50 protein-coding genes, 1 pseudogene and 1 riboswitch (1 of these 52 only partly in view) are annotated in these 57671 nt (G+C 68.2%); of the genes and pseudogenes, 20 read left to right on the top strand and 31 right to left on the bottom strand.

The annotated features are described in order from the left end of the window. The 3 genes from FFS49_RS13010 to FFS49_RS13000 form a co-directional block, all read left to right on the top strand. Positions 1 to 825, top strand: the 3' portion of a protein-coding gene (locus FFS49_RS13010; protein ID WP_039352318.1) for an ABC transporter ATP-binding protein. It extends 207 nt beyond the left edge of the window; the window shows 825 of its 1032 coding nt (coding positions 208-1032); its start codon lies off the left edge, out of view; its stop codon occupies positions 823 to 825. Between the two features lie 84 nt (positions 826 to 909). Next, the gene (locus tag FFS49_RS13005) at positions 910 to 1734 is read left to right on the top strand and encodes a phosphodiesterase (protein ID WP_171026757.1); all 825 of its coding nucleotides are present in this window, start codon (positions 910 to 912) and stop codon (positions 1732 to 1734) included. Between the two features lie 192 nt (positions 1735 to 1926). After that, positions 1927 to 3126: an MFS transporter gene (locus FFS49_RS13000; protein ID WP_105815709.1), complete on the top strand. Its 1200-nt coding sequence runs from the start codon at positions 1927 to 1929 to the stop codon at positions 3124 to 3126. Positions 3127 to 3147: 21 nt separating this feature from the next. Here the strand turns inward: FFS49_RS13000 and FFS49_RS12995 are convergent, their stop codons facing one another. Beyond that, positions 3148 to 4356: an EamA family transporter gene (locus FFS49_RS12995; protein ID WP_105815708.1), complete on the bottom strand. Its 1209-nt coding sequence runs from the start codon at positions 4354 to 4356 to the stop codon at positions 3148 to 3150. 504 nt (positions 4357 to 4860) lie between these two features. Between FFS49_RS12995 and FFS49_RS12985 the strand changes: the two genes are divergently transcribed. After that, complete coding sequence (locus FFS49_RS12985) at positions 4861 to 5214, top strand: type II toxin-antitoxin system RelE/ParE family toxin (RefSeq protein WP_105815707.1); 354 nt, start codon at positions 4861 to 4863, stop codon at positions 5212 to 5214. Further along, positions 5211 to 5492, top strand: a complete 282-nt coding sequence (locus FFS49_RS12980) for an XRE family transcriptional regulator (protein WP_039352305.1) — start codon at positions 5211 to 5213, stop codon at positions 5490 to 5492. The genes FFS49_RS12985 and FFS49_RS12980 overlap by 4 nt, the downstream gene beginning before the upstream one ends. 80 nt (positions 5493 to 5572) lie before the next feature. On the opposite strand, the gene FFS49_RS12975 is transcribed toward FFS49_RS12980, so the two are convergent. The 3 genes from FFS49_RS12975 to FFS49_RS12965 form a co-directional block, all read right to left on the bottom strand. Continuing rightward, the gene (locus FFS49_RS12975) at positions 5573 to 6361 is read right to left on the bottom strand and encodes a molybdopterin-dependent oxidoreductase (RefSeq protein ID WP_105815706.1); all 789 of its coding nucleotides are present in this window, start codon (positions 6359 to 6361) and stop codon (positions 5573 to 5575) included. Between the two features lie 29 nt (positions 6362 to 6390). Beyond that, positions 6391 to 7023, bottom strand: a complete 633-nt coding sequence (locus FFS49_RS12970; protein WP_105815705.1) for a cytochrome b/b6 domain-containing protein — start codon at positions 7021 to 7023, stop codon at positions 6391 to 6393. 88 nt (positions 7024 to 7111) lie between these two features. Further along, positions 7112 to 7387 carry a pentapeptide MXKDX repeat protein gene (locus tag FFS49_RS12965; protein ID WP_039352296.1) on the bottom strand — a complete coding sequence of 92 codons (276 nt, stop codon included), beginning with the start codon at positions 7385 to 7387 and terminating at the stop codon, positions 7112 to 7114. Between the two features lie 272 nt (positions 7388 to 7659). Beyond that, a riboswitch (TPP riboswitch) is annotated at positions 7660 to 7776 on the top strand. A gap of 124 nt (positions 7777 to 7900) precedes the next feature. Here FFS49_RS12965 and thiC point away from each other — a divergent pair. The 5 genes from thiC (at position 7901) to FFS49_RS12940 (ending at position 13538) form a co-directional block, all read left to right on the top strand. Beyond that, positions 7901 to 9832, top strand: coding sequence for a phosphomethylpyrimidine synthase ThiC (gene thiC / locus FFS49_RS12960; RefSeq protein ID WP_071334206.1), 1932 nt, complete (start codon positions 7901 to 7903; stop codon positions 9830 to 9832). Positions 9833 to 10082: 250 nt separating this feature from the next. Continuing rightward, the gene (locus FFS49_RS12955) at positions 10083 to 10295 is read left to right on the top strand and encodes a glycine zipper 2TM domain-containing protein (protein WP_039352291.1); all 213 of its coding nucleotides are present in this window, start codon (positions 10083 to 10085) and stop codon (positions 10293 to 10295) included. A 192-nt stretch (positions 10296 to 10487) separates the two neighbouring features. Continuing rightward, positions 10488 to 10736, top strand: a complete 249-nt coding sequence (locus FFS49_RS12950) for a hypothetical protein (RefSeq protein WP_039352288.1) — start codon at positions 10488 to 10490, stop codon at positions 10734 to 10736. 143 nt (positions 10737 to 10879) lie between these two features. After that, the gene (locus FFS49_RS12945) at positions 10880 to 11806 is read left to right on the top strand and encodes a DMT family transporter (RefSeq protein WP_039352285.1); all 927 of its coding nucleotides are present in this window, start codon (positions 10880 to 10882) and stop codon (positions 11804 to 11806) included. Positions 11807 to 12257: 451 nt separating this feature from the next. After that, positions 12258 to 13538 carry an EAL domain-containing protein gene (locus FFS49_RS12940; protein WP_071334204.1) on the top strand — a complete coding sequence of 427 codons (1281 nt, stop codon included), beginning with the start codon at positions 12258 to 12260 and terminating at the stop codon, positions 13536 to 13538. Between the two features lie 58 nt (positions 13539 to 13596). On the opposite strand, the gene arfB is transcribed toward FFS49_RS12940, so the two are convergent. From arfB to recC, 4 genes are read right to left on the bottom strand one after another with little or no spacing between them, the layout of a single operon-like run. After that, the gene (arfB, locus tag FFS49_RS12935) at positions 13597 to 14001 is read right to left on the bottom strand and encodes an alternative ribosome rescue aminoacyl-tRNA hydrolase ArfB (protein ID WP_039352282.1); all 405 of its coding nucleotides are present in this window, start codon (positions 13999 to 14001) and stop codon (positions 13597 to 13599) included. Continuing rightward, the gene (locus tag FFS49_RS12930) at positions 13998 to 16304 is read right to left on the bottom strand and encodes an AAA family ATPase (RefSeq protein WP_105815760.1); all 2307 of its coding nucleotides are present in this window, start codon (positions 16302 to 16304) and stop codon (positions 13998 to 14000) included. Before FFS49_RS12930 ends, arfB begins: the two co-directional genes overlap by 4 nt. Positions 16305 to 16306: 2 nt before the next feature. After that, positions 16307 to 20017 carry an exodeoxyribonuclease V subunit beta gene (gene recB, locus FFS49_RS12925; protein WP_105815704.1) on the bottom strand — a complete coding sequence of 1237 codons (3711 nt, stop codon included), beginning with the start codon at positions 20015 to 20017 and terminating at the stop codon, positions 16307 to 16309. Beyond that, entirely contained in the window at positions 20014 to 23352 is a 3339-nt protein-coding gene (recC, locus tag FFS49_RS12920; protein ID WP_137951006.1) for an exodeoxyribonuclease V subunit gamma, read from the bottom strand. Before recC ends, recB begins: the two co-directional genes overlap by 4 nt. A 182-nt stretch (positions 23353 to 23534) precedes the next feature. Between recC and FFS49_RS12915 the strand changes: the two genes are divergently transcribed. Together FFS49_RS12915 and FFS49_RS12910 are read left to right on the top strand one after the other, a co-directional pair. Further along, positions 23535 to 25826 (top strand): FUSC family membrane protein, encoded by a 2292-nt coding sequence (locus FFS49_RS12915; RefSeq protein WP_105815702.1) that lies wholly within the window; start codon positions 23535 to 23537, stop codon positions 25824 to 25826. 290 nt (positions 25827 to 26116) lie between these two features. Beyond that, positions 26117 to 27484 (top strand): amino acid permease, encoded by a 1368-nt coding sequence (locus FFS49_RS12910; RefSeq protein WP_039352275.1) that lies wholly within the window; start codon positions 26117 to 26119, stop codon positions 27482 to 27484. A gap of 147 nt (positions 27485 to 27631) precedes the next feature. On the opposite strand, the gene FFS49_RS12905 is transcribed toward FFS49_RS12910, so the two are convergent. After that, complete coding sequence (locus FFS49_RS12905) at positions 27632 to 27793, bottom strand: hypothetical protein (protein WP_006476417.1); 162 nt, start codon at positions 27791 to 27793, stop codon at positions 27632 to 27634. Positions 27794 to 28036: 243 nt separating this feature from the next. Here FFS49_RS12905 and FFS49_RS12895 point away from each other — a divergent pair, with 243 nt between their 5' ends. The 3 genes from FFS49_RS12895 to FFS49_RS12885 are packed head-to-tail and all read left to right on the top strand — an operon-like array spanning position 28037 to position 31524. Next, positions 28037 to 29080, top strand: coding sequence for a Fe(3+) ABC transporter substrate-binding protein (locus tag FFS49_RS12895; RefSeq protein ID WP_105815700.1), 1044 nt, complete (start codon positions 28037 to 28039; stop codon positions 29078 to 29080). A 31-nt stretch (positions 29081 to 29111) separates the two neighbouring features. Then, positions 29112 to 30746, top strand: coding sequence for an iron ABC transporter permease (locus tag FFS49_RS12890; protein WP_226285435.1), 1635 nt, complete (start codon positions 29112 to 29114; stop codon positions 30744 to 30746). Positions 30747 to 30750: 4 nt separating this feature from the next. Further along, on the top strand, positions 30751 to 31524 hold the full coding sequence (locus FFS49_RS12885) for an ABC transporter ATP-binding protein (RefSeq protein ID WP_039357677.1): 774 nt from the start codon (positions 30751 to 30753) through the stop codon (positions 31522 to 31524). 69 nt (positions 31525 to 31593) lie between these two features. Here FFS49_RS12885 and FFS49_RS12880 read toward each other — a convergent pair whose 3' ends face one another. From FFS49_RS12880 to FFS49_RS12865, 4 genes are all read right to left on the bottom strand, one after another. After that, on the bottom strand, positions 31594 to 32064 hold the full coding sequence (locus tag FFS49_RS12880; protein WP_011351482.1) for an Lrp/AsnC family transcriptional regulator: 471 nt from the start codon (positions 32062 to 32064) through the stop codon (positions 31594 to 31596). A gap of 253 nt (positions 32065 to 32317) precedes the next feature. Beyond that, positions 32318 to 32959 (bottom strand): NAD(P)H-binding protein, encoded by a 642-nt coding sequence (locus tag FFS49_RS12875; RefSeq protein ID WP_071334197.1) that lies wholly within the window; start codon positions 32957 to 32959, stop codon positions 32318 to 32320. Between the two features lie 129 nt (positions 32960 to 33088). After that, complete coding sequence (locus FFS49_RS12870; RefSeq protein ID WP_039357672.1) at positions 33089 to 33544, bottom strand: Rrf2 family transcriptional regulator; 456 nt, start codon at positions 33542 to 33544, stop codon at positions 33089 to 33091. A 90-nt stretch (positions 33545 to 33634) separates the two neighbouring features. Then, on the bottom strand, positions 33635 to 34063 hold the full coding sequence (locus FFS49_RS12865) for a hypothetical protein (RefSeq protein ID WP_039357669.1): 429 nt from the start codon (positions 34061 to 34063) through the stop codon (positions 33635 to 33637). Positions 34064 to 34255: 192 nt separating this feature from the next. Here FFS49_RS12865 and FFS49_RS12860 point away from each other — a divergent pair, with 192 nt between their 5' ends. The 3 genes from FFS49_RS12860 (at position 34256) to FFS49_RS12850 (ending at position 38142) form a co-directional block, all read left to right on the top strand. Further along, positions 34256 to 34591, top strand: a complete 336-nt coding sequence (locus tag FFS49_RS12860; RefSeq protein ID WP_039357666.1) for a hypothetical protein — start codon at positions 34256 to 34258, stop codon at positions 34589 to 34591. A 233-nt stretch (positions 34592 to 34824) separates the two neighbouring features. Beyond that, complete coding sequence (locus FFS49_RS12855) at positions 34825 to 36018, top strand: ammonium transporter (RefSeq protein ID WP_105815698.1); 1194 nt, start codon at positions 34825 to 34827, stop codon at positions 36016 to 36018. A gap of 159 nt (positions 36019 to 36177) precedes the next feature. Continuing rightward, entirely contained in the window at positions 36178 to 38142 is a 1965-nt protein-coding gene (locus FFS49_RS12850; RefSeq protein WP_071334194.1) for an alkaline phosphatase PhoX, read from the top strand. Positions 38143 to 38274: 132 nt separating this feature from the next. Here FFS49_RS12850 and FFS49_RS12845 read toward each other — a convergent pair whose 3' ends face one another. From FFS49_RS12845 to FFS49_RS43065, 13 genes and pseudogenes are all read right to left on the bottom strand, one after another. Continuing rightward, positions 38275 to 38883, bottom strand: a complete 609-nt coding sequence (locus FFS49_RS12845; RefSeq protein ID WP_105815697.1) for a type II secretion system protein — start codon at positions 38881 to 38883, stop codon at positions 38275 to 38277. Further along, a complete protein-coding gene (locus tag FFS49_RS12840) occupies positions 38880 to 39296 on the bottom strand; it encodes a prepilin-type N-terminal cleavage/methylation domain-containing protein (RefSeq protein WP_039357655.1) in 417 nt (138 codons plus the stop codon). The genes FFS49_RS12845 and FFS49_RS12840 overlap by 4 nt, the downstream gene beginning before the upstream one ends. A 9-nt stretch (positions 39297 to 39305) precedes the next feature. Continuing rightward, on the bottom strand, positions 39306 to 39848 hold the full coding sequence (locus FFS49_RS12835) for a type II secretion system protein (protein ID WP_105815696.1): 543 nt from the start codon (positions 39846 to 39848) through the stop codon (positions 39306 to 39308). 3 nt (positions 39849 to 39851) lie between these two features. After that, entirely contained in the window at positions 39852 to 42143 is a 2292-nt protein-coding gene (locus FFS49_RS12830) for a type IV pilus secretin PilQ (protein ID WP_105815695.1), read from the bottom strand. Then, positions 42144 to 42749: a hypothetical protein gene (locus FFS49_RS12825; protein ID WP_071334190.1), complete on the bottom strand. Its 606-nt coding sequence runs from the start codon at positions 42747 to 42749 to the stop codon at positions 42144 to 42146. Continuing rightward, positions 42746 to 43312, bottom strand: a complete 567-nt coding sequence (locus FFS49_RS12820) for a hypothetical protein (protein ID WP_071334189.1) — start codon at positions 43310 to 43312, stop codon at positions 42746 to 42748. Before FFS49_RS12820 ends, FFS49_RS12825 begins: the two co-directional genes overlap by 4 nt. Beyond that, a complete protein-coding gene (locus FFS49_RS12815; RefSeq protein ID WP_105815694.1) occupies positions 43309 to 43839 on the bottom strand; it encodes a hypothetical protein in 531 nt (176 codons plus the stop codon). Before FFS49_RS12815 ends, FFS49_RS12820 begins: the two co-directional genes overlap by 4 nt. After that, positions 43836 to 44705 (bottom strand): hypothetical protein, encoded by an 870-nt coding sequence (locus FFS49_RS12810; protein ID WP_105815693.1) that lies wholly within the window; start codon positions 44703 to 44705, stop codon positions 43836 to 43838. Before FFS49_RS12810 ends, FFS49_RS12815 begins: the two co-directional genes overlap by 4 nt. Further along, the gene (locus tag FFS49_RS12805; protein WP_071334186.1) at positions 44686 to 46413 is read right to left on the bottom strand and encodes a GspE/PulE family protein; all 1728 of its coding nucleotides are present in this window, start codon (positions 46411 to 46413) and stop codon (positions 44686 to 44688) included. The genes FFS49_RS12810 and FFS49_RS12805 overlap by 20 nt, the downstream gene beginning before the upstream one ends. An 18-nt stretch (positions 46414 to 46431) precedes the next feature. After that, complete coding sequence (locus tag FFS49_RS12800; protein ID WP_039357633.1) at positions 46432 to 47634, bottom strand: type II secretion system F family protein; 1203 nt, start codon at positions 47632 to 47634, stop codon at positions 46432 to 46434. Positions 47635 to 47681: 47 nt separating this feature from the next. Then, a complete protein-coding gene (gspG, locus tag FFS49_RS12795; protein ID WP_249362232.1) occupies positions 47682 to 48164 on the bottom strand; it encodes a type II secretion system major pseudopilin GspG in 483 nt (160 codons plus the stop codon). A gap of 150 nt (positions 48165 to 48314) precedes the next feature. Next, positions 48315 to 49049: a response regulator transcription factor gene (locus FFS49_RS12790; RefSeq protein WP_223274458.1), complete on the bottom strand. Its 735-nt coding sequence runs from the start codon at positions 49047 to 49049 to the stop codon at positions 48315 to 48317. Next, positions 49049 to 49567: pseudogene (locus tag FFS49_RS43065) on the bottom strand (SCO family protein); the annotation flags it as partial. The pseudogene FFS49_RS43065 and the gene FFS49_RS12790, both read right to left, overlap by 1 nt. 734 nt (positions 49568 to 50301) lie before the next feature. Between FFS49_RS43065 and FFS49_RS12780 the strand changes: the two are divergent. After that, positions 50302 to 51420: a PAS domain-containing sensor histidine kinase gene (locus FFS49_RS12780; RefSeq protein ID WP_105815692.1), complete on the top strand. Its 1119-nt coding sequence runs from the start codon at positions 50302 to 50304 to the stop codon at positions 51418 to 51420. 12 nt (positions 51421 to 51432) lie between these two features. Here FFS49_RS12780 and FFS49_RS12775 read toward each other — a convergent pair whose 3' ends face one another. Then, positions 51433 to 52212 (bottom strand): response regulator transcription factor, encoded by a 780-nt coding sequence (locus FFS49_RS12775; protein WP_105815691.1) that lies wholly within the window; start codon positions 52210 to 52212, stop codon positions 51433 to 51435. A 524-nt stretch (positions 52213 to 52736) separates the two neighbouring features. Between FFS49_RS12775 and FFS49_RS12770 the strand changes: the two genes are divergently transcribed. Further along, positions 52737 to 53360, top strand: a complete 624-nt coding sequence (locus tag FFS49_RS12770) for a lytic transglycosylase domain-containing protein (protein WP_105815690.1) — start codon at positions 52737 to 52739, stop codon at positions 53358 to 53360. A 48-nt stretch (positions 53361 to 53408) separates the two neighbouring features. Here FFS49_RS12770 and FFS49_RS12765 read toward each other — a convergent pair whose 3' ends face one another. From FFS49_RS12765 to FFS49_RS12750, 4 genes are all read right to left on the bottom strand, one after another. Continuing rightward, positions 53409 to 53918 (bottom strand): DUF1269 domain-containing protein, encoded by a 510-nt coding sequence (locus tag FFS49_RS12765; RefSeq protein WP_105815689.1) that lies wholly within the window; start codon positions 53916 to 53918, stop codon positions 53409 to 53411. Positions 53919 to 54050: 132 nt separating this feature from the next. Continuing rightward, positions 54051 to 55274 (bottom strand): c-type cytochrome biogenesis protein CcsB, encoded by a 1224-nt coding sequence (ccsB, locus tag FFS49_RS12760; RefSeq protein WP_137951005.1) that lies wholly within the window; start codon positions 55272 to 55274, stop codon positions 54051 to 54053. Positions 55275 to 55420: 146 nt separating this feature from the next. Continuing rightward, positions 55421 to 56092: a c-type cytochrome gene (locus FFS49_RS12755; RefSeq protein ID WP_105816236.1), complete on the bottom strand. Its 672-nt coding sequence runs from the start codon at positions 56090 to 56092 to the stop codon at positions 55421 to 55423. Between the two features lie 43 nt (positions 56093 to 56135). Further along, a complete protein-coding gene (locus FFS49_RS12750) occupies positions 56136 to 57524 on the bottom strand; it encodes a cytochrome C (RefSeq protein ID WP_105816238.1) in 1389 nt (462 codons plus the stop codon). Positions 57525 to 57671 lie beyond the last annotated feature (147 nt).

Raw genomic sequence — 57671 nt, 5'->3', positions numbered from 1 at the left:
GACGACGTCACCGCGCTGCCGATCGAGCGCCGGCAGGTCGGCATGGTGTTCCAGAACTACGCGCTGTTTCCGAACCTGACGGTGCGCGGCAATGTCGGCTACGGGCTGAAGATCCGCAAGACCGAGCCGCGCGCGCTGCGCGAGCGTGTCGACGAGCTGCTCGCGATGATGCGGCTCGACGCGCACGCGGACAAACCCATCGACCAGCTGTCGGGCGGCCAGCGCCAGCGCGTCGCACTGGCCCGCGCACTGGCGGTGCGACCGCGCGTGCTGCTGCTCGACGAGCCGCTGACCGCGCTCGACGCGAAGCTGCGCGACACGCTGCGTCGCGAGATGAATACGCTGCTGCGCGAACTCGGGGTGACGACGGTCTACGTGACGCACGACCAGGCCGAGGCGATGGAGCTCGGCGACCGGATCGTCGTGATGGGCGCAGGCCGCATCGAGCAGATCGGCACGCCGCGCGACATCTACTACCATCCGGCGAATCGCACGGTCGCGCAGTTCATCGGCACGCTGAACCGGCTCGCCGGGCAATGGCGCGACGGTACGCTGGTGACCACGGGCGGCGCGATTGCGACGCCGCACGCCGCCGACGAGTGGTTCTTTCGCCCCGAGGATGCGCAACTCGCCGACCCCGCGCATGCGCCGCTGCGCGGTGCCGTGAGTGCGTGCGCGTTCCTCGGCGAGCGCACGCGGCTCACGATCGAGCATGCGGCGCCCGATGCGCTCGTGATCGACGTGCCGGGCCGCATCGCGCTTGCACGCGGCACGGCGGTCGGCCTCACGGTCGCACCGGAAGGCCTGATCGCGCTCGGCGCCTGATCCGCCATTCCGGCATCATTCATGCAGCACCCCACCGCGGCGCACGACGCCGCGACAACAACCATACGATTCCGAGGAACGACGATGCTGCTTGCTCAAATCAGCGATCTCCACATCAAGCGCCCGGGACAGCTCGCGTACCGGCGCGTCGACACCGCGGCCGCGCTCACGCGTTGCATCGAGAGACTGAACGCGCTCGTGCCGCGCCCCGACGCCGTGCTCGTCACCGGCGACCTGACCGATTTCGGCCACGACGAGGAGTACGGCAACCTGCACGGGCTGCTCGCCGCGCTCGAGATTCCGTACTACCTGATGATCGGCAATCACGACGACCGCGCCGGGCTGCGCCGCGCGTTCGCCGATCGCGCCGAGCTGCAGGCGGGCGAATTCGTGCAGTACGCGCTCGACGTCGGCGCGGTGCGCGTGCTCGCGCTCGATTCGCAGGTGCCGGGCGCCAGCTACGGCGACCTGTGTGACGCACGGCTCGCCTGGCTCGCCGCGCAGCTCGACGCCGCGCGCGACCGGCCCGTGATCGTCGCGCTGCATCACCCGCCGTTCGCGTCGGGAATCGGCCACATGGACAAGCTGCGCCTCGCGCCCGCCGCTTCCGCGAAACTCGACGCGCTGCTGCGCGGCCACCCGAACGTCGAGCGCGTGCTGTGCGGCCACGTGCATCGCACGATGTTCACGCGCTTCGGCGGCACGCTCGCAGTTGCGGTGCCGTCGCCCGCGCATCAGGTCGCATTCGACCTGCGAACCGATGCGCCCTCCGCGTTCCGGCTCGAACCGCCGGCCTTCGCGGTCCATCACCATGTGCCCGATGCGGGGATGACGTCGCATCACGTGTATGTCGACGAAGGCGCCGGGCCTTATCCGTTCTATGAACCGACGGGTGAGCTGGTCGACTGACGGGTCGACGCACGCACGATGACGGGCAGCGGCCGGCCGGATACACCGGTTCGGCCGGTTTGGCCGATTTGCCGCCGTCCGGCAGGATTCACGTCGCTCCGGTATGATCGGCAGCCTCGACGGCGCCCCGCCCGCCTGCGCACCCGACGCGTGCGCCGCGCGCTGCGCCGCCCCACTTCCGTTCGCGCAGCCATGTCCACCGCCTTCACCGACCGCCCGACCGACACCGCCTCGCCCCACTATTCGCGCAGCCTGCTGTTGCTGCTCGCGACGATCGCGGGGGTGTCCGTCGCGAACATCTACTACAACCAGCCGCTGCTCGACAGCTTCCGCTCGGCATTTCCCGACGGCGCGTCGTGGATCGGCGCAGTGCCGACCGCGACGCAGCTCGGCTATGCGGCCGGCATGTTCCTGCTCGCACCGCTCGGCGACCGCTTCGACCGCCGCGGGCTGATCCTGATGCAGATCGCCGGCCTGTCGATCGCGCTGATCGTCGCAGCTACCGCGCCGTCGCTGGCCGTGCTCGCCGTCGCGAGCCTCGCGATCGGCGTGCTCGCGACCATCGCGCAACAGGCCGTGCCGTTCGCCGCCGAGATCGCGCCGCCCGCCGAACGCGGGCATGCGGTCGGCACCGTAATGAGCGGCCTGCTGCTCGGCATCCTGCTCGCGCGAACGGCTGCCGGCTTCGTCGCCGAGTATTTCGGCTGGCGCGCGGTGTTCGCCGCGTCGGTCGCGGCGCTCGTCGCGCTCGCCGCCGTGATCGTGCTGCGGCTGCCGCGCAGCTCGCCGACGTCGACGCTGTCGTACGGCAAGCTGCTCGGCTCGATGTGGCATCTGGCGGTGGAATTGCGCGGGCTGCGCGAGGCGTCGCTGACGGGCGCCGCGCTGTTCGCGGCGTTCAGCGCGTTCTGGCCCGTGCTGACGCTGCTGCTCGCCGGCGCGCCGTTCCATCTCGGCCCGCAGACCGCGGGCCTGTTCGGGATCGTCGGCGCGGCGGGAGCGCTCGCGGCACCGTACGCGGGCCGCTTCGCGGACAAGCGCGGCCCGCGCGCGATCATCTCGCTCGCGATCGCGCTGCTCGCGCTGTCGTTCGTGATCTTCGCGCTGTCGGGTTCGAGCCTCGTCGGGCTCGTGATCGGCGTGATCGTGCTGGACGTCGGCGTGCAGGCCGCGCAGATCTCGAACCAGTCGCGCATCTATGCGCTGAAGCCCGAGGCGCGCAGCCGCGTCAACACGGTGTACATGGTGTGCTATTTCATCGGCGGCGCACTCGGCTCGTCGGCCGGCGTCGCCGCATGGCACGCGTTCGGCTGGATCGGCATGTGCACGACCGGGCTGGTGTTCACCGCGCTTGGGGGCTGGTCCCACCATCGCGGAGGCCGGCGCGGCTGAACGCGACCGGCCACGGCCGCGTCACGCGTCGGCGCGGGGTGCGGCCGGTTCGGCGGCAGGTGACGGCGTGAACGCCGATGCCGGTTCAGCAATCGGCGGCGTGGCGAACGCCGGTGCCGGATCAACGACCGAGACAGGATCCATCACGGCAGCCGGAGTCGGCACGGCCAGCGGGACGGCGGAAGGCGCCAGGATCGGTGCCGCATCCGGCACCGCGATCGGTTCGGGCGCCGATGCAGCCTCCACCGTAGACGCGGCTGCCGCGGCCGCCGAACTGGCAGCCGCCGCGCGCGCCGCGGGCCGGCGCGCCGGATCGAACACGAACGACAGCCCGACGCTGCCGAGGATCGCGACGGTCGCGACCACGGTGGCCATCGTCACCGGCTCGCCAAGCAGCAGCGCGCCGAGCGCGACCGCGACGATCGGGTTCACGTACATGCAGCTGCTCGCGATGATCGGGCTCGTGTGGCGGATCAGGTAGCCGTACGCGACGTACGCGGCCATCGTGCAGAACACCATCAGATACAGGAACGCGAACACCGGCCCCACCATCAGGTGTTCGACACGTTCGCCGACCAGCCACGCGACGAGCGTCGAGATCATGCCGCCGAGGCCGATCTGCAGCGACGTCGACAGAAACAGGTCGGACGGCAGCTTGAGCCGCGTCGCGAGATGCGCGCCGCCGGCCCAGAACAGGGCGCCGGCCAGCACGCAGATCGTGCCGAGCGCCGAACTCTGCGCGGCCGCGCCGCCGGAGTTCAGCACGACGATACCGACCATCCCGAGCGCGACGGCCGACCACTCGCCTTTCGTGACCGGCCGCCCGGCAACCGCCGCGATCACGGTCGCGAACAGCGGCACCGTCGCCACCATCACCGCGGCCGAGCCGCTGCTGACCAGACTGATCCCGAGCGCGATCGTGCCGGACGACAGCGCGACGAGCATCGTGCCGACGATCCCCGCATTGCGGATTTCGAGCAGCGTCGGCCATTCGGGCTTGCGCCGCAGCGCGAAGATGAACAGGCCGATCCCGCCGAGCAGGTTGCGCAGCCCCGACAGCAGCAGCGGCGGGAACGACTGCAGCGCGAAATGCAGGCCGCTGTAGGTCGAACCCCAGACGAAATAGATGAAGACGAGCGCCAGCGCGACGCGACCGCCGCGGCTTTGCGGCAGGCGGATCCGGAACGAGAAGCGGGCGAAGAAATCGAGGAGACGGTCGAGCGGCGTCATTGCGCAGCCTGCCCGCACATCACGCCGCGTGCTCCGCTGAAAGACGCCGGCGATGCCGGCAAACGGCCCTGGCGGGACCGGGAAGGCAGAGCGAACGTGCGGAACGACATGGCAGTGCGAACGGCGACGAAAGAGAACCGGCAAGCGGCGGCAGAGGGACAAAAAAACGCGCGCAACCGTTTCGGCTGCGCACGCTCGGCATTATGGCATCAAGGATTCGAAAGCATCGTCGGACCTGTCTGAAAGGATCGCGAATGATGTTTCCGCGCGACATTTCCCGGCCGGCGGGCGGGTGAAATCGGGGGCCGGATACGCGACACGCATGCGTTGCCGGGATGTCGATCCGACCCGCCATCCACGCCCTCCGTCGCAACCGGGTCAGCCATCGGCCGAACGGCCAGTCCTGCACGCCGGCCAGCGCTTCCCCCTTATCGTGACGGTCGGCTCACGCACCTCATGCGCCGGACGACCTTTCTTCGACACCCGCACTGCTCATACAAAATTTTGTATAATCCAACCATTCTCCCGCCGAAACCTGTTGTTTTCGTCGGCAGCGCGCTCGCGGATCTTCGCGGCTTTCCGCTGCCTGCGCGACGCGAAGCCGGCCACCAGATCGACCAGGTACAACGCGGGTTCGCGCCCGACGGCTGGAAGCCGATGCGTACCGTCGGTGTCGGCGTGCGGGAAATTCGCCTGCGCGATGCGAGCGGCGCGTTCCGGATCATTTACGTCGCGACATTCGCCGACGCCGTCTACGTGCTGCACTGCTTCCGGAAGCAAGCGGCGCGCACGACCCGGGCCGATATCGAACTGGCCGCCCGGCGCTATCGCGCGCTGACGATGGAGAGGAAACGATGACCAACGACCGTTATTCAAGCGTCTGGGACGCACTCGAGGGCCAGCCGGCCGAAGCCGAGAACATGAAGCTGCGATCCGGGCTGATGATCGCGCTCAAGCAGCGCATTGCGCAGCTCGAGCTCAGTCAGGCCCAGGCCGCGAAACAGCTGGGCGTCACGCAACCGCGCGTCTCCGACCTGATGCGCGGCAAGATCAACCTGTTCGGGCTCGACGCCCTCGTGAACATGGCGGCGGCCGTCGGCCTGCGCGTCGACCTCCAGGTGCGCGAATCCGCGTGACGCATCTCGTGCGGTGCCGCGATGCCCGATGCATCGCGGCACGCGCATGCGCCGCCACCGCACACCACGCACCGCACCGCTCACGATCCGCCGAACCAGTTGTACCCCTGGTCGACCCAGTAGCCGCCCGGAAACGTATCGGTCACGAAGATCTCCATGATGTGCTTCGGATTCTTGTAGCCGAGCTTGGTCGGCATCCGTAGCTTCATCGGGAAACCGAACTCCGGCGGCAGACGATGGCCGTCGTAGTCGAATGCGAGCAGCGTCTGCGGATGCAGCGCGGTCGGCATGTCGATGCTCTCGTAGTAATCGTCGGCGCATTTGAAGCCGACGTACTTCGCCCGCGTATCGGCGCCGGCGCGGGCGAGAAACGCGCCGAACGGCGTACCGCCCCAGCGGCCGATCGCGCTCCACCCTTCCACGCAGATATGCCGCGTGATCTGTTCCGCGTGCGGCAGCGCATACAGTTCGTCGAGCGTCCACACGCGCTTGCCCGTCACGCGGCCGGACAGCACGAGCCGGTACGTCGACGCGTCGACGTGCGGCACGTCGTCGATCCCGTAGAACGCGTTGAACGGGAACGGTCGCGTGATGTCGGCTTCGGTGTAGGTCGGCGCGAGCCGCTCGCCGCTGAACAGCCAGGCCTGCACGCGGTCGTTCATGCGCGACACCGTTTCGAGGAACGTGTTGACCGACGCGTCGTCCTTCAGCGTGCAGCCGGTCAGCATCGTCAGGCCGCCGAGCGTCAGCACGCGCCGGTTGAACAGCCGCCGCGACGGCATCTCGAGCTCGCGGCGCACGTCGAGTTCGAGCGACTTCCGGTCGAGCGTCCAGCGCGAACCGTCGCGCTTGTTTTCGGATTCCGACATGATGATTTCCTTCACCCGAGGTTGACGGGTCAGCGCCCGCGCAGCATCGCGAGCAGCGAGCGCGGCACCAGCAGCGCCATCGCGACGTGAACGACGAAGAATGCGACGAGCAGCGACATCGCCCAGAAGTGCACGACACGCGCGTTGTCGTAGCCGCCGAACAATTCGCGCAGCAGCGGGAATTGCACGGATTTCCAGATCGTGAGCCCGGAGAGCACCAGCACGACGATATCGACGATCGCGGTGAGGTAGGCGGCACGCTGCACCGCGTTGTAGACGCTCAGGTCGGCGTGCGACAGCCGCCCGCCCAGCGCGGCACGGACGTCGCGCCAGATCGACGCCGGCGTGACGGGCAGCATCTTGCGCGCGAGGCGCCCCGTCGCAATCGACATCGTCAGATAGAACAGCCCGTTGAAGACGAGCAGCCACATCGCCGCGAAATGCCATTGCAGCGCGCCGCCGAGCCAGCCGCCGATCGTGATCCCGTGCGGGAACGTGAACGGCGGATAGATCGGCGACGCGTCGTAGATGCGCCAGCCGGACAGCACCATCAGGATCGCCGCGAGCGCGTTGAGCCAGTGGCTCGCGCGCACCCACAGCGGATGGATCGGGCGCGCGGGCGGCGTGGCGGCCGCGCGGCCGGTGGCGGGAACGGTTTGCATGATGAAGACTCCCGGTATGAGTCGACGGGACGCGATGCGGGCGGCCGTCGTGCGACGCACGCGCCGGCCGCGCCGCGTCCGCCTTTCGTCAGTTCGACGGCGCCATCTTGTCGCCCGACGGCTTGCCCATCTCGTCGTGCGACATCGCGTCCTTCTTCATCGCGTCTTTCTTCATCGCATGCTTCTTCATGCCGTCCTTCTTCATCGCGTCATGGCCCATTGCATCCTTGGCCATCGCGTCGTGGCCCATCGCGTCCTTCGACATCGACGAACCCGGCTGCGACATCGCATCGTTCTGTGCATGGGCGCCCGTGGCGATCGTGGCGAAAGCGGCGACGCAAGCGGCAATCAGTACTTTTTTCATGACATCTCTCCAAAACAACATGGGTTTAAGGAGCCGAATAGACGGACGACGTCGCGGGAAATGACAGCCGCTGCGAAAATTTTTTTTGAAGTTGCGCGAAAGCGCGTCATGCTGCACCGCTTCGCCGTGGCCGGCCATGCCGGGGGGCCATGCGGCGGCGACGCGCGCTGCCATTTCGACGGGCCACCGTACCGCCCGTCATGCTGCGGCCGCACCGGGACAGCCGATCCTCTGCCGGTTGAAACCGCCGCCAAGCCAGTGTATCGTGTGCCCTGCTAACGCGGGGGTCCTGCAATGCGCCCGGTCAAACAACCGGCATTGCGGGTGAGAAATACCCTTTGAACCTGATCTGGATAATGCCAGCGCAGGGAAGCGTACGGAATTCGCCGCCATCCTTCTGACGAAATCCGCCGCCTCACCAAGCCTCGTCTCCTGCTTAGCTCGAGCCCCACATACGTCAAGGGCTCCGGGCAAGCGCCGAAGCGCCTGTCCGGCGCTCACACAGGAGATTGCATGAACGCCAATCCGAAGTTTCTGTCCGCCGACGCTCATGTCGATGCCGCGGCCGTCGCCCCGCTGCCCAATTCGCGAAAGGTCTATGTAACCGGCTCGCAGCCCGACATCCGCGTGCCGATGCGTGAAATCACGCAGGCCGACACGCCGACCGGCTTCGGCGGCGAGAAGAATCCGCCGATCTACGTGTACGACACGTCGGGCCCCTACACCGATCCGGACGCGAAGATCGACATCCGCGCGGGCCTGGCCCCGCTGCGCCAAGGCTGGATCGAGGCACGCGGCGACACCGAAGTGCTCGGCGGCCTGTCGAGCCAGTACGGCCTCGAGCGCGCGGCCGACCCGGCCACCGCCGACCTGCGGTTCCCGGGCCTGCACCGCAATCCGCGCCGTGCCCGGGCCGGCAAGAACGTCACGCAGATGCACTATGCGCGCCAGGGGATCATCACGCCGGAAATGGAATACATCGCGATCCGCGAGAACCAGCGCCGCGCCGAGTACCTCGAGAGCCTGAAGGCGAGCGGCCCGAACGGCGCGAAGCTCGCCGCGATGATGGGCCGCCAGCACCCGGGCCAGGCGTTCGGCGCAGCGGCATTCGGCGCGAACGCGCCGGCCGAGATCACGCCGGAATTCGTGCGCTCGGAAGTGGCGTGCGGCCGCGCGATCATCCCCGCGAACATCAATCACCCGGAATCGGAGCCGATGATCATCGGCCGCAACTTCCTCGTGAAGATCAACGCGAACATCGGCAACTCGGCCGTCACGTCGTCGATCGGCGAGGAAGTCGACAAGATGACGTGGGCGATCCGCTGGGGCGGCGACACGGTGATGGACCTGTCGACCGGCAAGCACATCCATGAAACGCGCGAGTGGATCATCCGCAACAGCCCGGTGCCGATCGGCACGGTGCCGATCTACCAGGCGCTGGAAAAGGTCAACGGCAAGGCCGAGGACCTCACCTGGGAAATCTTCCGCGACACGCTGATCGAACAGGCCGAGCAAGGCGTCGACTACTTCACGATCCACGCGGGCGTGCGCCTGCAGTACGTGCCGCTCACCGCGAACCGGATGACGGGCATCGTGTCGCGCGGCGGCTCGATCATGGCGAAGTGGTGCCTCGCGCACCACAAGGAAAGCTTCCTGTACGAACACTTCGAAGAGATCTGCGAGATCATGAAGGCGTACGACGTGAGCTTCTCGCTCGGCGACGGCCTGCGCCCCGGCTCGATCTACGACGCGAACGACGAAGCGCAGCTCGGCGAGCTGAAGACGCTCGGCGAGCTCACGCAGATCGCATGGAAGCACGACGTGCAGGTGATGATTGAAGGCCCCGGCCACGTGCCGATGCAGCTGATCAAGGAGAACATGGATCTCCAGCTCGACTGGTGCAAGGAAGCGCCGTTCTACACGCTCGGGCCGCTGACCACCGACATCGCACCGGGCTACGACCACATCACGTCGGGCATCGGCGCCGCGATGATCGGCTGGTTCGGCACCGCGATGCTCTGCTACGTGACGCCGAAGGAGCACCTGGGCCTGCCGAACAAGGACGACGTGAAGGAAGGCATCATCACGTACAAGCTCGCCGCGCATGCCGCCGATCTCGCAAAGGGCCACCCGGGCGCGCAGGTGCGCGACAACGCGCTGTCGAAGGCGCGCTTCGAGTTCCGTTGGGAAGACCAGTTCAACATCGGCCTCGATCCGGACAAGGCGCGCGAATTCCACGACGAAACGCTGCCGAAGGATTCCGCGAAAGTCGCGCACTTCTGCTCGATGTGCGGCCCGCACTTCTGCTCGATGAAGATCACGCAGGACGTGCGCGAGTTCGCGGCGCAGCAAGGCGTGTCGGAAACCGAAGCGTTGAAGAAAGGGATGGAAGTGAAGGCGGTCGAGTTCGTCAAGACCGGCGCCGAAATCTATCATCGTCAGTAAGCGAACGCGCGGTCCGGCGAGGACTGCCGCACCGCCTCGCCAGGCACGAAGCCCGCTTTCGAGCGGGCTTTTTTGCGCATGTCGCGTGCCTGCCGCCGCATCGGAAAACCACCCGAAACAATTCATTACGAAACCGCGCGAGCCTTAACAAGTGCTTACAGCAGCGTCGGAGGACGGCGCGTAGATTGGGTTCATGCGCGGCCGCCGGCCGGTCGCGCGTCCTCTGTTCACAACCGCAAGGACAACGATCATGAATTCGATACGGCGTATTGGGATATGCACGCTGCTCGTCGCGACCGTGGCCAGCCTGTCGGCCTGTGACTCGATGTCGAGACGCCAGCGCGACACGGCAATCGGTGCGGGCGTCGGCGGCGTCGCCGGCGCGGCAATCGGCGGCAGTGCGCTGTCGACGCTGGGCGGCGCAGCGGCGGGCGGCATCATCGGTAACCAGGTCGGCAAGTAAGCGGCGCAACGCGCCGCGACGGTCGGCCAGACGGCGTTTCCGCGATGCGGAAGCGCCGTTTTCGCACGCGGCGCCGCAACGTGACGGGCAGCCTGCCGCGGAAATGATCCGTTACCGTTTTGCACACCGTGTCATCGGCGCGCGGCCTAAGCTTAAGCATCTGCCGATTGCCGGCTCCGCCGGAGAGACATCATGAACAGGACCCTCGTCGCTGCGGCGCTCGCCTGCGTGACGCTCGCCGGCTGCTACTACCCGTACGGCTATTATCCCGGCGGTTATTACACGGCGGCTCCCGTGCAGCCGGCTCCCGTCTACGTCGATCCGGGCCCGGCCTATTACTATCCGGCACCGGCCTATGCACCTGCGTGGGGCGGCTATTGGGGACCGGCGGTTTCGCTCAACTTCGGCTTCGGCGGACGCGGCGGCTGGCGCCATCACTGATCGGGCAAGACCGCCGGTGGGCGGCCGCCCCACGCCGCCCACCGGCGACATTCCCGTTTCTTGTCATTTCATCGAAACGTGAAACGACGGCACGGTAACGCGGTGTAAGATTCTCTGCATCCCGTCCCTGCCCTTCACGATCGATGTCACCCAAGAACGCCCTGCTGCTGACCGTGCTCGCTGCCCTGTGGGGTGCGTCGTTCCTGTTCATCCGGATCGGCGTCGTCGATCTCGGCGTCGCGCCGCTGATGGCGTTGCGGGTGGGCATCGGCGCGCTGTTTCTCGGCGGCTTCGCGCTCACGCGCTTCAAACCCGCCGATCTCGGCGCACGGCTGCGCCGTCATGCGTGGCCGCTGTTCGTCGTCGGCGCGCTAAACTCGGGCATCCCGTTCTGCCTGTTCGCGTTCGCCGAACTGACGCTGTCGGCCGGCGTGACGTCGGTGATCAACGCGACGACACCGCTCTGGGGCGCGCTCGTGGCGTACCTGTGGCTGAAGGACAAGCTGTCGCTGCCGCGCGCGCTCGGCCTCGTGATCGGCTTCGCCGGCGTACTCACGCTCGTGTGGAACCAGATCGCGAATGCGCACGGCGAGGCGGGCGCCGCCGCGACCGCGCTCGCCGCCGCGGCAGCCCTCGGCGCGACGCTGCTGTACGGCATCGCGGCCAACTACACGAAGCGCAAGTTGACCGGCGTCGATCCGCTCGTCAACGCGACCGGCAGCATGATCGGCTCGACCGTCCTGCTGCTGCCGTTCGCGATCGCCACCTGGCCGGCCGCGCCGGTCAGCGCGCACGCGTGGGCCTCGGTGCTCGCCCTGGGCGTCGCCTGTACGGGCATCGCATATTTCATCTTCTTCCACCTGATCGCCCACATCGGCCCCGCGCGAGCGATTACCGTGACGTTCGTGATCCCCGTGTTCGGTCTGCTGTGGGGCGCGCTGTTCCTCGGTGAACACGTGTCGGCCGTGATGATCGAAGGCTGCGCGATCGTGCTCGTCGGCACCGCGCTCGCGACCGGCGTGATCAAGCGGATTCCCGGGATCCGGCCGCGCAGCGGCGAAGCGACCTGACGATACTTCGGGTGCGCGCGCCGCCGTTCGTTCCGGCCGTCATGACTGCCGACCGGGCGCCGATCGTTCATCGCCGCGCCGCGGATGGTGCCGCAGCGCGGCCGGCATTCCGCTGACGGCGACCGTCGCTCGCCATGTGCCGGCTGTCGGGATTTCCCGCCTCGCCGCACGCCTGCCATGCTGACGGATTGTCATGTGCGGGCGGCGACGCCCGACGCTACGCGGCGATCATGCACGGCGCGCATGCGGGCAGCGCCCGCCGCAGTCGCATTCCCGCGTGCGTCTGGAGTTTCCCTGATACGCGAGCGGCCGCATTCCCGTTACACTCCAGACACTTACCCGCAGAAGGCGGTCTCGATGCCCCACGTCCTTTCGCGTCCGCCGGCGCGTGCGACTGCTTCGGCGTGGCGGCGCGCTGCCGTTGCGCCGCTCATTCCCGGGCATCGTTGACATGAAGCCCGCCCGCGACCTCTCGCTCGACTCCCTGCTCGAACGCCTCACGCCGACACCCGGCGGCTGGGTCGCCACCTATCGCACCACGACATTGCGCAGCGTGTTCCAGCCCGTACTGTCGATCACGCACAAGCGGGTCGTCGGTTACGAGGCGCTGCTGCGCGTCGTCGATTCGAACGGCGCAATGATCTCGCCCGCCGCGCTGTTCGACAGGACGCGTGCCGACGCCGACGCGCTGCTGCTCGACCGGCTCGCGCGCTGCCTGCATACGGCCAACTTCGTCGCGCAGGGTATCGGCGACGGCTGGCTGTTCCTGAACGTCACGCCGCGCGTGCTCGACTCGGGCCTCGTGCAGCGCGAATTCGTCGAGGCGCTGTGCCGGCATTTCTCGCTGCCGCCGAACCGCATCGTGCTGGAAGTCGTCGAACAGCCTGCACGCGACGAAGCCGCGCTCGCGCGCACGATCGACATGATCCAGCATCGCGACTTCCTGATCGCGATCGACGACTTCGGCACGGGATTCTCGAACTTCGACCGCGTGTGGCGCACGCGACCCGACATCGTCAAGCTCGATCGCTCGCTCGTCGTACGCTCGACCGGTTCGGCCGAGGACCGCCGCATCATGCATCACCTCGTGTCGATGCTGCATCAGGCCGGTGCGATGGTGCTCGCCGAGGGTGTCGAGAGCGACGACTCGCTGCAGGCGCTGATGGAAGCCGACATCGATTTCGTGCAGGGTTTCCAGTTCGGCCAGCCCGATGCATCGATCGCGCATGCCAGCGCGGCAGCGCCCGCGATGCTCGACGCCGCGTGGCGGCGCTTCATCGCACGCCGGCACACGCCGGTCGCCGCCGAGCAGCCCGGCTTCGACGCGATCGAGCGGCTCGTGCTGTCCGGCGCGGCGGCGTTTTCCGCAAGCGGCAACCTGCAGGACGCCGCGCAACGCGTGTTCGCAGTACCGGCCGCGCGCCGCGTGTTCGTCACCGACGAAACCGGCGAGCAGTTCCTGCCGTCGATCGGCGCGCGCACCGACGACGGCCAGGCGGGTGCCACCCGCCTTTCACCGCTCTTCCCCGAAACCCACAGCAACTGGTCGCGGCGCCCGTATTTCCAGCGCGCGATCGCCGCGCCCGGACGCGTCGCGCTGATGGGCCCGCACTTCTCGCTGACGGAAGGCCGCGACTGCTATACGGCCGCCGTCGCGATCCACGCGCTGAGCCGGCTGGTCGTGTTCTGCGTCGACTTCGTGCTCGACAGCGCCGGGACCGTGATGCGCTAGCCGGCACGACGGCGGACGACCAGCTACCGCACCCGTCGTTCGTCCGCTCATCCGTTCGTCAGTCGATCACCTTCCCTCTCCCCGACTTCACCACGCTGCGGCGCGACTTGTGCTCGAGCCGCCGCTCCTTCGACGCACGCGTCGGCCGCGTGGCGACCCGCGCGCGCGGCGTGAACGCAACACCGCTGATCAACGCATCGAGTCGCGCCAGCGCGGCTTCGCGGTTCTTCTCCTGGGTGCGATATTCCTGCGACTTGATCACGACGATGCCGTCGCGCGTGATGCGCTGGTCGGACAGCGCGAGGAGCCGCTCCTTGATGACGGGCGGCAACGACGACGCGCGGATATCGAAGCGCAGGTGGATCGCGCTCGACACCTTGTTCACGTTCTGCCCGCCCGCGCCCTGCGCGCGCACGGCCGTCCATTCGACTTCGGCCGGATCGAGCGTATAGCGGATCATCATCGCGAAGCCTCCGTGCGGCGCCGTGCAAGCGCCTCGTCGACGCGTGCCGCGAGCCCCGAATCGCGCTGCGTACGCGTCGCGACCGCCTGCGCCAGCACGCGCCGCGGCCCGATCACCTGCACGCGCGTGCGGGCACGCGTGACCGCCGTATAGACGAGTTCGCGTGTGAGCACGCGGCCGAACGACGCCGGCAGCACGAGCGCGGCTTCGTCGAATTCCGAGCCCTGCGATTTGTGGACGGTCAGCGCGAACGCGGTTTCGTGCGGCGGCAGCGCGGCCGGCGACACCGCGCGCGCGGTGCCGTCCGCACGCCTGAACCACACGCGCAGCACGCCGTGCGCGTCGGGCAGCGCGATGCCGATATCGCCGTTGAACAGCCCGAGCGCATAGTCGTTGCGCGTCACCATGATCGGCCGCCCCGTGAACCAGTGCGCGCCGACCGCCAGCGGCACCCGCGCCGCGTGGCGCACGTGCGCGGCCACGAGCGCATTCACGTGCTCCGCGCCGCGCAAGCCGCTGCGGGTTGCGCACAGGATCCGGAACCGGTTGAGCGCGTCGAACAGCGGCAGCGGATCGGGCACCGGCGCGGCCAGCGTGTCGCGCAACGCGTCGAGGTAAGCACCGAAGCGGCGCGCGAGCCGCTCGACCGTCGACGACGCGAGCGACTCGCCCGCATCGTCGTGGAATGACGCGGCGGCCGAATCGTCGGCGGGCAGCGCGTCGAGCGCGGCCTGCACGTCGCCGCTGCGGATCGCGAGCGACAGCCGCCCGATCGGTGAATCGAGGCCGAAGCGGTAATTGCGTTCGAGCCAGACCACGCAGTCGGCGAGCGGTGCGGGTGCGGGCGTGGCGGGCGCGGCGGCCGGTTCGCCGGGCAGTAGCGACGTGACCGATGCAAGCGCCGCGTCGCCCGCGTCGAACGGCGGCAGCTCGACGGCGTCGAGCCACGCAAGTTCGTCGACCTCGATCCACGCGGGGGCCTCGCCTGCCGCGCCGGCCTCGCCCGGCTCACCGGCTTCGGTCGGCACCGGACCTGCGACCGGCGGCGGCGCGACGCTGGTCGGCGAAACTTCGTCCTCCTGCGGTTCGTCGTCGAAGAGCGATGCCTGTCGCTCATCGACTTTCCGGCGCGACGCAGGTTTGGGCGTAGCGGCCGCGGCAGGCGCCGGCGCCCGGGCCCGCGCCGCCGCGCTCGCCGGATGCGCGACGTGAATCGCAGCGGTCGCGGCTTCGTCCTGCACCGGCAGCGCCGCGACGAATGCCGCCTCGTCGATGCCGAGCGCCTGCGCGATGCGCGTGCGCGCCGCGGCGGTAAACGCCGGCCGCGCGCTCAACTCCGCAAACACGGCGCCCGCCTCGACCGCGGCCAGTTGGTCCTTGTCGCCGAGCAGCACGAGCCGCGCACCCGGCGCGAGCGCATCGAGCAGATGCGCGGCGAGCGCAACGTCGATCATCGACGCCTCGTCGACGACGATCAGGTCGTACGGCAGCGGATTGTCTCGATGATGCCGGAAGCCGGCCGCCCCGCCACCGCCCAGCAGCCGATGCAGCGTGAACGACGTCTCCGGCAGGCGCGCCGCGAGTTCGGGCGGCAGGTCGCCGGCCCGTGCGTGCAGTGCTTCCTGCATCCGCTGCGCGGCCTTGCCGGTCGGCGCGGCCAGCGCGACGCGCAGCCCCGGATGCGCGTCGAGCAGACAGGCCAGCACGCCGACGACGGTCGTCGTCTTGCCCGTGCCCGGGCCGCCGCTGACGATCGTCACGCGGCCCGTCAGCGCGACGATCGCCGCGACGCGCTGCCAGTCGACTTCGCCGGTTGCCGGCCCGAAGTAACGCGCGAGGCTGTCGCGCAACCGGTCGGGCGCGAGACCTTCGTCCGGCGCGGCCACACCGGCCTGCGCGACGAGCGCATCGGCAAGCCGCCGTTCGTAGTCGAAATAGCGCGACAGGTACAGGTGGTCGTGGCGGTCGACGATCAGCGGCCGCTCGTCGCCGCGTGCGAGCGTGCCGAATGCGACCACGCCGCTCGCGGCGAGCGCCGAGCGGACTTCGTCGAGCGGTGCTTCGTACCGCTGCGCGAGCGCGCCGAGCGCGACGCATACGTGGCCGCCCGCGGTCGCGCGACTCGTCGCGAACGCGGCGCGCGCCGCCCACCGTGCAGCCGTGGCCGGCGCACCGGCGCGACGAGCCAGATCGCCGATGCGGCGCGCGAAACCTTCCGCGAGTGCAATGCCGAAATCGGCGGGTTCGGGCAGCCGCGCGACGAGGCCGCCGGTAAATTCGAGCGTGTCGTCCTGCACGTTCATGTTCATGCGCGGCCCCCTTCCATCATCCGGTCGAGTGCGTCGACGAGCGCGCGCTCGGGCCGCCGCGCATGCACGCCGGCCGGTTCGCCGCCGCTGCGCCAGCCGGGCCGCACGCCACGGACGAACAGGTACAGGTAGCCCGCGACATGCGTGTCGTAGTCGTAGTCCGGCAGCCGCCCGCGCAGGTAGCGATGCAGTGCGACCGTATAGAGCAGCGCCTGCAGGTGATACGCGTGATCGGCCATCGCGACGTCGAGCGCGCGCGGGCCATAGGCGTCCGGCGTCGTGCCGAGATGGTTCGACTTCCAGTCGACGATCCAGAAGCGGCCGTCGTGTTCGACGATCATGTCGATGAAACCCTTGATGAAACCGGCGAGCATGCCCGCCTCCAGTGCAACGTCCGGATAGCCGTGCGCGACCAGCAGCCGGCGCAGCGCCATCAGGTCGAGCGCGGGCGCCGGGAACAGGAAACCCATTTCGTCGAGCCGCTTCGCGGGATCGAGATCGGCGAGCCGCATGCCCGGCACGAGCTCGGTATGCACGACATCGTCGACCAGCTTCACCATCATTGCCGGCAGGCGCGCGGCCAGCTCGGGCACGGCCTCGACCGGCCGGTCGTGCAGCGCGCCGAGCGCGGCCCTGGGCCACGACTCGGGCTCGGTGAAGCGGCTGAGCTCGAACAGGCGGTGCAGGCACTCGCCGGCCGCCGCGCCGCGCGGGAACACGAGGATATCGTCGTCCGGCGGCTCGGGCGCGACCGTATCGGCCAATAGCCATTCGCCCTCCGGCACCACCGCGGCAAGCGCATCGTGATCGGGCCGCAGCTCGTCATCGGGCACGGCCGCGACGCCCGCCTCCTCGCGCGCCATCGACGCGGTCAGCGAACTGAAGCTGGCCATCCGCCACGCATCGCGCAGCACGCGCGTCGCATGGCGCGCCGCGAGGGTCTGCGACGCGTCGTGCCCGGCCGCGAGACGCTCGGGGCGCGCGGGCGGCGGCAGCGGCGCGACACTCACGGGGCCACCCGCGAGCGCCTGCCACGCCGCATCGAGCGCCGCTTCGTCGGGCGGCTCGTCGAGCCATGCATCGAACGACTGGCCCGCGCCTACGACGAGCCAGTTGAGCACGCTACGTCGTGATTCACGCGTCGAGCGCGACGACAGGTACGGCCCGGCGACGACGTAGCAGCGATAGACCGCGCGCGTGAGCGCCACGTAGACGAGCCGCGCGCGTTCCGCCGCCTGCTCGCGCAGCGCCTGCCGCGCCGCATGCTCGGCTGCCTCGTCGTCGCACCCGTAATGCAGCACCGCGTCGCCCGCGTCGTCGTGATACTCGCGCGCATCGGGCAACGCGGACGCGGGCGGCTCGCGCAACCCGCCGTCGTTCAGGAACGGACAGAACACGATCGCATATTCGAGGCCTTTCGACTTGTGCACGGTGACGATCTGCACGAGGTTGCGATCGGATTCGAGCCGCAGCTGCGCTTCCTCGCCGCCGCCGTCGAGCCGTTGCGCGGCGAGCCAGCGCAGCGTCGGCGCGATGCCCGGCTGCGCGGACGCGCGAGCCTGCGTCAGCTCGGCCAGATGGTTGATGTCGGTCACGCGGCGTTCGCCGTCCGCGCCGGCCATCAGGCGCTCGGCAATCCTCAGTTCACGGGTGAACGTGCGCCACATCACCGCGAAGCCGCGTTCACGCCACAACAGCCGATAGCGCGAGAAGCGCTCGACCCAGCTCATCGCGTCGGCGCTGTCCGCCGCCGATGCTTGCCGTTGCGGGTCGCCGTCGCCCTGCTCCATCCGCCACAGCGCGCCGGCGTCGAGCCCGAACCAGTCGGATGCGAGCGCCGCGCGCAAGCGCCGCAGGTCGCCCGGTGCATCGATCGCCGCCAGCACGCGTTCGAGCTGCTCGGCGTCGCCGGTCGAGAACACCGAGGCCTGCGCCAGTTCGACGCTGCCGATGCCCCACGTGGCCAGCACGCGCTTCACGAGACTGCCCTGCCGGTGCGTCTGCACGAGCACCGCGATGTCACCCGGCGACAGCGGCGACTCGCCGAGCCGCACGCGCCCTTCGCGCGCGCCGCGCATCAGCCGTGCGATCTCGGCGGCACAGGCCTGCGCGGCCTGGGCCTGCGCATCACGCTTGAGCAACGTGCCTTCGCCTCCCGGCAACGCCCATACCCGGAAGTCGCCTGCCGGGCCCGGATCGGTTGCGTCGACGAACGGCGCGCGCACGCGCGTGCCCGCGCGCACCGCGTAATAGTCGAGCCCGTCGAGCACGAACGCGCGCGGATTCGACATGAAGAAGCGGTTGCACGCATCGACGATCGCGGGCGTCGAACGCTGGTTGACCGCGAGCGTGTAGCACGCGCTCGCCCGTGCGCGCGCGGCAAGATAGGTATGCAGATCGGCCGCGCGGAAGCTGTAGATCGCCTGCTTCGGATCGCCGACCAGAAACAGCGGGCCGCCCGGTGCGAAGATCCGGTCGAAGATCGCGAACTGCAGCGGGTCGGTATCCTGGAACTCGTCGATCAACGCGGCCGGATAGCGCGCGCGCAGCGTCTCGGCAAGCCACGGATGCGCATGCAACGCGTGGTACAGGTTCGCGAGCAGATCGTCGAACGAGACGACGCGCCGCGTGCGCTTGCGCTCGGCCAGCTCGCCCGGCGCCATGTCGAGCCATTCGGCGATCAGCGCGAGCCAGCGTGCGCGCTGCGCGGCCTCGGCCGCCGCCACGGCCGCTTCGAGCGCGTCGGCCACGTCGAAGAATGCATGCTCGGGCGTCGCGCCGCCTTTTTTCGTCGCCTTCACGAGCGCGGTGCGCGTGAGCTTCAGCGCGGCCTTCGGCAGCGCAGCCGTCGCGTCGCCCTGCGCGAAATGCGCGGCCCACGCGGCCAGTGCATCGGCCACGGCTTCGGGCTTGTGCGAACGCTGATTGAGCGCGGGCTGCGCGGCGCGCAGCAACGCATCGATCGCTTCGCGCTCGTCCGCCCACATCCGCCCGGCCTCGGCAAAGCACTCGGCCGCCGCCGCCTCGGCCGATTCGTCCGGCTCGGTCACGCCGTCCCAGCGCAGCGCGGCGAGCGGCTTCTTCAGCCGCCGCGCGAGCTGCGCATCGAGCGCGGCCGGGCCGGCGCCCGATTCGACGAGCCAGGTCGCGAAGCCCGGCCAGCGCGCGGCCGCCGGTTCGACCCGTGTGCGCCAGAAATCCGCTGCGAGCTCGAAGCGCAGCGACGCGTCGTCGGCCTCCATGTCGAACGCGAACGGCATCGCCGCCGCGAACGGCGCTTCCTGCAGCGCGCGCTGGCAGAACGCGTGGATCGTATGGATCGCGGCCTGGTCGAATGCGCGCAGCGCGCGCCGGATCCGCTTCGCGGCCGTTTCGGGATCGAGCGCACCGTCTTCGCCGAGCGTGGTTTCGAGCAGACGCTCGATGAACGGATCACCACCGTCGTCACCCGTGTCGAGCGCATGCGCGAGCTGCGCGAGCCGGCCGCGAATCCGCTCGTGCAGCTCGGCGGTCGCCGCTTTCGTGAAGGTCACGACGAGGATTTCGTCCGCGCCGAGATCCTTTTCCAGCAGCAGGCGCACATACAGCGCGCAGATGTTCCAGGTCTTGCCGGTGCCGGCCGACGCCTCGATCTGGTTGACGCCGTCGAGCGGGCACGCGAACACGTCGAGTTCGAGCGCCTGCTGCGGCTGCGACACGGCGCTCATGCGACCTCCTTCAGATGCTCGACGAGCGGATCGAACACGAGGTGCGCGAGCGTGCCGAACGGCTCGTCGAGCGATGCATGCGCACCGCGCCATGCGATCGCGATGGCCGGATCGTCGGCTTCGCTCACGACCCGTTCGTTGATCCAGACGCTGGCGGCCTTCGCCTCGCCGTCGGATACCCTCGCCCACGCGCTGCGCGGGAAAAACCGCAGCGGCATGCGCCGCCCCGCGCGAAACAGCGCGGCCAGCGGCGCGAGCTGCTCGAGCGGCGCCGCGACGGGCGTCAGCTCGAATGCGCCGCCGCTGCCGAACCACAGCGTGCGGCGCGGGCCGCCGGGCTCCACCGCGCAGTAGACGAGATGGGCGAGCCACGCGGACAAGTAGTCGCGCGCACTCGGCCGCGCATAGCGATAGATGATCTGCCCGGCCGGCGTGAGCCGGTTCAGCGTGCCGTGCAGGTCGAGCGGCGCGCTCACCGCGTCGGCCGACAGCCGCGCGTCGTCGGCGCCGAACAGCGCTTGTTCGGTGTCCGGCCAGGCCGGCACGACGGTGAGCGTGAACGGCCGCCGCTCCATGCCGTCGGCCAGCGCGCGGCGCACGTTCGACGCAAGCTGCGTCATCGAACCGAGCGCCTGGTCGCGCCATACGGCGCCTGTCGCACCGCCCGGCAGTTCGGGGCTCGCGTCCGCAATGCGTAGCGCGTGATCGTGCACGCCGCCCTCGTCCGACTCGATCAGCAACGGCAGCACGCGCTCGGCGAGCGCATCGCTGCCGGCGAAGTCGAGCGCGAACGGCTCGGTGTCGAGCAGCTCGGCCTGCGCGTCGGCGAGCACGATGCCGAGCCGCGCGCGCAGCAGCGCACGTGCGGGATGGCGCCAGAAGCGCTCGAATTCGCTGAAAGCGACCAGCTCGACCGGTTCGGCCGGCAGCGGCTGCGCGAAGAACGGCAGCTCGCGCGGCCCGTCGCGCGACGCCTCGGCGGCCAGCAGCGACGCGAGCGTCGCACGCTCTGCGTCGAAGGAAACGAGTTCGCTGCCGGGCTGGAAATACGCGGCCGCGAACGGTTGCAGCGGATGCTCGACGACGAATGCGCGCCGCGCGGCATCGACCGCGTCCGGCGCGGCGTCGGGCCCGGCCGTGACGAGCGCGAGATGGTCGAGCAGCTCGTCGACGAGTGCCGCGGGCGGCAACGGCGCGTTGTCGCGAATGCTGCGGCCCGTGAAGGCGATCATCAACCGGTCGCGCGCGGCGAGCAGCAGGTCGAGAAACAGGTTGCGCTCGTCGTCGCGACGCTGGCGGTCGCCGAGCTTCGGCAATACGGCCATCAGATCGAATTCGTCCGCGCGCGCGAGGCTCGGCAGCACGCCATCGTCCATCCCGAGCAGGCAGACGACGCGATACGGCAGGCCGCGCAGGCTCGTCAGCGACGAGAACGTGACACCGCCCCACGGCACGCCGCCGCGCGCCGGGTCGTCGAGCGCGGCGGCCAACCCCGCCCGGACGACGGCCGCCGGCAACGCTTCATCGGGCGCGCCCTCCGTCATCGCGGCCAGCATCGCGTCGAGCGCGTCGCGCACACCCGCGAGCGCGTCCGCATACGCGGCGCCCGAATCGAAGAAACGTGCGAGCGTATCGGCGAACAGTTCGCTCCAGCCTTGCGGCGTATGCGATTCGGCCAGCCGCCGCGCGAAGCCGTCGAGATCGTCGGTGAAGCGCGCGAGCCGGCCGAGCAGTTCGGCCTCGCTGCCGGTGGCCGCCTCGATCGGCAGCCACGCGCCGACCGGCGCCGCGCCCTCCGGCATCGCGTAACCGAGAAAGAGCCGCGCGAGCGCATCGGAGAACGTATGGCGCGGCGACGGCACCGCCGCGTCGTCGCTCGCGCGCGGCGACAGCCCGCGCCGCGCGCCGGCGGCCGCGAGCCAGGTCTGCACCGTCTCCAGCGCCGCCGCATCGATGCCATAGCGCGCCGCCACCGCGTCGACGCGCAACCATTCGACCAGTTCCGGCGCGCCGACCTGCCGCTCCGGCAACGCGAGCCAGTCGAGCAGCACGCGCGCGACCGGGTTCGCCTGCGACGGCGGCAGGCCGGTGATCCGGTAAGGCACACGCGAGCCGCCGGCGCCGGCCGTGCCGAACACCGCGTCGATCAGCGGCCCGGCCGCGGCGAGATCGGCCACCGCGACGAGCACGTCGGACGGCTGCAGGCTCGCGTCGGCGTCGAACCATGCGAGCAGCCGGTCGTGCAGCACCTCGAGCTGGCGCGCGAGGCTGTGGCACACGTGCACTTCGATCCCGCGCTCGGCCGGCGTGTCGCCGGTTTCCGCCTCCGGCCGCAGTTCGAGGATCGCGTTCTGCACGCGCGCGAGCCACGTCGGCGCGGGATTCTCGACGAAACGCGACGCGTCGCCCGACGCGGCGCTTTCGGTCAGTTCGTGCAGCATGTGCAGCTGCGCCTGGGTCTGCCTGCCCCATTCGGCGAGCAGCGGATGGCCGACTTCCTGGTAGTCGAGCCGCCCGGCCGCATCGAGCGCCTCGGCATGCGCGGCGGTCACGATGTCGAACCAGAATTCGCGGCACGGGTTCAGCGCATAGACGCGCACGTCGATCCAGCGCGACAGCTCGCGCAGCAACGCGACGTGCAGCGGCGGCATCGTCGGCAGCGCGAACACGCTGACCGATTCCGGCCAATCCGCACGCGCGATGGTTTCGGGATCGAGATGGCGCGCCTCGACGAGGAAACGGTGCGCCGGCGGCGTGCCGCTGTCGCTCAGCTCCGCGAGCAGCGCGCGCCACAGCGCGGCCTGCCAGCGCTCGTCGTCGCGCGCGGCGTCGCTGACCCCGCGCGGCGCGCCGTCGCCCGCGAGCACGGACTCGCCGGCCTGCCATGCGGCCAGCCATTCGGGGCGATAGGTCAGGTAATGGTCGAGCACGGCCGCCACGCGGTGTGCCAGCTCGTAGCGCATCGCATCGTCGGACGCGGACAGGTAGGCGGCCAGCCGCGGCGATGCGAGCCACGGCGCCCCGTCGTTCGCCTGTGCAAACAGCCGGTAGCAGCGCCACACGAGGCGGTCGGGTGCGAACGGCGAACGCTTGGGGACCTCCATCACGTGACCGATCTGCGCCCACAGCCATTGCGCGAGATAGGTGAACTCGACGTTCGCGCACACGCCGTTGCGCGCGGCGATGTCGAGCTCGAGACGGCGGCGCAGCGCCGCACTCGGCACGATGACCTGTTGCGGCGCCCACGGGCCATTGCGGGCCGGGAACGCGGCCAGATCCTCGAGCAGCGCATCGGCCAGCGTTTCGTGACGGTTCGAATAGAAGAGATGGAGCATGAAGCGGGCGTCGGAACCTCGCGCCGGCCGGGCCGGGCGAACAGGATCACCAAGGATAGCAAATGGGCCGCCGTCGCGGACCTCGTCCGGATAGCCAGGTTTTACGGATCGCGAAATACGATAGACTCGTCGCCAGTCAAGACGCCGCCCCCGGGCGTCTTCGTCTGCCATTCAGCCCATCGATGCGCTATTCGGTCGAAATCAGAAAGTTTTTCTACAGCCAGTACTTTTTCGGCGGCCTGCGGATCGCGGTCGGCGTTTCGCTGCCGGCCGTGCTGTGCCTGATCGTGTTTCACAACCGGGAGCTCGGCTTCACGATCTCGACGGGCGCGCTCGGCGCCTGCGTTGTCGACATGCCGGGCCCGCTCAAGTACAAGCACAACGAAATGCTCGCGTGCAGCGTGATCGGTTTTCTGGCCGCGCTCGCCACCGGCCTCGCGACGCCGAACATCTTCGTGCTGTGGCTCACCATCGTGCCGCTCACCTTCGTGCTGTCGCTGATCGTCGTCTACGGCAACCGCTGGCCGCAAATCAGCTTCGCGACGCTGTTCATGATGGTGATGACGCTCGAGGAGAAGTTTACGCCGCTGCAGGCGTTCATCAACGCCGGCTGGATCCTCGCGGGCGGCCTCTGGTACACGTACTGGGCCACGCTCGTGTCGCAATGGCAGGCGCGCCGGATCGAGCAGCAGGCGCTCGCCGAGAGCCTGTTCGCGTGCGCCGACTACCTGCTCGCGCGCGCGCAGTTCTACGATCTCGATGCCGATCTCGACGAGTGCTACCGCAATCTCGTCGCCAAGCAGATCACGGCGGTCGAAACGCAGGAAACCGCGCGCGACATCGTGCTGCGCAACCTGCCGAAGCTGCGGCGCGGCAAGCTCGACCCCGGCCGCACGACGATGTACAACCTGTTCATCAACAGCGTCGACCTGCACGAGCTGTTCGTCGGCGCCCACACCGACTACCCGCTGGTGCGCAATACGTTCGGCGGCTCCGATCTGATCATTTTCTACCGCGACCTGATCCGCAAGGCGGCCGCCGATCTCGAGGAGATCGGCCTCGCGGTGCTCGAGAACCGCGCACCGCATTCACGGATCAGCGTGAAGGCCGAGCTGCGCGCGATCGAGTACGAGATCGAGCTGATGCGCAAGAAGAACTTCCCGGCCACCAACGCGGAAGCATACGCGGCCGTGCTGGCCACGTTCCGGCGCATCTGGAGCGCGACGCGCCTGATCGAGCGGATGCGCCGCAACCTGTCGGGCCACGCCGATCCGCAGCAAACCGAACTGAAGATCGACAAGGCGCTCACGCGCTTCCTGCAGCGCCGCCGGATGTCGCCGCTCCTGATCTTCTCGAACCTGAACATGCGCTCGCCGAGCTTCCGCCACGCGCTGCGCGTGACGATCGCGGTGGCGGTCGGGTTCTGGCTCGGCCGGCTGCTGCCGCTCACGAACGCGTACTGGATCGTGATGACCACCATCATCATCCTGAAGCCCGGCTACTCGCTCACCAAGCAGCGCAACGCGGCGCGTATCGTCGGTACGCTGATCGGCTGCGCGGCGAGCGTCGCGCTGATCTACACGGTCAAGGATACGCACCTGCTGATCGCGATCATGTTCGGGTCGATGGTGATGAGCTACAGCCTGCTGCTGTTCAACTACGCGGCGAGCGTCGTGTTCACGTCGTCGTACGTGCTGCTGATGTTCCACCTGCTCGCGCCGGGCAGCATGCGGATCATCGGCGAGCGCGCGATCGACACGGTGGTCGGCTGCATGATCGCGATCGCCGCGAGCCGGCTGTTCCCGTACTGGGAATACCGGCTGATGGGCAAGCAGGTCGCCGACATGCTCACCGCCACCCGCAAGTATTTCGAGGCGGTGTGGCGCGCCGGGCGCGGCCTGTCGCCGCCGCCGGTGCCGGCCGCCGACGGCGCGGCCGTCGTGCCGGTCGTCGCCGCGGCCATCGAAACCCCGGCCACGACCCTCGACGACGACTACCGCTACCGCCTCGCGCGCAAGGACGTACACATCGCGTTCGCGAATCTCGGGCAGGCGTTCCAGCGGATGATGATCGAGCCGAAGGCGCACCAGCGCTTCGTGCCCGAACTGAACGACCTGCTCGTGCAGACGCACGTGCTCGGCGCGCAGATCACGGCCGCTGCGCCGCTGATCCGCGCGGCCTGCGCGGCCGACGGCAGCATCCTCCACGACGACGCGCTGCATCGCGGCCTCGCCGCCGTGCTCGACAATCTCGAGAAGGCCGAAGCAGGCGAGCCGCCGCCCGCCGACCAGCTCGACGCGTCGAGGCAGATCACGCGCGACCTTGACGCGATGGTCGTGTCCGCGGAGAAATCCGATGCGGTGGGTGCCGAGCTCACGCACGACCTGAAGGTGCTCGCGCACCAGTGCAAGCAGATGCTGGCTTCGTCGCTGTTGATCCGCAAGGATGCGAGCGTGATCCGCCTGCCCGCCTGAGCGCGGCTCTACCCCGCCGGTGGCCGGCCCGCGCGTGCCGCGGATCGGCCCCGGCGCTCCCCGATTCAACGATCCCCGAAGCATGACCTGCCCGTTCCATGCGGCCTGCGCCCTCGAAGCGCGACCGCCCAGCCCCCTGTTGCGCCCGTCGCGCCAGTCAGGGAATACCCGATTCCGGTCACCCGGCCCGGCTTGTTATCATTCGTTCACATTTAAGTTGTATAGACAACTTGAGTCAACCGGATCGGCCCCGCTCGCCCGGTCCGTCGCATAACGATATCGGAGACACGATGAAAAACTTGCAGCGCCACCTGAGCGCGCGGCACATACGCTTCCTCGCGCTGGGGTCGGCGATCGGCACGGGCCTGTTCTACGGTTCGGCGTCCGCGATCCAGCTCGCGGGCCCGGCCGTGATCCTGGCGTACATCCTGGGCGGCGCGGCCGTCTACATGGTGATGCGCGCGCTCGGCGAGATGGCCGTGCGCGACCCCGTCGCAGGCTCGTTCGGCCACTACGCGACCGAGAACCTCGGCCCGTTCGCCGGATTCGTCACCGGCTGGACCTACACGCTCGAAATGGTGATCGTCGCGATCGCCGACATCACCGCGTTCGGCATCTACATGGGTTTCTGGTTTCCGGATGTCCCGCAATGGATCTGGGTGCTCGGCGTGGTCGCGATCATCTGCGGGCTGAACCTGTGCCACGTGAAGGTGTTCGGCGAGCTCGAGTTCTGGCTGTCGATCATCAAGGTCGGCGCGATCATTGCGATGATCGGCGGCGGCGTCGCGATCCTGCTGACCGGCATGCACTTCGGCCACTCGGCCGACGTGCCGACGTTCGCGAACCTGTGGAACCATGGCGGCTTCCTGCCGAACGGCGTCGGCGGGCTGATCGCATCGCTGTCGGTCGTGATCTTCGCGTACGGCGGGATCGAGGTGATCGGCATGAGCGCCGGCGAGGCGAAGGATCCGGAGCGCGTGATTCCGCGCGCGATCAATGCGGTGCCCGCGCGCATCCTGCTGTTCTACGTGCTGACGATGGTCGTGCTGATGTCGATCAGCCCGTGGACGGGTGTCGGCAACGACGGCAGCCCGTTCGTGCAGATCTTCTCGGCGCTCGGCGTGAAGTCGGCGGCGACGATCCTCAACCTGGTCGTGATCAGCGCGGCGATCTCCGCGATCAACAGCGACATCTTCGGCGCGGGCCGGATGATGTTCGGGATGGCGCGCCAGGGCCAGGCGCCGGCCGTGCTGATGACGACGTCGCGGCACGGTGTGCCGTGGGTCACGGTGCTCGTGATGGCGGTCGCGCTGCTCGTCGGCGTGCTGCTCAACTACCTGATGCCGAAGGACGTGTTCCTGATGGTCGCGGCGATCGCGACGTTCGCCACCGTATGGGTGTGGCTGATGATCCTGCTGTCGCAGGTCGCGATGCGCCGCCGGCTGTCGAGCGCCGAAGTCGCGGCGCTGAAGTTCAAGGTGCCGTTGTGGCCGGTCGCGCCGGCACTGACGATCGCGTTCATGGGCTTCGTGATCGTGATGCTCGGCTGGTTCGAGGACACGCGCGTCGCGCTGTATGTCGGCGCGGCCTGGCTCGCGCTGCTCGCGGCCGTGTTCTACGCACGGATCCGCCCGAAGTTCGCGCCTGCGTCACGTTGACGCACGACTGACTGCATACGCGGCGCGCCGGTTCCGGCGCCCGCTTCTCTCCCGGCTCAGCGCGGCATCCAGCGCGCCAACCGCCGGGAATTCATCCCCTTCGCATGCCCCCTGCGTGCGCGGCCCGCCGGGCCGCGCATCGGCACGTCAGTGCGACGCCGCGCTCGCGGCCTCGGCCGGATGGGCCTCGTCGTACGCGTGCTTCTGCGAAATCGCGTTGTACAGGATCGTCCCGATCACGAGCAGCACGGCCACGACGATCAGGATGCTCACGTTGCGGACAGGGTTCTTCTTGCGCTGATCGTTCATGGTCGGGGCGACTCCGTCAAATTCATCGAAGCGGGCATTCTACGCGCTTGCGCGCCCGCTGCGACGCGCCGTTGCCGGTCCCCATCCTTCGTCGCCTCCCGCCTGTTGCAAGCTTTCATTTGATAATCATTCCCATTTCGATCTAGAATCTCGATTCTTTCATTTTGTAATGTTCCGGGTCGCTCGGGCGGCAGGCGCGCCCCGGAACGCTCCCATCGTCCACCTGCCCCTTCCGGAGTCTTCATGTCGAATCCGCGCACCCGCCTGCTGCCGCTTGCCGGCGCCCTCGCCCTTGCCGCCGCCGCATTCGCGCCGCTGGCCCACGCGGCCGAGGAAGTGAGCCTGTACACCACCCGCGAACCGAAGCTGATCCAGCCACTCATCGACGCATTCACGAAGCAGAGCGGCGTCAAGGTCAACACGGTGTTCGTGAAGGACGGCCTGCTCGAGCGCGTGAAGGCGGAAGGCGCGCAGTCGCCGGCCGACGTGCTGATGACGGTCGACGTCGGCAACCTGCTCGATCTCGTCGACGGCGGGCTCACGCAGCCGGTGCGCTCGAAGGCGCTCGACGACGCGATTCCCGCGAACCTGCGGGGCGCGAACGGCGACTGGTACGCGCTGTCGCTGCGCGACCGCGTGCTGTACGTCGAGAAGGACCTGAAGGTCGATGCGTTCCGCTACGAGGATCTCGCCGATCCGAAATGGAAGGGCAAGGTCTGCATCCGCTCGGGCCAGCACCCGTACAACACGGCGCTCGTCGCGGCGATGATCGCGCACGATGGCGAAGCGGCGACCGAGAAGTGGCTGCGCGGCGTGAAGGCGAACCTCGCGCGCAAGGCGACGGGCGGCGACCGCGACGTCGCGCGCGACATCCTCGGCGGCATCTGCGACGTCGGCCTCGCGAACGCGTACTACGTCGGTCACATGAAGAACGCGGAGGCCGGCAGCGACGCGCGCAAATGGGGCGACGCGATCAAGGTCGTGCGGCCGACGTTCGCGAACGCGAAGAGCGGCGGCACGCACGTGAACATCAGCGGCGCGACGGTCGCGAAGCACGCGCCGCACAAGGCCAACGCGGTGAAACTGCTCGAATACCTCGTGTCGCCGGAAGCGCAGGCGCTGTATGCACAGGCGAACTACGAATATCCGGTGCGCGCGAACGTGAAGCTCGACCCGGTGATCGCCAGCTTCGGCATGCTGAAGATCGACCCGCTGCCGCTGGCGGACATCGCGAAGCATCGCAAGCAGGCGAGCCAGCTGGTCGACAAGGTCGGTTTTGACAACTGACGCGACCCTCGCCGGCGCGCGCCGGCCGCGCGTGCTGCCGCGCGCGGGCAGTCTGTGGCTGCTCGCGGCGCTGGCGATCGCCGCGGCGGTCGCGGCGCCGCTCGCGGTGCTCGTGGCCGCCGCGTTCGACGCCGATCTCGCGCACTGGCGCCATCTCGCCGAATTCGTGCTGCCGCAGGCGCTCGTCAATACGCTGATGCTGCTCGCGGGCGTCGGCGCGATCGTGTCGATCGTCGGCACGGGCTGCGCGTGGCTCGTCACCGCGTACGACTTTCCCGGCCGCCGGATGCTGACGTGGGCGCTGCTGCTGCCGCTCGCGGTCCCCACCTATATCGTCGCGTTCGCCTATCTCGACCTGCTGCACCCGATCGGCCCCGTGCAGGGCGCGGTCCGCTGGCTGCTCGGCTTCGACAGCCCGCGCCAGTTCCGCCTGCCCGACCTGCGCTCGCTGCCCGGCGCGATCTTCGTGCTCGGCTTCGTGCTGTATCCGTATGTTTACCTGAGCACGCGCGCGATGTTCGTCACGCAGTCCGCGAGCCTGCTCGAAGCCGCGCGCACGCTCGGCGCGGGACGCGTCGCCACGTTCTGGCGCGTCGTCGTGCCGCTCGCGAGGCCCGCGATCGCGGTGGGCATGAGCCTCGCGCTGCTCGAAACGCTGAACGATATCGGCGCGTCGGAATTCCTCGGCGTGCAAACGCTGACCGTATCCGTCTACACGACGTGGATCACGCGCTCCGATCTCGCCGGCGCCGCGCAGATCGCACTCGCGATGCTCGCGATCGTCGTCGGCATGATCGTGCTCGAACGCTACGGGCGGCGGCGCCAGCGCTACGCGCATGGCCGGCGCATGCGGCCGATCGCGCCGCGCCGACTGACGGGCACGGCCGCATTCGGCGCCGCCGTGCTCGGCTGGCTGCCCGTGCTGCTCGGCTTCGGCGCACCGGCCGCGTACCTCGCGGTCGAGACGGCCAAGCGGCTGCATCTGGTCGGCGGCGTATCCGCACAACTGATGACGGGGCTCGCGAACACGCTGACGATCGCCACCGCCGCCACCCTCGCGACGCTCGCGTGCGGACTCGTCGTCGCATGGGCCGCGCGCGCGCAACGCGACAGCGCTCGCGCGGGGCCGGCCCGCGTGTGCGCGAGAATCGCGAGCCTCGGCTATGCGGTGCCCGGCACCGTGCTCGCGATCGGCCTGCTGATCCCGTTCGCGGCGGCCGACCGGCTGTTCGGCGCGGCGCTCGGCCGCGACGGGCTGCTGCTGATGGGTTCGACCGCCGCGCTCGTGATCGCCTATACGGTGCGCTTTCTCGCGATCCCGGCCGGCAGCATCGAGGCCGGCCTCGCGCGCATTCCGCCGTCGCTGGAACAGGCGGCCCGCTCGCTCGGCGAAACGGCCGGCGGCACGCTGCGCCGCGTGCACCTGCCGCTGCTGCGGCCCGCGCTCACGACGAGCGCGCTGCTGGTGTTCGTCGACGCGATGAAGGAATTGCCGGCGACGCTGTTGCTGCGCCCGCTGAACTTCGACACGCTCGCGACCTGGCTTTATGCGGAAGCCGCGCGCGGCACCTACGAGGAAGGCGCGGTCGCCGCGCTCGCGATCGTGCTGGCCGGGCTCGTGCCCGTGATCCTGCTCGCCCGCACCCGCCACAAGATCGGAGCCTGACACCGTGAACCTGCTCGAACTCGATGACCTCTGCCTCGCCTACGACACGCCGCACGGCCGCCGCACCGTGGTCGACGGGCTGAGCCTCGCGCTGCCGCGCGGCGACATCGGCTGCCTGCTCGGCGCATCCGGCTGCGGCAAGACCACCGTGCTGCGCGCGATCGCCGGCTTCGAGCCGGTGCGGATGGGGCGCATCGTGCTGGACGGCGTGCCCGTCGCGGCGCCGTCGCTCGACGTGCCGCCCGAGCGGCGGCGCATCGGCATGATGTTCCAGGACTACGCGCTGTTCCCGCACCTGAGCGCGGCGGACAACGTCGCGTTCGGCCTGCGGCGCATGCCGAAGGCGGAACGGCGCCTGCGTGTCGCGGAAATGCTCGAACTCGTCGGCCTCGCCGATTCCGGCGGCGCGTATCCGCACGAGTTGTCGGGCGGCCAGCAGCAGCGCGTCGCACTCGCGCGTGCGCTCGCGCCGTCGCCGGAGCTACTGCTGCTCGACGAGCCGTTCTCGAATCTCGACGTCGATACCCGCGAGCGGCTAGCGTTCGAGCTGCGCGACATCCTGAAACGCACGGGCCACACCGCGATCCTCGTCACGCACAACCAAGCCGAAGCGTTCGCGATCGCCGACCGGATCGGCGTGATGAAGGACGGCCAGCTCGCGCAATGGGATACGCCGTACGCGCTGCATCACCATCCGGCCAGCCCGTTCGTCGCGGATTTCGTGCGCCGCGACGCGCTGGCCGACGAACGCGCACGCGCACTGGCGCGCGGCCGCTGAACTCGCGGGCGCGATGCGCGCGCCCGCGTCGTTTCATCGCCGCGTCTCGTTGCTGCGTTTCATCGCGCGTCAGGCCGGCTCGGCAAGATCGCGCACGGGCAGCGCGGTCGAATACTTGATCTGCTCCATCGCGAACGACGAACTGACGTCGAACAGCGGCACCGCACGAATCAACTGTTTGTAGACGCGGTCGTAATCGTCGATGCCGGCCACCACGACGCGCAGCAGGTAGTCGGTCTCGCCGCTCATCCGGTAGACCTCGACCACTTCCGGCATGTCGCGCACGGCCTGCGTGAAACGCTGCGCCCATTCCTCCGTGTGCTGGTTGGTGCGGATCGCGACGAACACGGTCGTGCCGACCCCGAGCTTGCGCGGATCGCACAGCGCAACCTGCGCGCGAATCGCGCCGGTTTCCTTGAGCCGCTGCACACGCTTCCAGCACGGCGTCTGCGACAGGTTCACGCGCTGCGCCAGTTCCGCGATCGGCAGCGTGGCATCCGCCTGCAACAGCTCCAGCAGCTTGCGATCGATGGCGTCCATTTCTCCAGTCCCTCGTAGATAGAAATTTATTCTATTCATCCTGCACAACGGGGAACAATATGGAAACGGCTTTGCCGCGTCGACCGGTATAAATACCGATCCGGTACGCGCGCGGAGCGAGCGAATCCTCCGCCTCGCCGCGTGCGCCAAATGAAACAGGCGATCCCGCCCTTGAAGGTGGAATCGCCTGGCGTTACTGCACGGTGCGGCCAGCCGGGCGCTCACGCGCCACTGGCCAGCGTCAGCGCACCGCTCAATACGCGACCGTCGCGATCTCGCGCACGAAGCTGTCTTGCTCGAGCGCGTCGACGAACGCGATCGCGTAGTCTTCCGCCGAGATCTTGCTGTTGCCTTGTGCGTCCACGATCAGCTTGCCGACGCCCGTGCGGAACGTACCCGTGCGCTCGCCCGGGGCGATCAGCGCGGCCGGCGCGAAAAACGTCCAGTCGAGATCGCCAACCGTCTTCAGGTAGTCGAACGCGTCGCGATGCGCGAGCGCGACCGCCTTGTATGCTTCCGGGAAACCTTCGCTGTCGACGAGCTGCTTGCCCGGCGCAACTTCGAGCGAACCGGCGCCGCCCACCACGACGAGCCGCTTCAGCCCCGCCTGGCGCGTGCCGGCGACCAGCGCCTTCGCAGCTGCGACGACCTTCGCCGCATCATCCTGCTTCGGACCGTACGCACTCGCGACGACATCATGGCCCGGCAGTGCGGCCGCAATGCTGGCCGCGTCGAACAGGTCGGCCGCCTTCGCGGTAATGCCGTCGGCGGCTGCACCCGGATTGCGCGACAGTGCCGTCACGCGATGGCCGCGTCGTGCAGCTTCCGCGGCGATGCGCGAGCCGATCGTGCCGGTGGCGCCGAACAGCGCGATATTCAAGGTACGTTGCGTCATATCGATTCTCCAGTAAGAAAAATATGTAACGTAGTTAATTACATATAAGACCGAAAAAAACGGGGCAAAGCCCCCGTCACGCCGGTCGCCGCGCCTCTCGCGCCGTCCGGCTTCCTGCCCTGCCGCCTTTCACCCGCCGGCGCGTGCCGCCTGCTGCGTGCGCTGCTCCAGATCCAGCACGTCGGCCGTGACGTCGGCCAGCGTGCGCGTAGCCAGCGATGCTTCCATCGCCCGCTGTGCGTCGCCGATGTAGCCGATCAGCGCGCCCTGGATGTGCCGCCCGACGAGACACGCGGGATTCGGCGCCTCACGGTGCAGCGCGAACAGTTGCGCATCGTCGACCGCCCGATACACGTCGAGCAGCGTGATTGCGCCAGGCTCACGCGCCAGCAGCGCACCGCCGCCCGCGCCCAGTTGCGACGTGGTCAACCCTGCGGCCGCCAGCATCGACAGCAAACGACGGATCAGCGCCGGATTCGTGTTCACGCTGCCCGCGATGATGTCGGACGACAGCGGCACGCCTTCCTGCATCGACAGCAAGGCAAGCACGTGGACGGCAAACGCGAACCGGCTGCTGGTATTCATTCCTGACTCACTTGACGACGCCGGCCCATCCCGCAGCCGGCGACATATGTAACCATCATAATTACATTTAACGGATCTTGCAAGCCCGTGTCACTCTCCGCTCGCGGGCTTGGCGCCCGGCGCGTTCTGCTGGCTCCACTGCTGGAGCTTCTTGCCGGCTTCGGCGATCTTCGCGCCGGCTTCGGAAGCCGCATGCGCGACGACCGCGGAGGCGGCCGCGTCGATCTGTGCCTGCGCGGCGGATGCAAGACCGCTCGCGGACAGCGGCGGCACGGCCGACGCCGCGGACGCGATGCCGGCCTTCGCGGCGTTGAGCTGCTGGTTGACGGTGCTCGCCACCTGGTCGATCGCCTTGGCCGCATTGTTCGCGGCATCGGCGGCCGCGCTCGCGGCCGTATCGGGTTGCGTGGCCGGCGCACCGGACTTCTCGCAGCCCGCGAGCAACAGCAGCGCACCGGCGGCCACGGCCGCCAGCACGGACCCGGGCACGCGACGCGCCCGCGAAGTCTTCATGTTCATCAGCAATCTCCGGCCGCGCGCCGCGCGGCCTCGTGGTTGGACCGATGTCGATGATACCGCCTGCGGCACCGGGCCAATCGCGCGCCGTGATTAAAAATGGCTTTCAATTTCGGACTCGTCTGATTTAATCGCACGCGCGAGAACATTAAAGTGGGCACGCTTCAATCCGTTTTGGACGTGCCCCTTTTTCTCATGGATTTCCTCGTCGACTGGTTCATCGCCCTGGCCGCCGTGCTCGCCGCCACCCTGTTCCTGTGCCTGCGCCCGCCGTCGGCGCGCCGCCTGGCCGAATCCGGGCGCCCGCGCCGCGTCGCGTGCGCGCGCCTGCTCACGCAGGCCGTGATCGGCTTCTGGACGGCCGCGCTGATCGTCGCGGAAGGCATCCTCGGCTCCACCGCCGACGGCCAGTCGCTGGCGGGCTTCGCGGCACTCGCGTTTGCCGCGCTCGGGCTGACCACTGTCGCCGCCTACTGGTCGGCGTGCGCGCTACGGCTGCGCCGGCCGCCGCTGCTGTTCCCGCGCCACTGACGCGCCGCAACGGTGCGCGGCAATGCCCCACCGCGCACCAGTTCTGCACGCGTCGCACCACACGCGTGCACCCGGCATCCCGTCACGTCCGCACCGGCCGCGCCCCCTTCCCGTGCACGATTCACCGGATTGCCGCACCACACCGTGTCGAAGCACCAACTCCACGCAGTCGTTCACCAAGTTGGCTCGATACTTGCGTTCCTTGCCCGTTTTTTGCGCAAGGAAGCCACGGCATGGTTGGTCTGAAATCCGGCGTCGACACACTGTTCCTGTTGATCGGCGCCGTCATGGTGCTCGCGATGCACGCGGGCTTTGCATTTCTCGAACTCGGCACGGTCCGCAAGAAGAACCAGGTCAACGCGCTCGTGAAGATCCTGGTCGACTTCTCGGTGTCGACGCTCGCGTATTTCTTCATCGGCTACACGATCGCGTACGGTGTCGAGTTCTTCGACGACATCGGCACGCTGTCGCAGCACAGCGGCTACGCGCTCGTGCGCTTCTTCTTCCTGCTGACCTTCGCGGCGGCGATTCCCGCGATCGTGTCCGGCGGCATCGCCGAGCGTGCGAAATTCAATCCGCAGCTCGTCGCGACGCTGATCATCGTCGGCTTCATCTATCCGTTCTTCGAAGGGATCGCCTGGAACGAGCGCTTCGGCGTGCAGGCCTGGCTCACGCACGCGTTCGGTGCGCCGTTCCATGATTTCGCGGGCTCCGTCGTCGTGCACGCGTTCGGCGGCTGGGTCGCGCTGCCCGCCGTGCTGCTGCTCGGCGCGCGCCATGGCCGCTATGCGAAGGACGGCCGGATCGCCGCGCACCCGCCGTCGAACATCCCGTTCCTCGCGCTCGGCGCGTGGGTGCTCGCGGTCGGCTGGTTCGGCTTCAACGTGATGAGCGCGCAGACGCTCGACAAGATCAGCGGCCTCGTCGCCGTGAACTCGCTGATGGCGATGGTCGGCGGCACGCTCGTCGCGTGGATGGCCGGCCGCAACGACCCGGGCTTCACGTACAACGGGCCGCTCGCGGGCCTCGTCGCCGTGTGCGCCGGCTCCGACGTGATGCACCCGATCGGCGCGCTCGTCACGGGCGCCGCGGCCGGCGCGCTGTTCGTCGCGATGTTCACCTGCGTGCAGAACAAGTGGCGCATCGACGACGTGCTCGGCGTGTGGCCGCTGCACGGCATGTGCGGCGCGCTCGGCGGCCTCGCGGCCGGCGTGTTCGGCCTGCCCGCGCTCGGCGGGCTCGGCGGCGTGTCGTTCCTGTCGCAGCTCGTCGGCACGCTCGGCGGCATCGCGATCGCGACCGCGGGCAGCACGCTCGTCTACGGCGCGCTGAAAGCGACCGTCGGGCTGCGCCTCGACCGCGAAGCCGAGTTCGACGGCGCGGACCTGTCGATCCACCGCATCTCGGCAACGCCCGAACGCGATTGAGCACCTGACGAACGCCCGACGCATCATTACGTTTTCAATTCAAAAAACTTTCATCGAGCATCCTTACACTTCCGTCCAGTTTTCAATAAGCCTTCGCAAAGCTTGCCGACCGCCTGCTCCGCGAAGGCCATTCTTCCAACAACCGAAACTGGACTCCACATGCCCGCGTTGCCCAACACTTCCCGTCGTCAGGCCCTGAAGATCCTCGCCGGCGCGCCGATGCTTCCGCTTTCCGGCCTCGCGCTGCCGGCCCTGCTGACGGGTTGCGGCGGCGACGACAATCCGGCGTCGACGCCGGCCCCGGTCGCCGCCGCGTACACGTCGGCGACGTTCTCGGCGATGGCCGCCCCCACGCTCGACAACGCGGCCGCGATGGCCACGACGACGGTCGGCTCGACGCTGTCGGTGTCGTTCTCGGACGGCTCGGCACGCAACTTCAAGCTGGCGTACCGGCCGTTCTTCGTGACCGGCGACCTGGTGCCGGACGGCAAGGGCGGCACGACGCTCGCGGGCGGCTACTACGACATCAACAACCAGCCGATCATCGATCGCTCGGTGGCCGGCAAGGAGCGCCAGTTCTATTCCGACTGCCCGGACGGCAGCTCGCTGCTGACGCTGAAGAACGCGAACGTGCCCGGCGTGAAGGGCAACACGGTGTTCGCCGTCGTGCAGTTCGAATACACGACGCGCGACCAGGCCAGCGCATCGCAGTACGGCCAGTTGCCGTCGCCGATCGCGGTGCTGACGCTCGACCAGGATCCGGCCAACGGCGCGCTGAAGGTCGTCAAGTACCACAACGTCGACACGTCGAAGGCGCACGGGCTGTGGATCACGTGCGGCGCGAGCCTGTCGCCGTGGGGCACGCACCTGTCGAGCGAGGAATACGAGCCGGACGCGACGAAGGCCGCGACCGACGCGCAGTTCAAGGCGTTCAGCAAGAACACGTTCGGCGACGAGACGAAGGCGAACCCCTACCACTACGGCCACCTGCCCGAGATCACCGTGAATCCGGACGGCACGGGCACCGTGAAGAAGCACTACTGCCTCGGCCGCATCTCGCACGAGCTGATCCAGGTGATGCCGGACCAGCGCACCGTGATGATGGGTGACGACGCCACCAACGGCGGCCTGTTCATGTTCGTCGCCGACAAGGCGGCCGACCTGTCCGCCGGCACGCTGTACGTCGCGAAGTGGACGCAGACGTCGTCCGCCGGCGCAGGCGCCGCGACGCTCACGTGGATCAGGATCGGCCACGCAACCAGCGGCGAGATCGAAGCGCTCGCGAACACGCTGAAGGCGTCGGACATCATGGACCTCGCGACCACCGACCCGAACGATGCGAGCTACACGAAGATCCACTTCGGCGGCAAGTTCAACTGGATGCGCGTGAAGCCGGGGATGGAAAAGGCAGCCGCGTTCCTGGAGACGCACCGCTACGCGGCGCTGCTCGGCGGCAGCATGGGCTTCACGAAGCTCGAAGGCACGACCGTGAACGCGAAGGACAAGATCGTCTACACGGCGATGTCGCGGATCGAGACGTCGATGGTCAAGGGCAACGCGGTATCGCGCGACGTCGCGGTCGACAAGAAGATCGCCGCGGGCGCCGTCTATGCGCTGAACCTGAAGGGCAGCCAGCGCGACACGACGGGCGGCACGATCGACAGCGAGTGGGTGCCGGTCGACATGAGCGCGCCGGCCGCGCTCGTCGGCGAGGATCTCGCCGCGGCCGACGGGCTCGGCAACCTTGCGAACCCGGACAAGATCGCGAACCCGGACAACCTGAAGTTCTCCGAAAAGCTGCGCACGCTGTTCATCGGCGAAGACTCGGGCATGCACGTGAACAACTTCCTGTGGGCGTACAACGTCGACACGAAGGCGCTGGTACGCGTGCTGTCGTGCCCGGCCGGCGCCGAATCGACGGGCCTGCACGCGGTCGACGAGATCAACGGCTGGACCTACATCATGAGCAACTTCCAGCACGCGGGCGACTGGGAATCGCCGCTGCACGACAAGGTCAAGCCGACGCTCGACCCGCTCGTGCGCGCAAACTTCAAGGACCGCTTCGGCGCCAGCGTCGGTTACCTGACGGCCGAGCAGACCAGCATCAAGCTCGCGAAGGCCTGACCCGGTCACGCGAGGCGGGTCCGCCACCGCTGGTGGGCCCCTTTCTTCATCACGTTCATTCGTCGGCGCTCCACGCCGTTTGATGCGCGATGCCCAATGCGGGCATCGCGCTTTTTTTATGCGGCCAGCGCGTCAATGCCGGCCGGCCAGGCCCTGCCCCGGCAGCGCGCCCCCCGGAAAACCGGACAGGCTCGGCGCACTGGCCGGCATCGCCGGGGCAATCGCCGGCGCGTCGGCAGCCGGTGCGGACAGCCCGGGCGCGAGGTACAGGAACTTCCATTGCCGATAGGTCTCGGCCCCTTCGAAATCCATGTACCGATCCGGAAATCCCGCACGCTTGATCGTCGCGCCGTCCGAGCTGCTGAACACGCCGTAGAAGCGGTCGCCCCGCCACAGGAAGGACCATTCGTTCTTGCCGCTGACCGGATCCGGATACGCGCGGCGCAGGTGGTGCATGGGCTTCGCGAAGCGGGTGTCCTCCAGCAGATCGTCGACCGTCTGCGGGTACGCGCGCGCGAGCCGGTAATAGCTGACGATGGCCTTGCGGTACTGGTCGCCGACGAACAGCAGTTGCCGCTCCTGCTCGCGGCGCCGCTGCAGCGACCAGACGTCCAGCGCGCCGGCCAGTGCGATCGACATCAGCATCAGCGCGATCAGCAACGCAAGCAGCACGAGCCCGCGCTGCCGCCGGCGGCAGCGGCCATGCGGCGCGCGCGCGACGCGGCGCCCGGCCCGCTTCATTTCGCCGCCCCAGCCGGAGCCCCGGCCGCAGCTGTTGCCGCACCGCCCGGCAGCACGCCCTGCGCGCCGCTCGCGGGCCCGACGTCGTACACGCCGGGCTTGTTCTCGTCCGGCGATGCCAGCGTCGCCCATTTGTCGTCGCCGTTGACCGGATCGACCGGCACCGCCCGCAAATAGTGCTTCGCGACCAGCTCGTCGAGCGTCTCGGGATACTGCCCGTTGTCGCCGTAATACTGGTCGATCGCGTTGCGCATCACCGCAAGGTTCTGCAGCCTCACCTGCTCCTTGCCATGCTCGATGCTGTGCATGTAGCGCGGCACGGCCAACGTCAGAAGCAGTCCGATGAGCGCCATCACGACCACGATTTCGATCAGCGTGAAGCCGCGGATCCTGCGGATGCGAGCGAGTTTCATGATGGACGGTCACCACTGTTTGTACGGAATGCCGTTGATGCCGATACGCGCCGATTTCGACGTCACGTCGAACACGTCCTTGCCGGGCTCGAAGCCCCCCGGCGGCCCGTCAGCCGCGGGCTCCGGCGGCGTGCCGTACGCACGCACGTCCCAGGTGTCCTCGTCCGGCGTATCGGGATCTCCGGTGAAGAACGGATCGCGCGGCACGCGGCGCAGGAACATCACCAGGCCGCCCTTCGGGTCGCGGGCGTTTTTCACGCCCGTCACGAGCACGGTCAGCGACGGCGGATAGCCGGACGATTCGGCTTCCTTGTCGATCTTCCCCGCGTCGCTCGCCTCCTTGTACGCATCGAGCGCGGTGCGGATCTCGCGCAACGCGGCACTCAATGCCTGCTCCTTCTGCCGCTGCACGAGCAGTTCGGAGAACGGCATGATCGCGAGCGCGAGGATCGCCACGAGCGCGAGCGTGATGACCATCTCGATCAACGTGAAGCCGCGCTGGCCGGTGCGGCTGCCGCGGCCGACGCAAGTCGCTGCATTGCGCGCGGCCACGGCTCACTTCCCGACCGGGCGAAGCGGGTTTTCGCTCGGAATGTCGCCCGCCGGCATCTGCAGCGTCGGGGGCGGGGCCGCCGGTGCGGCGGCGGGTGCATTGGCGGCCGCGGCAGACTGCTCGGCCGGCGCGGGCGACGCAACCGGCGTCACGGTGGTGCCCGGCGCGGGCGCGACTTCGTTGCCCGTGGGCGGCTCCGCCGCGGCTGCCCCGCCGCCCCCGCCGGCCGGCGCAGGCAACGCCGCTTGCGGCCTCGAGAACCGCCCGCCGTAAGGTTCGGGAGGCGGCGTCGTACGCGGTGCGGCCGGCATCTGCCCGAACGCGCCGCTCTCGGGCGACGGCTGCGCGCGGATCGCGGCAGCCTCGAGGGGCGTCGGCGCCCTGCCGCCCGATGTCCCGCCCCCCACGCTGCCCGGAACGACCTTCGCCGTCGGCGCGGCGGGCGCCTCCGCGTTCTGCGCCTCCGCGTTCAGCGCAACCGGATCGAGTCGCAGCTGGTCGGCGTGCACGTTGACGTCGGTGCCCGACCATACTTCCTGGGTGTCCGCATCCGCCGCCACCTGCGGCCGGACGATATGCGGCGTGATCTGCAGCACGATCTCGGTCTTCTTGTGATCGCCGCCGTGATCGGAGAACAGGCGGCCGAGCACCGGCAACTGCCCGAGCCCCGGCACCTTGTTCGCGTTGCGGCGATCCTCGTCCGAAATCAGGCCGCCCATGATCTGCGTTTCGCCGTCCCGCAGCCGCAGGCTGGTCGCCGCACTGCGCGTACCGATCTGGTAGGCGAGCGAACTCAGCCCCTGCGAGTTGCCGCTCGAGATCGTGTTGGTGATGTTGCTGACCTCGAGATTCAGCTTGATGCCGACGTCACCGTCGCGATAGACCTGCGGCTCGACCTCGAGCTTGATGCCCACGTCGAGGTACTGGATCATCTGCGTAAACGACGGACCGCTGGTGCTCGGCGTGCTCGAGCTCGAAATCACCGGGACCTTGTCGCCGATCATGATGCGCGCCTTCTCCTTGTTGCGCGCGCGGATGCGCGGACTCGCGAGCAGGTTCGCGTCGGTATCGGTCAGCTTGAAGTCCGCGGTGGCCGACAGGCTGCTGACGTTCAGCGCATTGATCGGCAGATGGTGCAGCACGCCCCAGGTGTCGGCCGAGCTCGGCGTCGACACCGTAAAGGAGCTGGGCCAGTTGATGCCCAACTGCGACATCCGGTCATGCGACACCTCCAATACCTCGACCTCGAGCATGACTTCCGGCTCCGGCAAGTCCTGGGCGGCGATCATCTCCTCGGCGACCTTGATCATGTCGGGCGTGCCGCGGATCGTCACCGTGTTCGCGCGCTCGTCGATCACGGCTTCCTTCACCTTCAACAGACTCTTCAGCAGCGACTGCACCTGCTTCGCGTCGACGTTCGACAACTGGAACGTCCGCACCTTGAGCTCCTGGTACTCGAGTTCCTTGGCCGGCGTCGCCGGGTAGATGAACAGCGTGTTCGCGTTCATCTGCTTCTTGTCGAGCTGGTTCTGCAGCAGGATCATGTCGACCGTGTCCTGCAGCGACGCGTTCTGCACGAAGATCGTCGTCTTCAGGTCGGCGCGCACGTCGCGATCGAAAATGACGTTCAGCCCGGATGTCCGCGACAAGGCCTCGAACACCATCCGCACGTTCGCGTCGCGGAACTGCAGCGATACCGGCGTGCGCATGATCGACGACGCCGCGAGCTTGTCGTCGCGCTCCGCGTGTTGCTGGCGGCGCTTCTCGCTGAGCTCCGCCTGCATGCGTGCCGCCATCGCATTGGCCGGATCCTCGACCAGCACGCGATGCACGCGCTCGGCCGCCTGCGCGTACGAACCGCGCTTCATCATGCGGTCCGCTTCCTGCAGAATCGCGAGATGCTTGCGGTCCTGGTCGATCATCGTGCCGATCCGGCGCGCGCGCTCGCTGGTCGGATCGAGTTGCATCGCCATGTAGACGGAGCGTGCCGCGTCGTCGAACTCGTTCTTCTGGCGAAACGCGTCCGCGTTGTCGAGCAGATCGTCGACGGCCTCCTTGCGGTCGTGCATTGCGTCGATCTTCACCTGAGCGTTGGTCGGATCGTCGTGAAGGTTCGGCACATGCGCACATCCGCCGCACGCGAGCAGCGCCACGGCGATCGCCAGCGCGCGTTTCGTCGCGCAGCGGCCGGCCGGCGGTGCCGATCGCGCAGCGGCCCGGGGGGCGGAGCAAAGACATGTCGACCGGCCGTCGTCCCCATCGCGGCGCGCATCCCGTGTACGTAGGGTTTTCATTTACTTTCCTTCCACTGGAATGAGCACCGTCTGGACCTGGTTCAACGGCAGATAGGTAAGCACCACGTTCGACCCGGACACCGACTCGACCCGATACTGGCCGCCGATCACGTCGCCCGGCGAAACGATCAGCAACTGATCTCCGTTGCCGAGAAACACCTGCGGCTTCGCCGACCTGGCATCCTGCTGGCCGAGATAGACGAACGGCACCGGCGGCGCGGTCGGCGGCGCCGGGCGCGTTTCGGGCGGCGGCGGCACGACGGGAGGCGGCGGCAGCCACGACGACGCCGTGAACGGATCGTGTGCGGCTTCGACGGACACGGGCGCACGCAACGCGGCGAGCTGCTCGCGCGGGGTCGGCGCCGCTGCATGCGGCGCGGGCGCAGGCGCGGGCGCTGCGGCATGAGAGGCCGGCGCGACGCGTGCACGGGCCGGCGCAGAAGCCGCACGCACACCGTCGTGACGAACCACGATGCTTGCGGCAGCCGGCGCCGGCTGCTGCATCGCCGCCACCAGCACGCGATATCCGGTACCGGCGACGACGAGGCAAGCCAGCGCGAGTGCGAGCCGATGGCGCGAAGCGGGCTTCATGGCGGCGGAGATCATGGCTGGGCGCTCCGGTAGACGAGCTCGAAACGCACCCGCGCATCGAGAATGCTGCTGCCCACTGCCGGACGTTCGACGTGGATCTCCTGCAGCGCCGCGTTCGGCACGTTGTTCAGCACCGAGGCGAGAAAATGCCGGATCGCGCCGTACTGGTCCTTCACGGGCAGCAGCACCTGGTAGCGCGCGAAGCGCCCGCCCGACTCGGTCGTCATCTGGTACTCGGCCGACCCGAGTGTCAGATGGCTGTCGCGTGCCTGCTCGAAGATCGACGCGATGTCTTCCGCGCTTTGCGAAGAAGCCGGAAAGAGCGCGGGCAGCGCGTCGAGCGTGGTCGTGTCCGCCGCCGTGCCGCGCACGTCGACGAGACGATGGCCGGGTGCGGCGCGCACCACGCTGGCCGGCGCAAGCATCGCGCGCGTGTCGGACTCGACACCTGCGATCGCGGCGTACGTGATGGCGGCGGCGCCGAGCATCAGCACCCCGGCGAGCCCCGGCAGGCCGAAGGCGCGTCGCCACTCGAAGCGAAGCGTGAGCAGGCGGTCCGCGAAACGATCGGCTTTCATGATTTCCTCCAGACGGCCGTGATCTGGAAACGCACCGGTTTGCCCGCCACGTTCTCCTCGACGAGATGACCGTTGAGCGTCGCCTCGCGCAGCACGACGCTCGTCTGCAAGTACTTCAGGTACGCGATCATCGCGTCCGGATCCTTCGCTTCGGCCGTGATGCGAATCTGGCCTTGCGCCGGGTTCTGGTCGATGCCGATCAGTGCGACGTCATGGCCCGGATAGTCCTCGACGATCGAGAAGAGCGTCTGCCACGGCACGGTCAGCTCGCGCAGCACGGCCTGGCTCTGCTTTTCCGCAAGCCGGGCGGCCGCGGTCGGCGGCGGCTTCGCGACGTGTTGCTGCGCGAGCATGCGATGCTGGACGACCGTCAGGCTCTCCCTGACGCGGTCGTTTTCCGCGTAGGTGTGCCAGAGCCGGACGGCGCACGCGCCCCACAGCAACGCGGCGACACCGAGGAGGATCATTCCGCCGGTGCCGATGCGCGCGCGGCGCCGGCAAAAATCGATGTCGAGCGTGCGGATCATGGCGCGTACTCCAGCAACCGGCGCGCGGGCGAACCGTCGTGCGCCGCGCGGCCCGGCCGCGCGACCGCGGCGAAACGCGCGTCGAACGGCGCAACGTCGATGTCGGCGCCGGACAGATAGACCTTGCAGGCGTCGGGCTTCAGGCCCGTGCGCATCGCCGAACGCTCGAACAGCTGCTCGGCGAGCTCGGCGAGCCGCGACGCGTCGCCGGACTCGCCCGGAAAGAGGCGCTGCGTGTCGTACGCGGCCCACTCGCCGCGCTCGATCATGACCGCTTGCAGCAGCGTCTCGTCGACGACGAGCAGCATCGCATCGCCGTCCGGCTTCACCGCGAACCGGTTGAGCGTCTCCGGAAGGGCCGCGCGCAGGCAACGGATCGGCACGTCGCCGGACGCACCGGCACCGAGGATGCCGTCGTACAGCGTGCGCGGCAGCGCGCTGGCAAAGAGCACACGGCCACCGCGCCGCACGTCGAAGCGCGCGACCAGCGACTCCGCGGCGACGCCGTACGTGTCGGAGAAATGCGCGAGTGCGATTTCCTCCAGCTCGCGTGCGTGCAGCGCGCGGAAGTCTCCGCGCAGGATCGCGTGACAACACCAGAAATCGTCGAGCACGACATGCGCGCCGCCGCGCACCGGCGCGCGCTTCGCGCCGGCATCGGCATCGTGCGTCGCGGCCAGCGCGGCGCGCAGCGCATCGAGCATCCCCGTCTCGCTGCCGAACTGCTCATCGGGAATGGCGACGCTGAGCGGATCGGCGACGAACCCGCGCCGGTCCGGCCGCCAGGGTGCGCGCGTGCGGATGCCGACGGCGATCTCGCGCGTCCCGACACCGACGGCAAGACGATCATTCGACCATGGTGACACGATTGATCTCCTCGAGCGTCGTTTCGCCGCGCCTGACCAGATCGAGCGCCGACGCGCGCAACGTCGTCATCCCGTAGCGCAGCGCCGCGGCCTTGATGTGCCCGAGCGGCGCGCGCTCGGACAGCAGTTGCCGCAGTTCGTCGTTCATGCGCAGCGCCTCCGCGATCGCCCGCCGGCCGCGATAGCCGCTGCCGCGGCACATCGCGCACCCGGTGCCGCGTCGAAACAGGTAGCTGCCGGCCGTATCCGGGTCGATGCCCGAACGGGCGAGCGCATCCGCGTCCACCGTGTCCTCGTCGAGACAGTCCGTGCAGCACTGGCGCAGCAGCCGCTGCGCGATGACGCCGTTCAGCGCCGACACGAAGCTGTACGGATCGACCTCCATGTTCGTGAAGCGGCCGATCACGTCGAACACGTTGTTCGCGTGCACGGTGGTAAACACCTGGTGGCCGGTCAGCGCCGCCTGCACGGCGATCTGCGCGGTTTCGGGATCGCGGATCTCGCCGACCATGATCTTGTCCGGGTCGTGCCGCAGGATCGAGCGCAAGCCGCGCGCGAACGTCAGGCCCTTCGCCTCGTTGACCGGAATCTGCAGGATCTCGCCCAGCTGGTACTCGACCGGATCCTCGATCGTCACGATCTTCTCGAGCCCGTTGTTGATTTCGGTGAGGATCGCGTAAAGCGTCGTGGTCTTGCCGCTGCCGGTCGGCCCCGTGACGAGCAGCATGCCGTACGGCATCGACGCGACCGAGCGCATGAAGCGCGTGTCCGCCGGCTGGAACCCGAGCGCCTCGAGCGTCAGGCCGCCCGACGCCTGGGAGAGCTGATAGCGGTCGAGAATCCGCAACACGGCATCCTCGCCGAACTGATTCGGCATGATCGACACGCGGAAATCGATTTCTCGTCCCGCGTACATCGCCTTGAAGCGCCCGTCCTGCGGGATGCGGCGCTCCGCGATGTCGAGTTCGGAAATCACCTTCACGCGCGACAGCACCTGATCCGCGACGTCGCGGCCCTCCACGCGCCCCACCACCGTGAGCACGCCGTCGACGCGGCACTTGATCATCAAGCCGGCCGCCCTGCATTCGAGGTGGATGTCGCTCGCCAGCATCTTGAGCGCATCGTAGATCGTCGAATTGAGCAGGCGCACCACCGGGCTGTCGTCGCTACTGATGCCCTGCAGCGTCAACGCGAGCGACGCCGGATCGGGCGCGCACTGGATCGGGTCGTCGAACGCGAGCGAGTCCATCGCGCGGATGTCCTTCTCGCGCACCGCAAGATAAGCACTCAGGTCGCCCGCGCTCGCGAGCGCCCACCGGTACGGCAGCGTCGGATGCGCGCGCATCCGGTGTTCGACCCAGCCGCGCGTGCGGGCATCGAGCGGATCGGCGACCGCGAACAGCAGCGCGCCGCTGTCGGGATCGCGCAGGCACACGCAGAGACGCGCCATCGCCTCGACGAACGGCACGAGCTCGAAATCCGGCTCCAGGCGGTTCAGCTCGCGTATGCCGATCGGCTTCATCCTGAACTGCGTGGCGAGCCGCTCGCGGATTTCATCCGCGCCGAGCGCCGTGTGCGCCGTCAACGCCTCGAGCGCGCGAATGCCGGAGCCGTGGCGTTCGCCGAGCGTGCGAAGCAAGTCGCGCAGGTCGCGCCGGCCGGCATCCGCGTCGGGATCGGGATCGACGGGAGAAGTGACGGTGTCCATGCGAGTCTCCGGGGCGGCCTACTGAATGCTCGACGCGATCTCGAAGATCGGCATGTACATCAACACGACGATGCCGCCGATCACCACGCCGATCACGATCATCATCGCGGGTTCGATCAGTCGCGAGATCAGGTCGATCGTGCGCGAAACCTGCGCTTCCTGGAATGCGGCGATCCGGTCGAGGACGGGCCCGAGCGCGCCGGTCTTTTCGGCCACCGTCAGCAGGCGATAGCCGATCGCGTCCGCGAGGCCGGCCTGCTGGAACGCATCGGACATCTTCGCGCCGTTGCGGATCTGCTGAAGCGCGGCTGCGAGCGCGGCCTGATCGGCACGGCCCACCAGGCCGCGCGCGAGGTCGAACGCGCGAATCGCGGGAATGCCGCCGTCGACCAGCATCGCGGTCGTGCGATAGAACTGCGACTGGCGGAACACGCGGAAGTGTTGCCCGATGCCGGGCAGCGCCAGCAGGCGATCGGCGAGCCAGATCCGCAGGGCCGGCCGCCGCAGCGCGATGCCGGCGGCGACCGCCAGCACGGCCAGGCCAACGGCCAGCCCGGTGCCGTGCGCATGCACCATGCCGCCCCATGCCATCAGCAGCCGGGACATCAGCGGCAGTTCGCGTCCGCTGTGTTCGAGGAGCGTGGCGAACCGCGGCACCACGAAGCCGAGCAGGAATAGCACGACGGCCGCGCCGACGAACAGCAGCACCGTCGGGTAGATCGCCGCCGACACGACGCGTGCGCGCAGTTCCCGCAGCGTCGCGCTGTTGACCGAATAGCGCGTGAGGCTGTCGGCCAGTCCGCCGGTCTGCTCGCTCGCCTTCACGCACGCCACCAGCACCGGCGGAAAGATCGGGCTCGCGTGCTCGAGCGCCATCGACAGCGCCTGCCCTTCCTCGAGATGCCGCAGCAGGTCGTGATACACCTGTACGGACGCTTCGCGCCGGGTGCTGCCGCCGAGCGTGCGCAATGCGTCGACGAGGCCGACACCCGCATCGAGCAGCGCCGCCAGCTCGCGCGCGAACATGTCGACGTCGAAGCGCGCACGCGGCATTCCGAACCGGTTCGCGCCGCGCCGCTGCCGCGCGGCGTCCGCGCTGACCGACACGACGCGCAGGCCGCGCGCGCGAGCGAGCGATGCGGCATTCGACGGCGAATCGCTGTCGATCCGCAGCGTCTGCACCGAACCGCTCGTATCGAATACCCGCAGCACGAATTTCACGTCGACTCTCCTTGCGGCGGCTCACGCCACGCACAATGACCGCGCCCCTACCACGACGAGATCGTCACGTTCTCGCCGGTACCGCCCCCGCGTCCGTCCTTGCCGAGCGAATACAGGTCGTAGTCGCCGTGTTCGCCCGGTGAACGATACTGATAGGGCCGATCCCACGGATCCACCGGGACGGCCTTCTGCAGATACGGGCCGCTCCACCGCGATGCGCTTTGCGGCTTGTTCACGAGCGCATCGAGCCCTTCCTCGGTGGTCGGATACGAACCGACGTCGAGCCGGTATTGATCCAGTGCCTGGCCGAGCGACACGATCTGCGCGCGCGCGACCTTCACGTTCGACTTGCCGACCTGTTCGAAATACCGTGGCGCGACGAGCCCCGCCAGCAATCCGATGATGACCATCACGACAAGCAGTTCGAGCAACGTGAAGCCGCGGCTCGCGCATGCGCGGCACACGCTTCGTTCGTCGCGCGGCCGCCGGCCTGGCCCGCCGGCCGGTATCGAGGACGATTCATGGCTCACGGCTTCCCTCCCTGTATCAACCCGCGGCGTCGGCGCCGCGGATGCCGTTGATTGCATTCTTGTTCACGCGGGTACGCGCCAGAAGTAGGGAGTGCCGTCCATCCCCATGGGTAGATCCCCCCAGTTGGGCGATGCGTCAATGGAGGGAATTCACACACGGTCGTCGTCGTTCAGCGCGAGCACGCCGATGTCGATCGCGAAATGAACCAGGCCGGTCAGGTTGGCGATGCCGAGCTTGCGCATCAGATTGGCGCGGTGCTTGTCCACGGTTTTCGGACTGACCTTGAGGCACTCGCCGACCTGCCGGCTCGTGTGCCCCTCGACGACGAGGCGCAACACCGTGCGCTCGCGATTGGTCAGCGCGCTCCACAAGCGCGCCTTGTGCGCGTTCGCGTCGCGCACCCCATGCAGGCCGGCGCGGGCGCGATAGGCGTCGAGGCTGACCACGCACTTGCCCTGCATCACGAAGCGCATCTCGCGCACCAGGTCGGCGAACGGCGAGTCCTTGAGCACGTAGCCGTCCGCACCCGCGGCGAACGCGTCGTTCACGTCGTCTTCGCTGTGATGAACCGTGAGGACGATGATCCGCGCATGCGGCACGTTGCGCTTGATCGTCGCGATGGCCTCGAAGCCGCTCCCGCCCGGCATCGACAGATCCATCAGGACCAGGTCGGGCCGGGTCTTCTCCGCGAGATGACAAGCCTCGACCCCACCGCTCGCCGCGCCGACGATGCAGTAGTCGGCCAGCTCGGACACCAGATGACTCAGGCCGACTCGCAACAGATGCTGGTCCTCGACGATCAGCACACGATGCTTATTGTCCAATTTCGACGCTCCCTCGCAGAAACGTGGCACCCACGGCCCGCTGTCGGCGGGAACGGGCACTAGTTGGACGCGACGACGTCGCGATAGGCCGCGAGCAGCTCGGTGGGCGTCGCGAAACCGTCGATCCGCAGCCACGGCTGGCCCGGCGTGGCCCGCACGAACGTCACCGGCGTGTGGTTCATCTTGTCGCCGCGATACACGTTGAACGCGCGCTGCGCGGCCACGCTCGCATCGACGGTCCCGGTGTAGTGCTGCCATTCGGGGCCGGCGCCGAAGCGCGCCGCGTAGCTCCTGAGCCGCTCGGGCGTGTCCGCCTCCGGATCGATCGAGATCGACATGATGTGGACCTTGTCGCGATCGGCACCGAGTTCGCCCTGCAATTGCTCGAGCGTCTGGCTGATCATCGGGCAGATGGTCGTGCAGCTGGTGTAGACGAACGTGAGGATCACCGGCCGCCCGTCGTCGAGCTCACTGGCCAGCGAGACGGTCCGACCGTCGTCGCGCACGAGCTGAACCGTCGGCACCGCATACCGGACCATCGTGTGCACGGTGCCCGGCATCACCGCGTGATGCATGTGCATGCCGGCGGCGCCCGTCGCGCCCTCGGTCATGCCGGCCTTGTCGACCGCGTTGCCGGCAGGCGCGGTCGGTACAGGCTGCGCGGGGGCATCGGTCGGGGGCGCCATCGCCGGTCCCGCGGCGGGCTCCGCGGCAGGGTCACTCGCCGGCTCCATCGCGTGCGCCATCGGGTGCTCCATCGAGGGCTCCGGCGCGGGCGTCGCCGCGCCGGCAGCGGCATTCCCGTCAGTGCCGTCCGCTGCGTTTCCGGCAGCGTGTTCGACACCGTTCTGCATGTCCTTGTCCATCGAATTGTCGACGGCTTCCGGTGCCGCGTTTTCCGTGGCGCTCCCGTTCGCCGCCGCGCTTTCGACCGCCGCTGCGCCGCCGTTCTCCATCGCGCCGCCATCGGACGCGCACCATGCGGGCGCCGTGGCAAGGGCGACGCCCGCGACCACGAATGCGCCCATCGTCGATCTGGCGATCCTGTTCATACTGGCCTCCATGACACGAGCGAGGCAGCGGACAATTCCGTGCCCCGCCCATGCAGTGTCATGAATTTGCCGGAGAGCGTCATGGGATGACGCCCCCCAAAGGCCGGTAGGACATGCCCGCCCGGCACGATCCCGCAGTGCGCGCGGCAGGCGTTTCCCTATGACAAACGCGCGCAATCCCCATGTTGCGGCCCGCATCGGTCACGTCCTAGAATGGTCGAAACCTTACGTTTTCCTGAAGACGCGCCTCGGGAGCCACCATGACTGAACGCCAGCCCGAAGGGCCAAGGATCAGGCTGCTCGATCTGATCGACGCGATGCGCAAGCTGCGCGGTGCGCTTCGTCACGACGATTCCCGCCGCGCCGTCGTCACCGACGCACGGGGCGCAGCGCTCGCCATTCTCGCCGACGATGGCGCCTTCGTATCGGTCAATCGCAGCACCGCCGCGCTGTTCGGATACAAGAGCGCCGAACTCGTCGGTCGCCAGCTGCGCGACCTGGCACCCGACGACGCCCACGTCGCGCTGGCGGACGAACTCTCCGCGAGCGCCGCGCTCGAGCATCATTCGTTCACGGCGATGCTCGGCGGGCGAAGCGGCCATCCAGCGCAATTCGTCATACATCGGCAGGCACTGCCCGGCACCCGGATGTGGCTGACGCTGTTCGAGGAATCGCCGATGCCCGAGCCCGCACGACGCGGCGACGCGGCCAACGATGCGGGCGTGCATGCGTGCCACACGTATCTGCTGATGGGCCAGCAGAAGGAGCGGCATCGGCTCGCCGCGGAATTGCACGACGGGCTCGGCCAGGCGCTGACGCTCATCAAGCTGATGAATGAGGACGCGCTCATGCGGCTTCGTCGCGGCGAGATCGCCGACGCGACGATTCTGCTCGACGTCGCCGTGCTGCGGATTCGTGAGACGATCGGCGAAGTGCGCCAGATCTGCGGCGAACTGAAGCCGCCGATGCTCGACAGGCTCGGGCTGCCGGCCGCGCTCGCGTCGCTGTGCCGCCGCATCGAGCGTGACGCGAGCCAGCTGTCGGTCGAGTTCAATTGCGACGTCGACGACAACGAAATTCCCGAGCATCTGAAAGCGGACATGTTCCGGGTCGCGCAGGAGGCGCTGCACAACGTCGTCAAGCATGCGCAGGCCACCGAAATCACGCTCGGCCTGCAACACGATGCCGGTGGGCTGCTGCTGACGATCGACGACAACGGCGTCGGCTACGAGCGCCATCCGCTTGCGACGGACGACGCACGCACCGCGGGCCTCGGGCTGATCGGCATGCAGCACCGCATCGAGTCGCACGGCGGCACGTTCGGGATCCAGTCGTCCGCCACGACGGGCACGCGTGTCTCGGCAACCTGGCCGCTCTGATACCGGCGACGCTCAGCGCTTCGCGCCGCCAGCGGGATAGTCGTCCAGCCGCGCGACGGCGTCCGGCACCTGCACGCCGTCGACGGCCGGCCTGGCCGGCACGTCGGCCACATCGGTTTCCGCGCATTTCGCCGCGAGCGTGGTCAACAGACCCATGTTCATCGCGACGAGCACCAGTTCCGTCAGATTCGCGAGATGGAGCTTGTGCATCATGCTCGCCCGGTACTTCTCGATCGTCTTCGGGCTCAGGCTCAGGTACTGACCGACCTGCCGGTTCGTGCGCCCTTCCGCGATCAGCTTCAGCACGCTGCGTTCGCGCGCGGTCAGGATGTCCCACGCCTTCTTGGGCGCGGGCGCTTCGCGGCCGGTCACGAACGAGTCGACCATGTAGCCGTACACATCCGCGCTCAGGTGCCGCTTTCCCTGCATGACCATGCGCATCGCGAGCAGCAATTCGTCAAACGAAACGTCCTTGAGCACGTAGCCTTCGACGCCTGCACGCAGCGCCTCGCGCACGTACTCCTCGTTCTGATGCACGGTGAGCACGACGATGCGGATCGTCGGTACACGCCGCTTGATCGTCGCACTCGCATCGATACCGTTCATCCCGCGCATCGACAGGTCCATCAGGATCAGGTCCGGCGCGAGCGTCATGGCCAGGTGGCACGCTTCCTTGCCGTCGCGCGCTTCGCCGACCACTTCGTAGTCGCCTTGCGCGGAAAGCATCGACCGTAGCCCGTTTCGCAGCAGATCATGATCCTCTGCAATCATCACGCGACATTTTGTATTCACGGCTTCCCCCAAGTTTTCCGCGCTTGCACCACGCCGGATCTCGACGCCTCGTTTGCACGGTGCCGGACATGTTCTGGTTGCCTTGTCCGGTCTGGCGACCTGTCTCGCGAGCAACGGGTCACACCCGTGCAACGTGCAAGGATCGCGCCAGCGCGCCGCGTGCGAGCATCCGCGACGCACACGCCTGCGCCGAAACGTGGCGCAGCGGCAGGAATGTTTCATAGCTGAATCGAATTGATTGTGTGCGTCCCATCAGTAGGACTACCGATGGCGGGACTACGCGATCGTTTCCGGCACGCAGGAAACAAATCATTCTGCAACGGCGCGTGCATTGAGCAGAAACCAACTATTCCGCGTAAGAATCGTCAACTTCGCGCGTCGACCGGATATTACCGGCGATTTCTTTTGTAACAGTTTTGCATCGCGGCGCGGGGGTGTCGCTTGCGGTATCGAAGTGTAGGAGGTCGCCCCATTGCCGATCCGATGCACCCGCAACGACAATGCAGATGCAGGAGGCCAGAAAGATGCATAGCCGCCCTTCATCCGTATTGGGAACAGCGCTCGTTGCCGCATGCGCAGGATTCGGCTCGGTGTGGTCGTGCACCGCGCACGCGCAGATCTTCGGCACGGTGGCGAGCAATGGCGCCATCGTCCTGACCAACGAGCCCGGCACGGCCAATCTGAAAGTGATCGTCGCCGCCGAAAGGCCGAGCGCATCGGAAGCGAAGCGCGCCGCGCCGAAATCGGCGATCGCGTCGTCATTGGCGGACGTCATCGCCGAGGCAAGCCGGTCGTTCAATATTCCGCCCGAACTCCTACGCGCGGTGATCGACGTCGAATCGGGATACAACCCGAAGGCCGTCTCGGACAAAGGCGCGCTCGGGCTCATGCAATTGATGCCGGAAACGGCGCGGCGCTTCGCCGGCGTCGACATGTTCGATCCGCGCGACAACGTGCTGACCGGCGCGCGGTATCTGCGCTTCCTGCTCGACCTGTTCAAGGAGAACGTCGAGCTCACGCTCGCTGCCTACAATGCCGGGGAGAACGCCGTGATTCGGGCAGGTTATCGCATTCCGTCGATGCCGCAGACGCGCGAGTACGTGCCTCGCGTCCTGGCGCGCTACAAACGGCTGCTCGCCGCGAGTTGAAACGCCGGCGTCGGCCGGCGCGACACCGGCCGACGGGTCAGGTGGCGATCACGGAAACGCCGGGATGGTCGGATCTTCGCCCTGCAGATGCGCATCCGTGTGATGAAGCTTGATCGCGTCTTCGATCTCGTGAACGCGGTCGGTCGGAACGTCGATCATCATCAGCAATTCACCGTGCTCGATGCCGTCCTCGAAGCGCTTCAGGCGCGTGCTCGGCACGTCGACGCCGATCATCGTCGCCACCCACGCGCCGAAGGCCGCGCCGAACAGCGTGATCGCCACGACGACGCCGCCGCCGATCTGCAAACCATCGGGCGGGAACACCATCAGGAGCAGCCCGAGCAGCATGCCGGTCCCGAAGCCGACGGCGGTGCCGCGCGCGAGCGACGGCAGCAGGTCGCTGCGCTGCGCGAGCGTCGCCTCCGGCAACCCGTCGCGCATCACGGCGTGATTCGCGAGGCAATGGATATGTCGCCACTCGATTCGCATCGACAGCAACTCGCCGACGACCGACTGCGCGCATTGCGTCGTCGGCAACAGGTAATAGACGCGTCTCATGGCTCCTCCTACGTCACCGCGCAATGCGGCGATACGCCCTTGAAACATTCTGGTTCGGCGCGCATCCGGCTTGTAGTGGTAATGCTCGCCAAAGTGCATGGGTAGAACACGGTAGGCGCCACCGTGCGCGCGTCAGAGCCGCCCGTAGCTGTGCAGCCCGGACAGGAACATGTTGACGCCGAGGAACGCGAAGGTCGTCACGAGCAGGCCCGTGAGCGCCCACCATGCAGCCACCGTGCCGCGCAGGCCCTTCATCAGGCGCATGTGCAGCCACGCCGCGTAGTTCAACCACACGATCAGCGCCCAGGTTTCCTTCGGGTCCCAGCTCCAGTAGCCGCCCCATGCTTCGGCGGCCCACAGCGCGCCGAGGATCGTCGCGATCGTGAAGAACGCGAAACCGACCGCGATCGACTTGACCATCACGTCGTGGAGCACGTCGAGCGTCGGCAGGCGATCCGCGAGCACGCCGCGCTCCTTCATCAGGTACGCAACCGACACCATCGCCGACAGCGCGAAGCTGCCGTAGCCGATGAAGTTCGCCGGCACGTGGATCTTCATCCACCAGCTTTGCAGCGCCGGTACGAGCGGCTGGATCTGCTGCGCGTCGCGCGCGACCGAGTACCACATCAGGAAGCCGACGGCCGCGCTGATCACCAGCAGCACGAACGCGCCGAGCGCGCGCGTGCCGTAGTGGCCTTCGTAATACAGATACAGCAGCGCGGTGATCAGGCTGAACAGGACGAACACCTCATACAGGTTCGACACCGGAATGTGCCCGACGTCCGCCCCGATCAGGTAGGACTCGTACCAGCGCACCATCAGGCCGGTGAAGCCCATCAGCACGGCGACCCACGTGAGCTTCTGCCCGATCGCGGAACCCGACGCCGAGCGCGCGAGCAAGCCGATCCAGTAGAAGATCGTCGCGAGCACGAACAACGCGCTCATCCACAGGATCGCCGACTGGCTCGACAGGAAGTACTTGAGGAAGAACGCCGAATCGGCACGCGCGAGATCGCCCTGGTAGATCTGGATCGACAGCAGCGCCAGCACGGCGATCGACGCCATCATCAGCCGCGCAGGCTTCCAGCGCCAACCGAGCACGATGAGCGCCGGCACGGTGCCGATCATCACCGCCTTGTCGTAGTCATCCATGTACGCGTGGTAGTGCACGAGCGCATGGCCCGCGCCCGCCACGAGCGCCAGGGCGAACAGCCAGTCGACGACCGACAGGCGCGCGAGGAACGAGCGGTCGTCGCCCGGCTCGCGCGAGCGAGCCACGGCCGGCGCACGAAGCCGCCGATGCAGCGACGCGGCGACGGACGCCATGCCGCCGCGCGGGGTTTGAATGGCCTTCATGTGCGTCACCGAAATGGAACTGCCAGTTTTAAAAAAAGGTGCCCCGCCCCGGGGAAGACGAGACACCCAAATGGTCGACGCCGGCGCCGTTCGTCTGCCCGCTGCGCGGCACCCGCCGCACGCGACGCCGATTCAGCGGCACGTGCTCATTGCGCGGCCGCCGGGGTCGGCGGTGCGTCGGCTTCCAGCGGAAACGCCTCGACGTACGCCGCGACGGCGCGCATGTCCTGCTCGGTCATGTTCGCGCACACCGACTTCATGACAGCGCCGCGCGGCCGCGAGTCGGTTTCCCGGAAAACCCTCAGTTGCTTCAGCACGTAGTCCGCGTGCTGGCCGGCGAGCCGCGGGAACCGGCTCATGCCCTCGCCATGCTGGCCATGACACCCGACACACGCCGACACGCCCTTGTCGGGCAACCCCGACACGAAGATCGCCTTGCCCGCATCGAGCAGCGCGTGATCGTCGGACGCGCCGAGGACCGGCGGCTGGCCCGAAAAATAGTCGGCGATCTCGTCGATCTGCGCATCGGTCAGATGCGTGAATCCCCACATGTAGCGCTTCGCATTCGGATCGGCGCGCGCGTGATGCTTGAAGTCCGTCAACTGATCGACGAGGTATTCCTTGCGCTGTCCGGCGAGCTTCGGAAACATCGGCGACACCGACACGCCGGTCGCGCCGTGGCAGTTCGAGCACACCTGCAGCGCGATGGTCCTGCCCGATACGACCGGATTGTCGACTTCCCGCGACCGCTCCAGGTCGTGACAACCCGATGCCGCCAGCACCAGCGCAAGCCATGCGAAATGGGTCACCTTGTTCATGTCAGCGCTCTCCCTGCTGCAACGCCCGTCGCCCCGCCCGATGTCAGAACGAAGCGAGCCATAGATAGACGAACAACGTATCGTTGTCCCTCGCATTGCGTCCGTTGCCGTCGTAGTTGGTCGTCGCGCCGAGGTACTTGGTGAAATGCGTGTACTGGATGCCGACGCGCACGTGTTGATCCGGCATCCAGAATATTTCCGGCGTCCAGCCCTGCGTATTCGGATGGAAGTTCGCGCTTGCCGCATAGGCAGTACTGTCCGCGGTGCCCGTCGTGTTGAAGAACGACAGGCTGACGCCGTACTTGGCCTGGTAGACGTACGACGCCTTGAGCCGCAACGAATTCAGGTTCGCGGACGTGTTGTCGCTCACGATGAAATTGTTCGGATCGTGAATGTTTTCGCGCACGTAGCGTGCTTGTGCGGTGATCGTGTGCGGCTCGAGCAAGTACTCGTATTGCGCGTCGAGACCATAGTCGCGAAAACGCGTGACGCCGGTCCCGAAAATCGGGAAATTGTTCGCGTCGTTCGGGTAGACGTCGACGCTGAAGCCGAATGCGCCGACCATCACGCTATGCGGCCCCCAATCGTGGGTCAGCGCGATGCGCGCATACGGGTTGTAGCCGCGCAGATAGATCTGCGGGTGATTCGGGTTCCCTTCGTTGTTCCCGTGGCTCAGGAACGACCAGATGCCGTCCGCGGTGCTGTAGGTGGTCAGCTCCGCGTACAGCAGGCTGTTCCAGTACACGTAGGCGCCGGTGCCGACCGCCTGCGTCGCGAGCGACCCGCTTTCGAGCAAGGGCAGGTTCGGGATCTTCGCCACCGGGCTGATGGTCGACGAGACGTACGGGTAACCCCATGCCGGTGCGGTGTTGAATACGTCCTGCACGGTCGGGTTGTTGTGCACCGTCAAGCCGACGATCAGGTCGTTCGCCGACGTCATGATCCGGTCGACGAAGCGGAAGTCGGTATTGTCGGACGTCCAGTGGCCTTTCCATCGCCCGTCGCCGTCCTGATGATCGTGGGCGATGTAGGTGAACTGCGCGAAGCCGCCGAGATGGTCGGTAATCTTCCCGGCGAGGAACACGCTCGCGAAGTCGAAGATCGGCAGGCCGTCCTTGGGGTTGATCGGCGCGCCGCTGGAATCGCTGTTGTAGCGCGTCTTGCTCAGGTCGCCAATCGCCATCGCGGCAAGCGGAATCGTGCGTTCTCCGAACGTGTAGCCGTTCAGCTTGAACATGCGCCCGTACGGCGTGAGTTCCGGAAACTGTCCGCCGGCATGGCACGCGACGCAGCTCTGCCCGGTCTGGCGCGCGAAGATCGGCAACGCGTGCGCGACGGGCAATTGCAGCAACGCGAGCACCGCGAGCGCGGCCAGCCAGCCGCGACGTGCCCGGCGATGTCGAACCTCATGGCCGGCCAGGAACGTAGTCATGACGGTTTCCCTCCCCGCATCGTATGCCGCGATGCCTCGGCGCGACATCGCCATGTCGCACGATGTCTCCAGTGTGCGATGCACGCATCGAAACCGACATGGGGCGACTCCCTCCATACGCAGCCTGTTTCCTACTCCATCCGAAGG

Source organism: Burkholderia sp. 4NA327C6, from assembly GCF_005502655.1.
Taxonomy (GTDB): domain Bacteria; phylum Pseudomonadota; class Gammaproteobacteria; order Burkholderiales; family Burkholderiaceae; genus Burkholderia; species Burkholderia contaminans.
The sequence above is the reverse complement of the archived record's forward strand: the minus strand, read 5'-3'. Positions and strand labels throughout refer to the sequence as shown.

Excerpts from the sequence above, each read along its gene's own strand:
- FFS49_RS13005 (WP_171026757.1), top strand. The coding sequence starts at position 910 with ATGCTGCTTGCTCAAATCAGCGATCTCCACATCAAGCGCCCGGGACAG.
- FFS49_RS13000 (WP_105815709.1), top strand. The coding sequence starts at position 1,927 with ATGTCCACCGCCTTCACCGACCGCCCGACCGACACCGCCTCGCCCCAC.
- FFS49_RS12995 (WP_105815708.1), bottom strand. The coding sequence starts at position 4,356 with ATGACGCCGCTCGACCGTCTCCTCGATTTCTTCGCCCGCTTCTCGTTC.
- FFS49_RS12980 (WP_039352305.1), top strand. The coding sequence starts at position 5,211 with ATGACCAACGACCGTTATTCAAGCGTCTGGGACGCACTCGAGGGCCAG.
- FFS49_RS12975 (WP_105815706.1), bottom strand. The coding sequence starts at position 6,361 with ATGTCGGAATCCGAAAACAAGCGCGACGGTTCGCGCTGGACGCTCGAC.
- FFS49_RS12970 (WP_105815705.1), bottom strand. The coding sequence starts at position 7,023 with ATGCAAACCGTTCCCGCCACCGGCCGCGCGGCCGCCACGCCGCCCGCG.
- FFS49_RS12965 (WP_039352296.1), bottom strand. The coding sequence starts at position 7,387 with ATGAAAAAAGTACTGATTGCCGCTTGCGTCGCCGCTTTCGCCACGATC.
- thiC (WP_071334206.1), top strand. The coding sequence starts at position 7,901 with ATGAACGCCAATCCGAAGTTTCTGTCCGCCGACGCTCATGTCGATGCC.
- FFS49_RS12955 (WP_039352291.1), top strand. The coding sequence starts at position 10,083 with ATGAATTCGATACGGCGTATTGGGATATGCACGCTGCTCGTCGCGACC.
- FFS49_RS12950 (WP_039352288.1), top strand. The coding sequence starts at position 10,488 with ATGAACAGGACCCTCGTCGCTGCGGCGCTCGCCTGCGTGACGCTCGCC.
- FFS49_RS12945 (WP_039352285.1), top strand. The coding sequence starts at position 10,880 with ATGTCACCCAAGAACGCCCTGCTGCTGACCGTGCTCGCTGCCCTGTGG.
- FFS49_RS12940 (WP_071334204.1), top strand. The coding sequence starts at position 12,258 with ATGAAGCCCGCCCGCGACCTCTCGCTCGACTCCCTGCTCGAACGCCTC.
- arfB (WP_039352282.1), bottom strand. The coding sequence starts at position 14,001 with ATGATGATCCGCTATACGCTCGATCCGGCCGAAGTCGAATGGACGGCC.
- FFS49_RS12930 (WP_105815760.1), bottom strand. The coding sequence starts at position 16,304 with ATGAACGTGCAGGACGACACGCTCGAATTTACCGGCGGCCTCGTCGCG.
- recB (WP_105815704.1), bottom strand. The coding sequence starts at position 20,017 with ATGAGCGCCGTGTCGCAGCCGCAGCAGGCGCTCGAACTCGACGTGTTC.
- recC (WP_137951006.1), bottom strand. The coding sequence starts at position 23,352 with ATGCTCCATCTCTTCTATTCGAACCGTCACGAAACGCTGGCCGATGCG.
- FFS49_RS12915 (WP_105815702.1), top strand. The coding sequence starts at position 23,535 with ATGCGCTATTCGGTCGAAATCAGAAAGTTTTTCTACAGCCAGTACTTT.
- FFS49_RS12910 (WP_039352275.1), top strand. The coding sequence starts at position 26,117 with ATGAAAAACTTGCAGCGCCACCTGAGCGCGCGGCACATACGCTTCCTC.
- FFS49_RS12905 (WP_006476417.1), bottom strand. The coding sequence starts at position 27,793 with ATGAACGATCAGCGCAAGAAGAACCCTGTCCGCAACGTGAGCATCCTG.
- FFS49_RS12895 (WP_105815700.1), top strand. The coding sequence starts at position 28,037 with ATGTCGAATCCGCGCACCCGCCTGCTGCCGCTTGCCGGCGCCCTCGCC.
- FFS49_RS12880 (WP_011351482.1), bottom strand. The coding sequence starts at position 32,064 with ATGGACGCCATCGATCGCAAGCTGCTGGAGCTGTTGCAGGCGGATGCC.
- FFS49_RS12875 (WP_071334197.1), bottom strand. The coding sequence starts at position 32,959 with ATGACGCAACGTACCTTGAATATCGCGCTGTTCGGCGCCACCGGCACG.
- FFS49_RS12870 (WP_039357672.1), bottom strand. The coding sequence starts at position 33,544 with ATGAATACCAGCAGCCGGTTCGCGTTTGCCGTCCACGTGCTTGCCTTG.
- FFS49_RS12865 (WP_039357669.1), bottom strand. The coding sequence starts at position 34,063 with ATGAACATGAAGACTTCGCGGGCGCGTCGCGTGCCCGGGTCCGTGCTG.
- FFS49_RS12860 (WP_039357666.1), top strand. The coding sequence starts at position 34,256 with ATGGATTTCCTCGTCGACTGGTTCATCGCCCTGGCCGCCGTGCTCGCC.
- FFS49_RS12855 (WP_105815698.1), top strand. The coding sequence starts at position 34,825 with ATGGTTGGTCTGAAATCCGGCGTCGACACACTGTTCCTGTTGATCGGC.
- FFS49_RS12850 (WP_071334194.1), top strand. The coding sequence starts at position 36,178 with ATGCCCGCGTTGCCCAACACTTCCCGTCGTCAGGCCCTGAAGATCCTC.
- FFS49_RS12845 (WP_105815697.1), bottom strand. The coding sequence starts at position 38,883 with ATGAAGCGGGCCGGGCGCCGCGTCGCGCGCGCGCCGCATGGCCGCTGC.
- FFS49_RS12840 (WP_039357655.1), bottom strand. The coding sequence starts at position 39,296 with ATGAAACTCGCTCGCATCCGCAGGATCCGCGGCTTCACGCTGATCGAA.
- FFS49_RS12830 (WP_105815695.1), bottom strand. The coding sequence starts at position 42,143 with ATGAAAACCCTACGTACACGGGATGCGCGCCGCGATGGGGACGACGGC.
- FFS49_RS12825 (WP_071334190.1), bottom strand. The coding sequence starts at position 42,749 with ATGATCTCCGCCGCCATGAAGCCCGCTTCGCGCCATCGGCTCGCACTC.
- FFS49_RS12820 (WP_071334189.1), bottom strand. The coding sequence starts at position 43,312 with ATGAAAGCCGATCGTTTCGCGGACCGCCTGCTCACGCTTCGCTTCGAG.
- FFS49_RS12815 (WP_105815694.1), bottom strand. The coding sequence starts at position 43,839 with ATGATCCGCACGCTCGACATCGATTTTTGCCGGCGCCGCGCGCGCATC.
- FFS49_RS12805 (WP_071334186.1), bottom strand. The coding sequence starts at position 46,413 with ATGGACACCGTCACTTCTCCCGTCGATCCCGATCCCGACGCGGATGCC.
- FFS49_RS12780 (WP_105815692.1), top strand. The coding sequence starts at position 50,302 with ATGACTGAACGCCAGCCCGAAGGGCCAAGGATCAGGCTGCTCGATCTG.
- FFS49_RS12770 (WP_105815690.1), top strand. The coding sequence starts at position 52,737 with ATGCATAGCCGCCCTTCATCCGTATTGGGAACAGCGCTCGTTGCCGCA.
- FFS49_RS12765 (WP_105815689.1), bottom strand. The coding sequence starts at position 53,918 with ATGAGACGCGTCTATTACCTGTTGCCGACGACGCAATGCGCGCAGTCG.
- ccsB (WP_137951005.1), bottom strand. The coding sequence starts at position 55,274 with ATGAAGGCCATTCAAACCCCGCGCGGCGGCATGGCGTCCGTCGCCGCG.
- FFS49_RS12755 (WP_105816236.1), bottom strand. The coding sequence starts at position 56,092 with ATGAACAAGGTGACCCATTTCGCATGGCTTGCGCTGGTGCTGGCGGCA.
- FFS49_RS12750 (WP_105816238.1), bottom strand. The coding sequence starts at position 57,524 with ATGACTACGTTCCTGGCCGGCCATGAGGTTCGACATCGCCGGGCACGT.